This window comes from Paenibacillus sp. 4624, from assembly GCF_050435065.1.
GTDB classification, from domain to species: domain Bacteria; phylum Bacillota; class Bacilli; order Paenibacillales; family Paenibacillaceae; genus Paenibacillus; species Paenibacillus amylolyticus_D.
This window is the reverse complement of record NZ_JBNDJR010000012.1, coordinates 57,672-115,342: the sequence shown is the minus strand read 5'-3', so window position 1 is coordinate 115,342 and position 57,671 is coordinate 57,672. Positions and strand designations below refer to the sequence as shown.

At 46.9% G+C, this 57,671-nt stretch carries 47 protein-coding genes (2 of these 47 cut by a window edge); 34 read left to right on the top strand and 13 right to left on the bottom strand.

Translation table 11 applies throughout. The annotated features are described in order from the left end of the window. The 5 genes from ABIE27_RS24535 to ABIE27_RS24515 form a co-directional block, all read left to right on the top strand. Positions 1 to 1,528 carry the 3' portion of a response regulator gene (locus tag ABIE27_RS24535; protein ID WP_429351727.1) on the top strand. It extends 92 nt beyond the left edge of the window, so 1,528 of the gene's 1,620 nt are visible here — the last part of the coding sequence; its start codon lies off the left edge, out of view; it ends in the stop codon at positions 1,526 to 1,528. Between the two features lie 360 nt (positions 1,529 to 1,888). After that, positions 1,889 to 3,205, top strand: a complete 1,317-nt coding sequence (locus ABIE27_RS24530; protein ID WP_429351726.1) for an extracellular solute-binding protein — start codon at positions 1,889 to 1,891, stop codon at positions 3,203 to 3,205. Between the two features lie 278 nt (positions 3,206 to 3,483). After that, positions 3,484 to 4,353: a carbohydrate ABC transporter permease gene (locus ABIE27_RS24525; protein WP_123066187.1), complete on the top strand. Its 870-nt coding sequence runs from the start codon at positions 3,484 to 3,486 to the stop codon at positions 4,351 to 4,353. A gap of 15 nt (positions 4,354 to 4,368) precedes the next feature. Next, positions 4,369 to 5,250, top strand: a complete 882-nt coding sequence (locus ABIE27_RS24520) for a carbohydrate ABC transporter permease (RefSeq protein WP_205127943.1) — start codon at positions 4,369 to 4,371, stop codon at positions 5,248 to 5,250. Positions 5,251 to 5,367: 117 nt separating this feature from the next. Continuing rightward, a complete protein-coding gene (locus ABIE27_RS24515; RefSeq protein WP_240037090.1) occupies positions 5,368 to 5,982 on the top strand; it encodes a polysaccharide deacetylase family protein in 615 nt (204 codons plus the stop codon). A gap of 162 nt (positions 5,983 to 6,144) precedes the next feature. Here ABIE27_RS24515 and ABIE27_RS24510 read toward each other — a convergent pair whose 3' ends face one another. From ABIE27_RS24510 to ABIE27_RS24500, 3 genes are all read right to left on the bottom strand, one after another. Next, on the bottom strand, positions 6,145 to 6,720 hold the full coding sequence (locus tag ABIE27_RS24510) for a nitroreductase family protein (RefSeq protein WP_240037092.1): 576 nt from the start codon (positions 6,718 to 6,720) through the stop codon (positions 6,145 to 6,147). A 45-nt stretch (positions 6,721 to 6,765) separates the two neighbouring features. Continuing rightward, positions 6,766 to 7,776: an ABC transporter substrate-binding protein gene (locus tag ABIE27_RS24505; RefSeq protein WP_123066189.1), complete on the bottom strand. Its 1,011-nt coding sequence runs from the start codon at positions 7,774 to 7,776 to the stop codon at positions 6,766 to 6,768. 125 nt (positions 7,777 to 7,901) lie between these two features. Further along, on the bottom strand, positions 7,902 to 9,626 hold the full coding sequence (locus ABIE27_RS24500; RefSeq protein ID WP_123066190.1) for a helix-turn-helix domain-containing protein: 1,725 nt from the start codon (positions 9,624 to 9,626) through the stop codon (positions 7,902 to 7,904). 107 nt (positions 9,627 to 9,733) lie between these two features. Here ABIE27_RS24500 and ABIE27_RS24495 point away from each other — a divergent pair, with 107 nt between their 5' ends. The 4 genes from ABIE27_RS24495 to ABIE27_RS24480 all read left to right on the top strand — a co-directional run bounded on the left by ABIE27_RS24495 (position 9,734) and on the right by ABIE27_RS24480 (position 14,392). Next, complete coding sequence (locus ABIE27_RS24495; protein WP_123066191.1) at positions 9,734 to 10,987, top strand: mechanosensitive ion channel family protein; 1,254 nt, start codon at positions 9,734 to 9,736, stop codon at positions 10,985 to 10,987. A 252-nt stretch (positions 10,988 to 11,239) separates the two neighbouring features. Continuing rightward, the gene (locus tag ABIE27_RS24490; RefSeq protein WP_123066192.1) at positions 11,240 to 13,183 is read left to right on the top strand and encodes an AraC family transcriptional regulator; all 1,944 of its coding nucleotides are present in this window, start codon (positions 11,240 to 11,242) and stop codon (positions 13,181 to 13,183) included. 147 nt (positions 13,184 to 13,330) lie between these two features. Further along, positions 13,331 to 14,182, top strand: coding sequence for an aldo/keto reductase (locus ABIE27_RS24485; protein WP_429351725.1), 852 nt, complete (start codon positions 13,331 to 13,333; stop codon positions 14,180 to 14,182). A gap of 30 nt (positions 14,183 to 14,212) precedes the next feature. Beyond that, complete coding sequence (locus ABIE27_RS24480) at positions 14,213 to 14,392, top strand: hypothetical protein (protein ID WP_123066194.1); 180 nt, start codon at positions 14,213 to 14,215, stop codon at positions 14,390 to 14,392. Positions 14,393 to 14,493: 101 nt separating this feature from the next. On the opposite strand, the gene ABIE27_RS24475 is transcribed toward ABIE27_RS24480, so the two are convergent. After that, a complete protein-coding gene (locus ABIE27_RS24475) occupies positions 14,494 to 17,673 on the bottom strand; it encodes an alpha-mannosidase (protein ID WP_429351724.1) in 3,180 nt (1,059 codons plus the stop codon). Between the two features lie 373 nt (positions 17,674 to 18,046). Between ABIE27_RS24475 and ABIE27_RS24470 the strand changes: the two genes are divergently transcribed. Beyond that, entirely contained in the window at positions 18,047 to 18,964 is a 918-nt protein-coding gene (locus ABIE27_RS24470; protein ID WP_123066196.1) for an AraC family transcriptional regulator, read from the top strand. Between the two features lie 216 nt (positions 18,965 to 19,180). On the opposite strand, the gene ABIE27_RS24465 is transcribed toward ABIE27_RS24470, so the two are convergent. The 4 genes from ABIE27_RS24465 to ABIE27_RS24450 form a co-directional block, all read right to left on the bottom strand. Next, the gene (locus tag ABIE27_RS24465) at positions 19,181 to 19,867 is read right to left on the bottom strand and encodes an ABC transporter ATP-binding protein (protein WP_123066197.1); all 687 of its coding nucleotides are present in this window, start codon (positions 19,865 to 19,867) and stop codon (positions 19,181 to 19,183) included. Next, a complete protein-coding gene (locus ABIE27_RS24460) occupies positions 19,867 to 20,988 on the bottom strand; it encodes an ABC transporter permease (RefSeq protein ID WP_429351723.1) in 1,122 nt (373 codons plus the stop codon). Before ABIE27_RS24460 ends, ABIE27_RS24465 begins: the two co-directional genes overlap by 1 nt. A 115-nt stretch (positions 20,989 to 21,103) precedes the next feature. Further along, complete coding sequence (locus ABIE27_RS24455; protein ID WP_123066199.1) at positions 21,104 to 21,670, bottom strand: TetR/AcrR family transcriptional regulator; 567 nt, start codon at positions 21,668 to 21,670, stop codon at positions 21,104 to 21,106. Between the two features lie 155 nt (positions 21,671 to 21,825). Further along, positions 21,826 to 22,161: a winged helix-turn-helix transcriptional regulator gene (locus ABIE27_RS24450; protein WP_123066200.1), complete on the bottom strand. Its 336-nt coding sequence runs from the start codon at positions 22,159 to 22,161 to the stop codon at positions 21,826 to 21,828. Between the two features lie 105 nt (positions 22,162 to 22,266). On the opposite strand from ABIE27_RS24450, the gene ABIE27_RS24445 reads away from it, so the two are divergent. The 3 genes from ABIE27_RS24445 to ABIE27_RS24435 all read left to right on the top strand — a co-directional run bounded on the left by ABIE27_RS24445 (position 22,267) and on the right by ABIE27_RS24435 (position 23,432). Then, positions 22,267 to 22,650: a RidA family protein gene (locus ABIE27_RS24445; RefSeq protein WP_123066201.1), complete on the top strand. Its 384-nt coding sequence runs from the start codon at positions 22,267 to 22,269 to the stop codon at positions 22,648 to 22,650. A gap of 218 nt (positions 22,651 to 22,868) precedes the next feature. After that, a complete protein-coding gene (locus tag ABIE27_RS24440; protein ID WP_240037094.1) occupies positions 22,869 to 23,108 on the top strand; it encodes an AbrB/MazE/SpoVT family DNA-binding domain-containing protein in 240 nt (79 codons plus the stop codon). Next, a complete protein-coding gene (locus ABIE27_RS24435; RefSeq protein ID WP_429351722.1) occupies positions 23,109 to 23,432 on the top strand; it encodes a type II toxin-antitoxin system PemK/MazF family toxin in 324 nt (107 codons plus the stop codon). 114 nt (positions 23,433 to 23,546) lie between these two features. On the opposite strand, the gene pdxA is transcribed toward ABIE27_RS24435, so the two are convergent. The 4 genes from pdxA to ABIE27_RS24415 form a co-directional block, all read right to left on the bottom strand. Continuing rightward, complete coding sequence (gene pdxA / locus ABIE27_RS24430; protein WP_429351721.1) at positions 23,547 to 24,548, bottom strand: 4-hydroxythreonine-4-phosphate dehydrogenase PdxA; 1,002 nt, start codon at positions 24,546 to 24,548, stop codon at positions 23,547 to 23,549. Continuing rightward, positions 24,545 to 25,840: a four-carbon acid sugar kinase family protein gene (locus ABIE27_RS24425; RefSeq protein WP_123066205.1), complete on the bottom strand. Its 1,296-nt coding sequence runs from the start codon at positions 25,838 to 25,840 to the stop codon at positions 24,545 to 24,547. The genes pdxA and ABIE27_RS24425 overlap by 4 nt, the downstream gene beginning before the upstream one ends. Positions 25,841 to 26,161: 321 nt before the next feature. Then, the gene (locus ABIE27_RS24420; RefSeq protein ID WP_123066206.1) at positions 26,162 to 27,148 is read right to left on the bottom strand and encodes a 2-keto-3-deoxygluconate permease; all 987 of its coding nucleotides are present in this window, start codon (positions 27,146 to 27,148) and stop codon (positions 26,162 to 26,164) included. Positions 27,149 to 27,370: 222 nt separating this feature from the next. Further along, on the bottom strand, positions 27,371 to 29,113 hold the full coding sequence (locus ABIE27_RS24415) for a PrpR N-terminal domain-containing protein (protein ID WP_429351720.1): 1,743 nt from the start codon (positions 29,111 to 29,113) through the stop codon (positions 27,371 to 27,373). A gap of 166 nt (positions 29,114 to 29,279) precedes the next feature. Here ABIE27_RS24415 and ABIE27_RS24410 point away from each other — a divergent pair, with 166 nt between their 5' ends. From ABIE27_RS24410 to ABIE27_RS24380, 7 genes are all read left to right on the top strand, one after another. Beyond that, positions 29,280 to 29,498, top strand: a complete 219-nt coding sequence (locus tag ABIE27_RS24410; RefSeq protein WP_429351719.1) for a hypothetical protein — start codon at positions 29,280 to 29,282, stop codon at positions 29,496 to 29,498. 87 nt (positions 29,499 to 29,585) lie between these two features. Then, positions 29,586 to 30,293, top strand: coding sequence for a PspA/IM30 family protein (locus ABIE27_RS24405; protein WP_429351718.1), 708 nt, complete (start codon positions 29,586 to 29,588; stop codon positions 30,291 to 30,293). Between the two features lie 30 nt (positions 30,294 to 30,323). Continuing rightward, on the top strand, positions 30,324 to 31,355 hold the full coding sequence (locus ABIE27_RS24400) for a TFIIB-type zinc ribbon-containing protein (RefSeq protein WP_123066209.1): 1,032 nt from the start codon (positions 30,324 to 30,326) through the stop codon (positions 31,353 to 31,355). Further along, entirely contained in the window at positions 31,352 to 32,152 is an 801-nt protein-coding gene (locus ABIE27_RS24395) for a TPM domain-containing protein (protein ID WP_429351717.1), read from the top strand. The genes ABIE27_RS24400 and ABIE27_RS24395 overlap by 4 nt, the downstream gene beginning before the upstream one ends. Positions 32,153 to 32,247: 95 nt before the next feature. Further along, positions 32,248 to 33,297 carry an SPFH domain-containing protein gene (locus ABIE27_RS24390; protein ID WP_123066210.1) on the top strand — a complete coding sequence of 350 codons (1,050 nt, stop codon included), beginning with the start codon at positions 32,248 to 32,250 and terminating at the stop codon, positions 33,295 to 33,297. Positions 33,298 to 33,651: 354 nt separating this feature from the next. Continuing rightward, positions 33,652 to 33,921, top strand: a complete 270-nt coding sequence (locus ABIE27_RS24385; protein WP_429351821.1) for a DUF896 domain-containing protein — start codon at positions 33,652 to 33,654, stop codon at positions 33,919 to 33,921. Between the two features lie 141 nt (positions 33,922 to 34,062). Beyond that, entirely contained in the window at positions 34,063 to 35,022 is a 960-nt protein-coding gene (locus ABIE27_RS24380; RefSeq protein ID WP_429351716.1) for a ring-cleaving dioxygenase, read from the top strand. A gap of 106 nt (positions 35,023 to 35,128) precedes the next feature. Here the strand turns inward: ABIE27_RS24380 and ABIE27_RS24375 are convergent, their stop codons facing one another. Beyond that, positions 35,129 to 39,298 carry an S-layer homology domain-containing protein gene (locus ABIE27_RS24375; protein ID WP_429351715.1) on the bottom strand — a complete coding sequence of 1,390 codons (4,170 nt, stop codon included), beginning with the start codon at positions 39,296 to 39,298 and terminating at the stop codon, positions 35,129 to 35,131. A gap of 238 nt (positions 39,299 to 39,536) precedes the next feature. On the opposite strand from ABIE27_RS24375, the gene ABIE27_RS24370 reads away from it, so the two are divergent. The 14 genes from ABIE27_RS24370 to ABIE27_RS24305 form a co-directional block, all read left to right on the top strand. After that, positions 39,537 to 40,625: a low temperature requirement protein A gene (locus tag ABIE27_RS24370; RefSeq protein WP_429351714.1), complete on the top strand. Its 1,089-nt coding sequence runs from the start codon at positions 39,537 to 39,539 to the stop codon at positions 40,623 to 40,625. Positions 40,626 to 40,929: 304 nt separating this feature from the next. Next, positions 40,930 to 43,713 carry a glycoside hydrolase family 3 C-terminal domain-containing protein gene (locus ABIE27_RS24365; RefSeq protein ID WP_429351713.1) on the top strand — a complete coding sequence of 928 codons (2,784 nt, stop codon included), beginning with the start codon at positions 40,930 to 40,932 and terminating at the stop codon, positions 43,711 to 43,713. Between the two features lie 261 nt (positions 43,714 to 43,974). Then, positions 43,975 to 44,166: a hypothetical protein gene (locus ABIE27_RS24360; protein WP_090924244.1), complete on the top strand. Its 192-nt coding sequence runs from the start codon at positions 43,975 to 43,977 to the stop codon at positions 44,164 to 44,166. A gap of 605 nt (positions 44,167 to 44,771) precedes the next feature. Beyond that, a complete protein-coding gene (locus tag ABIE27_RS24355) occupies positions 44,772 to 45,359 on the top strand; it encodes a GNAT family N-acetyltransferase (protein ID WP_123066215.1) in 588 nt (195 codons plus the stop codon). 434 nt (positions 45,360 to 45,793) lie between these two features. Continuing rightward, on the top strand, positions 45,794 to 46,813 hold the full coding sequence (locus tag ABIE27_RS24350) for a sialidase family protein (RefSeq protein WP_429351712.1): 1,020 nt from the start codon (positions 45,794 to 45,796) through the stop codon (positions 46,811 to 46,813). Positions 46,814 to 46,889: 76 nt separating this feature from the next. Next, complete coding sequence (locus ABIE27_RS24345) at positions 46,890 to 47,687, top strand: copper homeostasis protein CutC (protein ID WP_123066217.1); 798 nt, start codon at positions 46,890 to 46,892, stop codon at positions 47,685 to 47,687. 64 nt (positions 47,688 to 47,751) lie between these two features. Continuing rightward, complete coding sequence (locus ABIE27_RS24340) at positions 47,752 to 49,230, top strand: alpha-L-fucosidase (RefSeq protein ID WP_429351711.1); 1,479 nt, start codon at positions 47,752 to 47,754, stop codon at positions 49,228 to 49,230. Between the two features lies 1 nt (position 49,231). Next, complete coding sequence (locus ABIE27_RS24335; protein ID WP_429351710.1) at positions 49,232 to 51,040, top strand: glycoside hydrolase family 35 protein; 1,809 nt, start codon at positions 49,232 to 49,234, stop codon at positions 51,038 to 51,040. Positions 51,041 to 51,149: 109 nt separating this feature from the next. Continuing rightward, entirely contained in the window at positions 51,150 to 52,016 is an 867-nt protein-coding gene (locus ABIE27_RS24330; RefSeq protein WP_429351820.1) for a sugar phosphate isomerase/epimerase family protein, read from the top strand. Positions 52,017 to 52,285: 269 nt separating this feature from the next. Then, positions 52,286 to 53,344, top strand: a complete 1,059-nt coding sequence (locus ABIE27_RS24325; RefSeq protein WP_123066220.1) for a Gfo/Idh/MocA family protein — start codon at positions 52,286 to 52,288, stop codon at positions 53,342 to 53,344. A gap of 199 nt (positions 53,345 to 53,543) precedes the next feature. Further along, positions 53,544 to 54,956: an alpha-L-fucosidase gene (locus ABIE27_RS24320; RefSeq protein ID WP_123066221.1), complete on the top strand. Its 1,413-nt coding sequence runs from the start codon at positions 53,544 to 53,546 to the stop codon at positions 54,954 to 54,956. A 347-nt stretch (positions 54,957 to 55,303) separates the two neighbouring features. Next, on the top strand, positions 55,304 to 56,248 hold the full coding sequence (locus tag ABIE27_RS24315; protein WP_429351819.1) for an ABC transporter permease: 945 nt from the start codon (positions 55,304 to 55,306) through the stop codon (positions 56,246 to 56,248). 15 nt (positions 56,249 to 56,263) lie between these two features. After that, the gene (locus ABIE27_RS24310; protein WP_240037099.1) at positions 56,264 to 57,172 is read left to right on the top strand and encodes a carbohydrate ABC transporter permease; all 909 of its coding nucleotides are present in this window, start codon (positions 56,264 to 56,266) and stop codon (positions 57,170 to 57,172) included. 135 nt (positions 57,173 to 57,307) lie between these two features. Then, on the top strand, positions 57,308 to 57,671 hold the beginning of the coding sequence (locus tag ABIE27_RS24305) for an extracellular solute-binding protein (RefSeq protein WP_123066223.1). The gene runs 1,271 nt beyond the window's last position; 364 of the gene's 1,635 nt are visible here — the first part of the coding sequence; the start codon lies at positions 57,308 to 57,310; its stop codon lies off the right edge, out of view.

The window sequence follows — 57,671 nt, the reverse complement described above, 5'->3', positions numbered from 1 at the left end:
AATCGTTGGCGAAGCCTGCGATGCGGCAGAAGCCTTAGAGCAGGTTGAGTTGCTACATCCGGATATTGTATTTACGGATATTTATATGCCCAAGATGGATGGCATTGAGCTGAGCGGTCTCATCTTGAAGCGTTACCCGAACATCAAAATTGTGGTGGTGACGGGACATGATGAATTTGAATATGCACGTCAGAGTGTGAAGCTGGGCATATCCGATTTTATTTTGAAACCCATTCGAGCTACTGAATTATTACAGGTTACCACCAAGCTGCGAGCGGCTATCGAGCAGGAGAGAGGAAGGGAATATGAGCTGAGCAAGCTACGAGAGGAGATGAAGCGCAGTCTGCCGTACCTCAAGGAACGTTTTGTGAATCAGTGGTTGCAGGGGATTTTACATGAGGAAGAGGTGCGGGAACAGTTGCATTTCTACCGCATTCCAATCGCTGCGGACAACCCGCAGTCTCGACTAGCCATCATCGAGGTACAGGCCGCGTTATCTTCACAAGCGGAGACTTCTACAGAGGAAGCTCAGATCCTGATGCGTATGGATAGTTTGAAGCACGTACAGGCCTACTACCAGCACGATTTATACAAAATAATTGTCATGGACACACACAATCGTATTGTCATCCTTGCGACCGACCCTGATGCCAAGCTAACCGAGCAGGCCGAGCAGCTTCTGGGAGAACTGCGATGTCTGCTTAAAGTTGACGGTTCCGAGGCAGACGTAACGATCGGGATTGGACAGCTGTACTCTGGGTGGGAGAGTGTCTGTATTGCTTACCGTGAAGCATGTCGTGCTCTGGATTACCAGACGTTTGTGGGGAAAAACCAGGTCATCTGCTTCGAGGATCTCGTGATCGAAAGCGATAAACGCAGTCAGCCGTATCGCTCGGATAAAGGGCTTCTAGAGCAGCTGCAATTCTGCATTAGCATTGGTGCGGAAGAGGAGGCTGTGTCGTTACTTAAACAGATCCTTGCTGCCCCATTCTCCAATACAGCTCAGTTCCGCATGGCGGCTATGGATGTAATTACCGAATGCCAACGTGCCGCCATGGAGCAGCAGCTTGAGGGTGAACAGGTATTTAACCAGGAAGCTGTTGCCATGATGCTGATGGCAGAGCATTTACCGGACTTGAGAGCGATGCTGGAGCAACATGTCCGGGCCATATCGGGTGTGATTAAAGCCAAACGGCAAGCGAAGGAAGTCAATTTAACCGATCAGGTCAAGGCGTACCTGGAAGAGCAGATGAGCAATGCAGAGGTGGGGCTGTCGAGTACAGCCGCGGCTTTTTACGTAAGTCCGGGTCACTTGGGGCGTTTGATGAAAAAAGAAACCGGGCAGACGTTTGTCGAATATTTAACGCAGCTTCGTATGAAGAAGGCCGAATCATTGCTGAAGCAGACTGATTTGAAAGGGTATGAGATCGGGGAGCAGGTAGGCATCCCGGACCCGCATTACTTCAGCGTGTTATTCAAAAAACAGTTCGGCCGCTCCATGAACGAATACCGGAACGTCCGAAATTAACGCTATATCTCAAAATGGTCGCGCTTTCAATTGTGTTCGAATATTACAAGTCGATGCCTGTTTTCTAAATGGAGCACAGTGCGAACTGCTACTAAAATATGGATATATAGTTGAATTACTTTTTACACATAAACGGAGAGGACAGAAAAAACCTGAAGAAGCGGAGCCAAAGCTTTCTGAAAGAAAGCTGCATCGAAAGCATACACTTCGCCTTTATCACGGGATTTTACCCTTTCAGAAGGGGATCAAAAAATCCGGGGATAACAGCGATCGGAAGGTTATTCTGTCATCGGAGTGTACGTGTAAATACCTGAGTTCTACTATGTATAGAACCAACAAAAAGATCAGGGAGGTCATATGATGAAAGCGCTATTAAAGAAATCGTTAAGCCTATTTCTGGCTCTGGGACTTGCGGGTAGTCTGGCGGCATGTTCATCCGATTCGTCCGGCGGAGCACAGGGGGAAAGCAATGGCAAGATCAAGCTGACGCTGTGGGATCAATCGGTTGGTACAACAGACCCGTCAGCCAAACTGCTGCCTGAGATTGTGGAGAAATGGAACAGCGAGCATCCCGACATCCAGGTTGAACGTACAGGCACAACAGGCGAACAATATAAAACGAAAGTAAAAACATCCATTGCAGCCGGTGAGTCACCAGACTTGTTCTATGGAATGGGCGGGGGCAGTTTCATGCAGCCATATATTAAATCCGGTAACGTACTGGAGATTACAAGTTATCTGACGGACGATATCAAGGAACGTATGGGTCCCGGGATGGCAGAAGCGATCAATATGGATGGTAAAATCTACACGCTGCCTGTGTACACACACATTGCCAACCTTTACGTGAATACAGAACTGTTCGAGCAGGCGGGTGCCAAAATCCCGACTACATATAACGAGCTGCTGGATGCTGTCACCAAACTAAAAGCGGCAGGAATTACCCCGGCTGTGATTGGTGAGAAAGACCGCTGGCCGGGCATGTACTGGTATGACATGATTGCGATGCGCCAAGCGGGGAATGCGGCGGTGATCGAGGCGTTCAAAGATCCGTCCAAGTGGGATTCACCGGACTTTGTCGCGGCGGCTACCAAGATGCAGCAGCTGGCACAAGCCGGAGCATTCAACAGCAGTATGTTCAGTATGAGTTATGACGAGATGCTTGGGGCGTTTAATGCGGGCAAAGGAGCGATGATGTTCCAAGCCAACTGGGTGAATGCAGGCATTGAAGACCCGTCTTCCTCGGCAGTCAAAGGCAAAGTGAAGGTGATTCCGTTCCCGGTATTTGAGGATGGCAAAGGCACCAGCACTGAAATCTTCGGCGGAGCAGTCGACGGTTTCTACATCAGCCAGACGACCAAACATCCGAAGGAAGCTACGGAATTCCTCATGTATCTGAGCGAGCAGCTCGGCACACAAGGTTTCCTGGCGGGAGCGGGACTGCCAAGCTGGAAAACCGATTCACTCGACACCTCCAGCTTGTCTTCACTCGATCTGTCCGCGGCGGACATTATGAAAACGGCCACCTCGTTTATCGCCTGGTGGGATAACATTCTGCCAGCCGAGTCTGCGGAAGCACACAAAAATCTGATCGCACAGCTGCTGGCCGGTGATGTAACGCCAGAGGAGTTTTGCAAACAGATGGCGCAGCTGAAACCAACAGAGCTAAGTCTATAGGTTAAACAGGCAAGCAAGTATAGGCTTATGCTACGTGCGCGTTCATATACACTTGTAAACTAGCTCTCTCTGCCACCTTCTATATAAATTGAACTATTCATTTACACTTGAACGGAGAGGTCAGAAAAAATCTGGGGATAACAGCGATTGTAAGGTTATTCTGTCATCGGAGTGGAATGTGTAAAATCTTTAGTTCAACTTATATATTAATCAAAAATAATGCCCAAACGAGGCGTGATCCGGGAGTTTCCGGTCACGCCTTTGAGAGGAGAAGAGTCATGAACTCTGTATTTTCCAATAAAGGTACGATTGCCGTTTTTGTATTACCTACAATGATTCTATTCTGCGGCATTGTGCTGATTCCGATCTTTGTCTCCAGTTATTACAGTCTGCTCGATTGGAATGGCGTAGGGAAAGGGGCGTTTATCGGCCTGGACAACTATGTGGAGATGTTCAAGGATACCCGAGTGATCAATTCGATCAAAAACTCCCTGCTGTTCGCAGGTGCATCTGTGTTCATTCAGTTGCCAATCTCACTGGTGCTGGCGTTGATTCTGGCCTCTAACATAAAAGGGGAAGGCTTTTACCGAACCGTATATTTTATTCCTGTATTGATCTCTACGGTCGTTATTGCCCAGTTATGGTCGAAAATTTATAATGCCGATTACGGTCTGCTCAACGTGATGCTGCAAAACATCGGTTTGTCCAGCTGGGCGCAGGATTGGCTGGGTCAGAAGGAAACGGCTCTGACGGCTTCCTTCATTCCGACGCTCTGGCAGTACATGGGATACCATATGTTGCTCATGTATGCTGGGGCAAAATCCGTGTCCCAAGATGTATTGGAGGCGGCACGAATCGACGGTGCTTCCCGGATGCGTGTGGCGTGGTCTATCATGATTCCGCTGATGAAGCCGATTCTGAAGGTATGTCTTGTATTTTCGGTCATCGGGGCGTTTAAAGTGTTTGACCTGATCTATGTGCTGACAGGTGGCGGGCCATTTTACAGTACTGAGGTGCCCAGCACGCTGATGTACGCTACCATTTTTGACACGTTCCGGTACGGATACGGCAGCGCCATTTCCGTTTTTATTATCGTGGAATGTCTGGTGTGTACCATCCTTATTAATTCATTGTTCAAGACAGAGTAGAGGGAGGGAAGACGTATGAGTACGGTTAACAATATCATGTTGCAAAAAAAGCCCCAGCCTCGGCGCTCCCTCACCGGAGCTATCGGCAAAGTGCTACTGCAGGCGTTTCTGATCCTGATCGCCGTCATTCAGATTTATCCGCTGATCTGGCTGGCACTGTTTTCCCTGAAGGATAACAGTGAAATTTTCAGCGGTGACGTGGCAGGGCTGCCCAAAGCTTTTCTATGGAGCAACTACACCAAGGCACTGTCTGACGGGCATGTACTGAACTATTTTATGAATAGCGTGTTGGTCACGGCGGTCTCCATTATTCTGGTGTTAATCCTGTCCTCTATGACGGGATACGCGATCACAAGAATGAACTGGAAACTTAGCGGGCTAACGATGACGATGATACTCATGGGCATGATGGTGCCGATTCATGCGGCGCTACTGCCATTATTTATTATTTTGAAAAACCTGAGTCTGCTCAATAGCTACTGGGCCTTGATCATTCCCTATGTAGCCTTCGGCATTCCGATGGCGGTCTTCATCCTGGGTAGCTTTTTCAAAGGTATCCCGAGAGAGATGGAGGAGTCCGCCGTTATAGACGGATGCGGAATTTACCGCACGTTTTTCTCCATTATTTTGCCACTTGTAACTCCGGCGATCTCCACGGTAGCGATATTTACATTTTTGTCGTGCTGGAATGAGCTGATGTTTGCGGTCACGTTTATTAACAATACGGCGTATCAAACGCTGACGGTGGGCATGATGTCCATGGTTGGAACGTACATTACGCAGTGGGGCATCATTGGCGCGGGTCTAATGATTACGACAGTACCGACGGTTGTAATCTATCTGCTGCTGAACAAACAGGTACAGAAGAGCATGATTGCGGGTGCGATTAAAGGTTAGCTTTGTGACAGTGTGATTACTATATAAGTTCAACTTATATGGACTAGACCCCGGCTTACAGCCGTGGAATAATAAGGGAGAGTTGAACTGAGCAGTCCGAGAGGGGAATGGGGTTACATGATGGCGCAGTTAGTTGAGCAGGTATCTGTACAGGAAAAGGTTGTAGCTTTTACGTTTGATGATGGTCCGCATCCGGTGTATACCCATCAAGTGCTGGATATTTTCCGCCGTGCAGGCGGGCATGCGACATTTTTTATGATTGGCAAGGAGATGGAGGCATATCCGGAGATTGCGGCTCAGGTGCACCGTGAAGGGCATGAGATCGCCAATCATACATACACCCATCCGAACCTGACCGAAATTACGCTGGAAGAGGCAGGGGAGGAATTGCTGCAAGCAGAGCGCCTTGTTCAAGAAGTTACGGGCAATGCTGCCCGCAGCTTCCGTCCGCCTTATTTTGGCGTGAATGAGGACATTCTGGTTCTGGCTGCGGAGCGCGGCTACCGGACGATTGGTGCGGTGAACGGTGGTGCACAGGATTGGGACAATCCCGGGGTTGAACACATTTTGGAGCATACCCGTTCCGTGGTAGAACCCGGCAGTGTATTGATCTTCCATGATGGATACGGGGATCGTTCCCAGACCGTAGAGGCCGTGCGTGTGCTGGTGGAAGAACTGACGGCTGAGGGGTATCGGTTAGTTACGGTGAGCGAATTGTTAAGAATGGAATAGTGTCAGTCACAATCGGATAAAAAGCAGATCATAAACGAAAAATACTCCCCATACCATTGGACAGATCAGTCTCACACATCTGTAATGTATATGGGGAGTATTTTATTTTAATCTGTAATTGTTGCCCGCCTTTTATAATTCAATGTGCGTAACATCATCTTTTTAGGAGTCTACCAGTGTTAACAACTCGGATACGGCTGTTCGTGGCCTTGGGCGTCGAACCTTCGACTTGTCAAAGTAACCCATGTGTAGCGTGCCAACCACCTTTTGGCCTGGCTTTACACCAACAGCCTCCCGAAATACAGGGCTCCAGTTGTAATCATTTGTTTTCCAGACTACCCCAATATCGCGTTCCCAAGCGAGTAGCTGCAGATTCTGAATCAGAGCACTTGTGGCAGAGAGGGCTTCTTCCCATTCCTTCCATCGTGGTTCTTCGTCGATGAGCACGAGCAGGTGAACAGGAACTTCGGAACAGTAAGCTTGTTCTACTCGTTCGCCATATTGTTCACGTTTATCCGCTGGATATGTAGCAAGAACAGCATCCGAGAATTGCTTCCGTCCCTCGTTAACGAACATTAGGAAGCGCCATGGTTCCTTTCGGGAATGAAATGGTGCCCACACGGCAGCATCCAGCAACTCCATAATGAGTGATACAGGTACATTCTCACCCGTAAATTGATTAACGGTACGACGTTCACGAATCGTCTTTTCAATGAATTGATAGGATTCGGATTCCAATATATATTCCCTCCTAATTTTAAGCATACAAGCCTCTTAAGCACATTATGGTGATGTAACCAGTGCTTGCAACACATCATCAACTTTCTTGTTGTAGGCAATAGGCCCAAAGGTCATCCAGTGATCCATGCTGACCTCGTAGACATGGTTGTTTTTGACTGCGGGGAGTGATTTCCAGATGCTGCTGTTGATTAACTCCTGTGCCAGTTCTTTGCCGCCTTCATCGTAGGTAATAAACAGATGGTCTGCCTGAATCTCGGGGATGACTTCCAAAGAGACGACAGCCATACTGTTACCCTCGCCCCAAGCCAAATCTTTGGCAATCTGTGGGGGATTCAATCCCAGATCCGTATAGAGAACATTGCCCACATACCCTCCAGGTCCGCCATACAGCCGAATCTCCTTGTTACTGCGTATACGTACGAAACCTACGGTCTCATCCCCCAGAGCCGCTTGAAGCTTCGCCTTCGCATCCTGTACTTTGCTCTCATAGTCGCTCAGTACTTTTTGCGCTTCCGTCTGTTTGCCGGTCAGTTCACCAATGGTAACCATTGTTTCTCTCCATTGATCGGGAGCCTCTGGTCCAAACACATAGGTCGGTGCGATACTAGAAAATTTGTCGTAATTTCCATCATTCGCATAGGTGGGGAAAGCAAGCAAGATCAAATCAGGTCTAGCCGAGAGCATAGCCTCAAAATCGAGCGCACTCGTATCTACTTTAGGTAGATCCCCGATTTCGGATTGCAAATATTTTAGTGAAAATGATCCGATAACGGTCTGTGTCACGGGTTTGATCCCCAAGGCTGTCAGGTAGTCCTCCAAATATAAACCTGCAATTCGCTCGGGATGTGCAGGGACCTCAGCACTCCCGAAGTTATGCTTGAATGTATTCACCTGAGCTTGATCTGCTTCTGTATTTGTTGCTTGCGTTTCGGCAGATGCTGTTGTTGTTTGATCTGTAGCAGAACCAGTCGAATTTGAATTACCACACGCAGTTAGAGCTGCCAGCATAAATATCAGAAAGCATAGCAGTATGTGGTGACGTATGTTGCTCATGTTGCATCCTCCAATTTGATAAAGATTATCATTCTCATATAAATCTTATCATGAGCATTGAAGTAGTCACCATACAGGATTGTTAGATTTCATTTATGAGATTGTCCGTTCTGATTCGGTTAGCGTTACTCTAAGGTAGATTTTTTAAGCTTGCGGATGGATTCTAATAGATGTTTTATTTTCTGTTCATGAGCAATGAGTCCAAATGTCATCCAGATATCTGTTGTTCCCCTGTACACCTGATTGTGCTTTACCGCACGAAGTACATTCCAATGATCACTCTGATGCAACTTCTGAGCTTGCTCAATCTGAGCATCATCCACAATCACAAGCAAATGATCTGCGTCAAGCTGACTTAAAGTCTCTGGCCTGATGGGAATAACTGAGTTTGAGCCGGTACGCGACCATTCTTTTAGGAGGGGAGGCATCGTTAAGCCCAAGTCCTCGTAAAGAACAGAACCGGTGTAACCCTCTGAACCTCCATATAAACATAACCCCTCTCTGAAATGAAAACGGAGTAGTGCTACGGTCTCTCCTCCAAGAAGATCTGCAAGTTCCCGTTTTGCCTGCAACGTTTTTTCATCATAACGTTTGATGGCTTGAATAGCTTCCTGCTCTCGATGAACCAGACTCGCGATACTCATCAGAGTGGATCTCCAGTTTACCCCTGCTCGTTGAAACACGTAGGTAGGTGCGATTTCAGCAAACTGCTCATACCGTCCATCGGCGGCAAAATCGGGGAATCCTAGCAAGATCATATCCGGACGCATGCTCCGAAGGAGGCCGAAATCCATCTGGCTAACATCCAGTTGTTGCACTCCACCCAAAAATCCAGATAAGTATCTCTGGGAGTAACCAGAACGAGTATATTGAACCATCGGTTGGATACCCAGCACTGTCAAATAATCTTCCAGGAAAAGGCCAATCAACCGCTGCGGCTTCTTTGCTCCATATTCAATGAGTGAGAATGAAGGACACAGATAAGAAGTGTATAACAACGAACTGGCGATGCCCTGTTCATGATTGCGTTGCACGTAGGCTGAAGGCGATAAGCCAACCACTTGTTTAAACCGTGTACTGAAATAGTACTGATTACTGAATCCTACGGCCTGAGCAATATCACGTATCGGGTTTTCAGAAGTAACGAGCATTTGTTTGGCGTGCTTAATTCGAATTTCAGCCAGCATATCCATGGGACTTTTACCTGTTTCTTTACGAAATAGAGAAGAATAATATCCTGGACTCATGTCAGCAATTAGAGCAAGCTGCTCTCGGGTCAGTTCCTGATCGTATTGCTGTTCCATATAGAGAATGGATCGTTGAATTGCCGGGTTGATGATGGGCGGTGTTGTTTCCATACCTCCTGCTTGCTCCCAGACATGATCCAGAAGATCAAGGAAAAGCCGTTGTCTCTGAAATTCCTGATGATCATCTGCTGGCCCACGCTGCGCATACAGCCGATCTAACATTTCACTAATCTGCGGCTGCTTGTACCAGTTAATTTCTCCTTCAAACGGAAAGATAGCCGGTACTCGTCGTAGCTGCCCTTTGGCATGGTAGGCTTCCAGAATACGTATCCCATCGAAGGTAATCTCATAACCTTGTAGAGGGGAAGCATCCTTTTCCGGGTAAAGTGTATATGTAGACCCTGGTGAGAACAGGAAGCAACTGCCTGGGCGGATAGCGTAGGGCGGATGTCCATTCCAATTAATTGTGCCTCGCCCTGAGTTGATGTAAATGAGCGTATGGCTGTCATAGCGAGAGTTATGGATTTCCTGCCCGTAGAGCTGTCTAATATGCAAGAGGGCAAAAACCAAAGATGATGGGCCATTTGCTGTAGTTGAGTTCATCACCGAATCCCATTCCTTTCAGTTTCTTTAAAGAGAGGATCATTTTACTTCACACTATAATCTACTCTATAATAGTATGCTAGACTAGACTGCGTCAGGAGGAAACTATGGATTTTATCAGAAACCAGTTAGAGGAACTCGGTATGACTGAACCCTCCATCGGGTATGTTTCGAATGTAATTATGATTATTTTTATTGCGCTGATCTCAATGATTGCCAACTATATTGCTAAACGAATTGTACTTAAAACCGTGCATCGGATTGTGAGCCATAACCGGTTCAAATGGGGGCATATCGTTGTTCAGAAAAAGCTGTTCCAGCGACTATCTCATCTCGTTCCCGCAATTATTATCTATTACACGGCTTATATTTTCCCAAGTTATCAGGGTTTGATTGAAAAAGCAGCCATGACCTACATGATTGTCATCATGATTACGGTACTGAATGCGTTGCTTAACGTGTTTGATGATATCTATCGTACTTATGAAGTGTCTAAAATCCGCCCGATCAAGAGTTATATTCAGGTAGCTAAAATTGTGCTGTTTATCATTGGCGGTATTATCGTCATTTCCAGTCTGGTCGGACAGAATCCGTTAATCATCCTCAGTGGATTGGGTGCGTTATCAGCAGTAATGATGCTCATCTTCAAAGATTCTATTCTGGGTCTGGTCGCAGGTGTGCAACTGTCGTCCAATGATATGGTGCGAGTAGGCGACTGGATTGAGATGCCGAAATACAATGCGGACGGCGATGTGATCGACATTACGCTGAACACGGTGAAGGTCATGAATTTTGATAAGACGATCACCATGATTCCGAGTTATGCGCTGATCTCTGACTCGTTCCGAAACTGGAGAGGCATGCAAGTGTCCGGCGGTAGACGAATTAAGCGGAGCATTTTTATCGATATCAGCAGTATCCGTTTTTGTGACGAAGAGATGGTGGCTGAGTTCGAAAAAATCCACTATCTAACCGATTATGTAACGTCGAAATTAAAAGAAATAGAAGCGTACAACGTAGAGCATCAGGTGAATCGAGAAAGTAATGTGAATGGCAGACAACTCACTAACATCGGTGTGTTCCGTGAATATATTCATCAATATTTGCGACATCATCCGAAGATCAATAAGGATATGACGATGATTGTGAGACAGCTTGCTTCGGAGGATCGCGGACTACCTCTCGAAATTTATGCGTTCAGCAATGACACCAACTGGGCTGTGTATGAGAATGTGCAGGCGGATATTTTTGATCATATCTTCGCAGTCGCATCAACGTTCGGGCTGCGTGCCTTCCAGAATCCAACAGGGCATGACATTGTACAGCTCAAGGAAAATAAAGAATATGTGCGAGAATATTAATGAGGTATCCTATCCATCAAGTACTTTTATGGGAGTGACTCTCCAATTCTTGCATCGTTTCATGATATAACTCCAAATAGCTCCAGTATGTAGTTCCATATATTTTCTCTACGTAGCTCAGAAGATCATTATAAAAGCCATTGACCTCACAAGTTGATGGCTTTTTGTCTGTGATATAATAGGGCATATTTTGAAGACGTAGAATGATGCGAGGCAAGATTCGGGAACAGTTACAGGCAGGGGGAGATGTAAGTGAAGAGCTCTACGGAATGTAATGCTCATATTGAGCAGTGGTGTCGATCAGCCGTGCGGTTGCAATGTATTCGGTCTTATCGTGCACAACATGAGGCAGTTCCAGATCTGTCCGAGTTTGAAGCACATACGGGTTTTTTCTTTATTCTTACATATGGAGAGATCGGAGTGAGGGTGTCGGATGAATTTGTTCATTGCCGCTCACCTTACATTTTCCATGGAGGAGAGGAGAAGAATACGAGTTTTGAAGTGCCAGATCATCATCAGGAATGGGCCGGATATCTGGTTTTATATACAGCGTTGTCTGCATCATCAGAGGGTCATGAGAACTTGGCTCATTCTTATGGATTTGCACCAAACGCGATACTGCCGATTCAGGAAAAATGTGAAGCGATGGAACGGCACTGGAACAGCAATGAGCTTTTAGATCGGCTACAAGCCCAATCGATCTTTTTGCCATTGGTGTACGAGGTTTTGAGCCAAAAGCTACAGACACTTGTGAATACAGAGAGTACTAAACCCAACATCGTTACCGAGGCAATCCAATATATTCAAGCGCACTATAGGGAGTCCATTACAGCGGAGAAACTGGCAGGCAGATATCATTGCAGCACGAGTTATTTATCGCGTTTATTCCGCAACCAGATCGGACTGGGGCCAATCGAGTATCTGATTCATGAGCGTGTGCACCGGGCCAAGCAGCTACTGTTGAATTCGGATGCACGGATTCAGGATGTTGCAAGCAAGGTAGGCTATGCAGATGTATATTATTTCAGTCGATTATTCAAAAAACACACCGGTCGTTCCCCGCTTCAATTTCGCGCGGAACATCAGCAAGCCGCTCAGGTTCAGAATAATCCATTATGCCGTTTGGAATCGTCCATTGTCTCCCTTCCCTTTGATTCTCATAATGAGAATGAGTCTTATTATCAATGGAATGAGGAAGGGGATACATCCATGTTTCGATTTTCAAGACCTGCCTTTGGAGCCATGATGGTATTATGTACATCGTTGATTCTCAGTGCATGTCAGGCAAGCCATTCTACAGGAGGGACTGCGGCTCAAGAGTCCGCAAGCCAAACAGCTGCAACGACCGCATCAGACAGCACTGTCGCCGAAACGAGGATTTATAAACACTTAAAAGGCGAAACAGCCATCCCTGTGCATCCACAGCGTGTTGTCAGCTTCTTTCATCTGGGTGAGCTTATGGCACTTGGCGTGAAGCCAGTGGGCACAACGACATATATTCTGGATAATCCACATATCAGCGACAAGACGGGTATTACCGATGTTGGCGTTCCACCGGATGCAGAGAAAATTTTGTCGCTGGAGCCGGACTTGATCGTAACTACGGCTGCATTTGCTGAAGCTGTAGAGGGTGGATATGATGCGCTGAAGCAGATTGCGCCAACGATTGTGGTCGAGCAGTATAACGATCCCCTCAAAGATGTGGAGATGTTTGGCGATATTCTCGGAAAACAAGAAGAAGCGAAGCAATGGAAAGCCAATTTCACAGCCAAAATCGCTGAATATAAGGAAAAAATCAAACCTTATGTGAAAGCTGACGAAACGTTCTCCATATTAAACGTACGCCCAGATGCCGTGTTTGTATACGGAGATACCAATATGGGAGGCAACATTTTATACAAATACCTGGGTCTGAAACCAGCGGCGAAGGTTGATTCAGATGTAATCCATGGCGATACGTGGGAGATTTCCAGCGAGGTGATTCCCGATTATATCGGTGATCGTCTGTTCCTTGCGGTGAACAAGGGAGCGGAGAGCAAGCTCAAGGCTATGCAGAAGCTTATTGACGCTTCACCAGCAGGGAAATCGGGACATGTGTACTCGATTGATTTCGATCAATTCCTGCCAAGTGACCCTGTCGCGGTCGAGAAGCAGCTGGACATTATTACGGAATTATTGATTGAAAAAGCTCAATAAGTCTGGTTAGCCAGAATGTCATCCAGGCTACACATAGTTTACATTGATTCAAGCCGGCGTGAAGGGGTAGAATAACGAGAGAATGCTTTATATTTCCAGTCTTATTCAGGAAGGATTATACTACCTTTTGCAAAGGAGAGTTCTCGAATGAATCATATCCCGGAGTACACGTTGAATGATGGCTTGAAAGTGCCTGCGATTGGATTTGGTACGTACAGTTTGAAAGGGGAAGCAGGGGTTCAATCCATTGCGTCTGCGTTTGATGCAGGGTATCGCTTGATTGATACAGCGTACAATTATGAAAATGAAGCTACCGTTGGTAGAGCAATCAAACAAAGCTCCATCGCGAGAGAGGAACTGCTCATTACCTCCAAACTGCCGGGCAGATATCATGCCTATGACAAAGCGTTGGTCGCGATTCAGGAATCATTGTACAGAGCCGATCTGGACTATTATGACCTGTATCTGATCCACTGGCCTAATCCCAAGCAGGATATGTATGTAGAGGCATGGCAGGCTTTAATTGAAGCGAAAAAACGCGGGTACATCCGCTCCGTTGGTGTCAGCAACTTCCTGCCTGAGCACAATGAACGGCTGGTACAGGAGACGGGCGTCGCGCCAAGTCTGAATCAGATCGAACTGCATCCCTTCTTCGATCAAGCGAATCAGCGGGAGCAGGATGCAAAGCATGGCATTGTGAACGAATCCTGGAGTCCCATCGGACGTGGGAATGAAGCTTTACAGGATATTTTGAAGGACGAGAATATTGTCCGCATTGCAGAAACGCGCGGTAAAACGCCTACACAGATCATTCTGCGCTGGCATATCCAGCTTGGCTCTATTCCGATTCCTAAGGCAGGTTCCTTGCAGCATCAACAGGAGAATATTGATATTTTTGATTTCGAGCTGAACGCAGAGGAGATGCAGGTTATTGCCTCGTTTAATCATCCGGATGGACGGTTGTGGAACCAGGACCCGAGCGAGTATGAGGAATTTTGATAAGTTGGTGTGAGGAGAGGGCGATGAGGAGTGGCGGCTAATTGGTGGCTTGCACTGATTATTATGGTCATGGTCAATGGAGTTACAGCCTGGAGTCTATGGACGGGGGAACGAGTCCATCGAAAAGCAATAAAATGGTTTTTTGTTGTGGCCAATGTAATTGGATTAGGCCTAGCTATCTCTCAATTTTTTTGGATGGATTTCAGCTGAAATGCAAAGAAAGGGTTGCCTCCATGTCGGAATGACAGGAAGCAGCCCTTTCTTTAGCTATGATTATTGCTATTTTAGCTGCGGTTTATGAATAGGGTGGATCAGTTTGAAGCATGCGAAATACGGAACGTCAGAATCTCATATGGCTTGATGTCAAAAGCAATACGCGCGTTCTCCACACGGCACTCTGCTTCGATGTTCTCCAGCAAATCACATGCGTACGCTGTGATGCCTGTTCCTTCAGATAATTGCAGGGAAGCACGGCTGCGGCGGCCATGGGCTTCGTAGACGCGGATGATCATGTCATCGTTGTCCTCGGATTTTTTGATTACCTCAAGCACGACATTCTCCTGATCCACAGAAGCGAGCGACCATGTACCCGGCAATGTTCCGGTTTGTGAACTAATTTCCAGACCAACCAACGGACGGTTGAGATCATAAGCTGCCTGGATAACACGTCCCTCACGGAAATCACCCTGATGCGGATAGAGGGAGTAGGTGAACACATGTTGCTCTTTGTCGGCATTTTCATTCGGATAGGTTGCGCTCTTGATCAGGGACAGGCGCATCACCGAATTGTGAATGTCATATCCGTATTTGCAGTCATTCAGCAAGGCGGCCCCGTAGCCACTCTCCGCAAGATCTGCCCATTTCTGACCACATACCTCAAAACGAGCCTGATCCCAGCTTGTATTGCGGTGTGTTGCGCGTTCCACGTTACCGTACTGGATTTCATATACGGCTTTTTCACTCCAAATATCAAGTGGGAAGGCAACTTTAAGCAGCAAATGCTCCTGTTTCCAGTCTACGAAGGTGCGGAAGTCAATCCGCCGTGTATGTGCGTAGAAAATGATCGTTTGTTCAACGACAGAGTCCAGGAATTGTCTTTTTACTTCAAGCACGGAACGTACCGGGCCGCTTTCTACCCATTCCATCGACTGCAGGTTATTAATCTCCCACATATGTTGTTCATAATAATCGTCTATGTTCCATGCCTCATACTCCGCAGGACGATCCTCGAATACTTGCAGCACATTGCCGCGCTCACCGGATTGAAGCAGTTCACGCCCCTCCAGCTTGTCCCACACGGATATAAATTCAGCACTTTCATTCAGACGAATATCATACCAAGGGGTCTCGATGGATTGCTGCTCAGAATGCCACTGTGCAACCGATACACCTGCACTGCTACGTTCAGCGGCGGCATCTGGTGTGATGCGGAACGTTTTGTATCCTGCAGCAGGCACGTTCTCTGCGAGGAACACAAGGCCACCCTCTGGTGTGTTCTGGCTTGGTACAGGACGCTCTCCATCATACACCGTTACTTTATTCGCAAAAGTAGGCAGTTCCACCACGTCTGTCCGTGCAAAGCCGGTGCTGTTAAAAACAACGATGGCTTCGCCGTCCGACGTAATCTGGCTCACAATGCCGTTCAAGGCGCTGCTTTTCAACTCGTCGGTGACACGTAACACCTCTTCATACTGCTCCTGTGAATCGATGTATACTTGCTCAATGGAGCTGCCTGGCAGAATATCATGGAACTGATTCAGCATCGTTAGCTTCCAAGCGTGTTCCAATGCGTCGGTTGGGTAGGCAGCTTGTGCATCCGCTTGACGTTGAATCATGGAGAACAGCTCGGCATCGGACAGTGCAAATTCGCTGTGACGGTTATACTTTTTATTACGAGCCATAGACGTGTACGTACCGCGATGATATTCGAGATACAACTCTCCTGACCAGCGTGGGACTGAATGTACGCCGTCTAAATTCTGCTCTAACTTTTCAAAAAATTCACGCACAAATGTACGTTTTACCGTTGGTACGCCGGGAAGTCCTTTTTCAAGCCGTCTGCCGTGTTCCAGCATTTCCTCGGTTGGCCCACCTCCGCCGTCTCCGTAGCCGAAGCATTGCAATACATCGGTGTTGATGTTTTTGTTCTGGTATCGCTGCCAGGTGCCTTTCACTTGTGAAGCATTAAAACGTCCGTTGTATGTTGTCTCGAAACGGTGCTTTCCGAATTCCGGGTGTGGAATATAGTCTTTAGCCGTAATGAAATGTGTCAGAACCTCAGAACCGTCAATGCCTCTCCAGTACATCGTGTCGTTTGGAATCTGGTTGGTATCATTCCAGGCAATTTTGGTCGTCATAAAATAATCGATCCCGCTCTTGCGCATAATCTGCGGCATTGCTGCGCTGTAACCAAATACATCGGGCAGCCAGAGCACACGATTCTCAACGCCGAATTCTTCCTTGAAGAAACGTTTGCCGTAGATAATCTGGCGGATCATCGATTCGCCCGAGATCAGGTTACAATCGGCTTCCAGCCACATTGAACCTTCCGCTTCCCAGCGGCCTTCGGCAACTTTTTCTTTGATTTTCTCATATAAAGACGGGAAGTCTGCTTTCAGATATGCATAGAGCTGCGGCTGGGAGGACATGAAGGTGTACTCCGGAAATTTATCCATCAGATAGAGCACACTGGCGAAGCTGCGAATAACCTTTTCCCGTGTCTGATCCAGCGTCCACAGCCAGGCCACATCAATATGAGTGTGACCAATACAGTGAACGGTCGGGATATGATCACTATCGGGACGAGTTTCTCCATAGATGTGGTTTTTCAGATGCTCGCGTGCTTTCAGCACGGATGCGTGAAAAGATGCACTGTTTTCCTGGCGTAAATCGAGCAGATTTACAGCTTCGTTCAGCTGTTCGATCAATTTCAGACGCTCCAGATCATCCTCGCGCAGAAGGTCTGCCGCATCCAGTGCAGCCTTCAGGTCATAATACAAATTCGAGACAGGCTCATGATGCTCGGCAATATATACGTTCAGGAAAACATCGGCTGCGGACGTACTGCAATAGGCGTACAGCGCCAGTTCAAACTCTTCCCCTTTGACAGCGGAAGGCGTCAGGTCGATCTCGGTATGATTCACATCCAATCCGCAGATGAGTTCCCCGTTCAGGAACGCCAGAAACTGCGGGTTATCATAGTTCCAAATATCTGTAGCACCGGTAACGATGGCGCAGACGACCTTTTTTCCCTCGAGATGATCGGGAATGCGAATACGGGTTTTGAAGCAGCTGTGTACATCTTTGCCGCCCCAGCCGTCCCCTTTGCGGAACACGTTCCATGAAGAAGGGTCTTCATGCACGAGATCCCATGTATGGTATCCGCTCTCTTTATGATAAAGCTCGGGTATATATGTCTTTGACGTTAATCGTGCACTTTCCAAGTGTTTCACAATCGTTTGGATTCGAGTAGACAAGGAATTCAATTTCATATGTGTTTCCCACCTTGGTATTTAGTAAGTACAAGCTGTGAGGGTTACTTCAACAACAATAGACGCTTCAATATTGAAAACGCTGACATTTTAACTTTATCATATCAAATCAGAAATGATCGAAACTACGTAATGTATGCTGAAAATGCCGTATTTTTATTGCATTTCATGCTAAAATGAAGGTAGGAATGATTAGGGCGTGTCTTGAAACCTACTGAAGTGCATCTTTTACCCCCTTTTCGCCCCCTGCTGCGTCATTTCCCCTTGACGTGCCCCGGCACGCCTGCGGGAAACTTCCTTGCTTGGAACGAAAATTCGGCAAAATCTGCTTTCTTCAGCGTTTTCAGACACGCCCTAGGGAAGGAGCATGTCCATGACATCATCGGTTTTGGCATATGAAAAGGGATATGCGATCCATGTGAACCAGCCGGGGGATTCCCTTTATTATTACCTGGACTATGACGAGCGTTCGCATGATCTCAATATGGAGTTTCAGCATTTTCACGATTTTTATGAAATTTGCATTTTGCTGGATCGGACCGCTGCACATATTATTGAAGGCAGTTTATACGAGATGCACCCCTATGATATTGTGTTGCTTCGGCCTGCTCTGCTTCATAAAACCCAATATCCGAGGGGCTTGCCGACTAAACGGTTAATGATTAATTTTGCTATTCCTCGAAGTGTACCTGGACTTGAGAACGGTTACAGCGAGCTGTTTACGATATTTAATGCGCAGGTTCCCATTCTCCGCTTCTCGGAAGAACGGCGTAAGGAAGTTCTTGCGCCCCTTAACGACATTTTTGCAATATCACAGCAGTTATCTCCTATTCAATCGGTTGCTATTCATCATAAGTTTGTTGAGTTTCTATGTGGTCTTCATCGTTATGCGGCGGAGAATAGTTATGTACGTGAGGAAAAAGGATCATCCATGACCCAGCGAATGTATGCTATTGCATCCTATATTCACAGCCACTATCAGCAGGAGATGTCACTGGATGACGTGTCCAGACGATTTTATGTCAGTGCACATCATTTATCGCGCCAGTTCAACAAAGTCACAGGCTTCACGTTTACGGAATATGTGCAGATGACTCGGATTCGAAATGCCCAACAAATGCTGCTCCATTCGAGTGAGAAAATTACGGATATTGCTGCCCAATGTGGCTTCACCAGCTTTTCGCAGTTCAATCGCATTTTTAATAAGCAGAATGGAATGTCGCCTAGCGCCTATCGACGCAGCAGACCAGCACAGGATGAGCGTGAGATGGTACTTGTAGGGGAGGGATAGAGGATAAGGTGACTTAAAAAGTAGTAAGGAGCATTAAGCAAACCGCATCAGCCTAAGCAGGTATGAGTGAGAGTTAGATCGAGTGTCTGAAGTGTGAGGTATGAGCGAGATAATCGGAAACTTGGCACAAAATAGGAAGAGTCAACTGCCAAGTTAGGGAGTTGACTCTTCACCATATAGGGGAGTTAATTCATTTCAATACATAAAAAGTTTATTCTAAGACGTTGCAGCGAGCGTTAAAACTCCGTCATTCATTCGGTATACCTTATCGCAATAGGCAAGCATACGCTCATCATGCGTGACCATAATAGCCGCTTTTTGGCGTGATTTGACCTCTTGTGCCATGAGACTGACTACTTCGTGGGCTCGCTTGGTATCCAAACTTGCGGTGGGCTCGTCTGCCAGGATCAGGTTAGGATCATTCATTAGAGCACGAGCAATGGCTGTCCGCTGTTTCTCGCCGCCTGACAGTTCCTCTGGGAATTTTCGCAGCTTTTGTCCGAGCCCAAGCTCTTCCAGCAGCTTCGTGGCGAATTGCTGATCTTCCCTCCGGATCGTTCCAGACATTCTTTTGACAACGAGAAGTTGGTCGAGTACATGGAGATAAGGAACCAGATTGGATGATTGCATAATAAAGCCGATTTCTCTCAACCGGATCGTAGATAATTTTTTCTCTGTAAGTGTAGAGATCACATTTCCATTCAGTCTAACTTCTCCCTCGGTAGCTTTGAGCATAGCCCCGGCAATGGACAAGAACGTACTTTTACCCGAACCGGATGGTCCAACGACAGCAGCAAATTCTCCTGGCTCTACGGATAAGGACACATGATCAAGAGCCTTCATCTGATTACTTCCTTCACCGTAAATCATCGTGACTTCTTTCATCTGCAGACCTTTCGTCATTATTCAACCCTCCCGAGCGCTTTGAGCGGATCAATCTTAGTAATTTTGCGAACAGATACCAACGAGCTTAACATCGCAATCACGAGCAGGATGATGGAATAGGTCACGACAAGACTAGTCTCCAGCTTGAATGGCATACCTTTAGGCATAATCGCAGCAGTTCCGTAAGTCAGTAAGATACCGACCAGAATACTTGTTACCGACAGCACAAATACTTGCGATACGATCGTTTTACTGAGAAATTTGTTGCTGGCACCTATAGCCTTCATAATGCCGAACTGGTTTGTTTTTTGCATCGTGATAACATAAAAGAATACACCCAGTACAAAGGCAGATATAGCGAGCAAAAACGCAAGCATCATTAGAATCGTACCGTTTTCTTCTTTGTATCCCGGCATGCCTTGTACAGCTTCGCCCCGAGTAACGGTATCCGTACCAGACAACTTGTTATTGATTTCATCTGCATCTATATTTTCGCCTTGTAACATGATGGCATTAACAGGTTCAGCCAAGCCTTTATCGGAACCTGGAGCAGCAAAGGCAATCTTCCGCCATTGACTGATCGGAGTAAATACGGATGCAACGTGGTTATACGTCTCATTCTCCACAAATCCTATAATAGTTAGGGATTCGGTTGTACCATCTAACTGAAACGTGTCCCCGAGTTTAAAGCCCTCATCTCTAAGGGAAGTATTCACCACGACACCAGTAGGGTTATTTGGTGATAAAGGTTGACCTTCGACTACCTTCGGTTCGAGAAAGCTTCCTGGAAGAATACCTATGATAGCAACATCGACCTTATCTTCATTCTTTGAACTTTCCCCCTTCATTGCTGTCGCCATCGTGCTGCCCATGGGTGCGGCAGCTTCAACATTAGGCAGCTTTTCGCCCTCAGGCACCCGTTGACCAGACAATAAAGACTTGCTCATGGAAGACTGGGAACCCTCTTCAAAAATGACATAGTCTGCTTTCATATTTTTAAAGGTAGATGCAGCCAGCGTGGAAAGTCCGTTGCCTAGACCAGATAAAATAAATACCAGCCAAGCGATCAATACAAAAATAATGATAATCATTAAGAATTTCAATTTGCTATGCAGTAATTCTTTTATAGCTAAAAACACACTCTCACCCCTTTTTTTATGACACTTGTGTCAAATTTGAAGTGTCGCGACACTTGTTCTCACTTATTAAACAATATAAATGACACATGTGTCAAATTAGACCCAAGAAGAAAACTTAGCTCTTGGCTCCTCCAATCCACGTTTGAAAAAGTAGTCTGCCCCAATCAGCCGTAGGCAAGTTCATCATGTTAGGTGTATTAAACAAGTTGAAAAAGACACCAATAAGTACAGGTAGAGGGATATCTTGGCGGAGAGATTTATCCTGCTGAGCGCGTTCAAACAAACGTGATAATTGATTTTTGAGGGTCTGATGTGCATCTTCAATAAATTCAAGATCTCTCGCTGCCGCAGTAGAATTGGAGGTATTAATTTTACTCGCATCCCCTAGAAGCTGATGAAGTGCAGCCTCTTCAACGTAAATGAGAAGCAGTTCTTCAAGTGCTTTTAATGGGTCGGACTCATCAACAGCTGATGCATGTTCCAATACATTAGCGATGACTCGTTTCATACAAGCAGCCACAATTTCCTCTTTATTGGCATAATATTGATAGATGGTACTTCGAGCTCCAGAGAGATGCTGCGAAAGCAGCTTGAGGTGGAAACCGTCGTACCCATGCTCAAGCACCAATTTTTTGGTCATATCCAGCAACTCTGTCTCCGTAAATGTTTGCTTTCTTCCCATTAACAATCTCTTCTTTCGTATGATTTAAAACGTGTCTTGTGATCATAAAATGGTGCAGCGACTGCCACCCATCTCACTGAATATACTCAGTTTAGCATAGAACAACTCCATCCCGAACATGGGACATCAACTGATATGGAATCCACGTACTCACTTTAACGATTCTTTTCGCCCCACTCGCACAGCTGTTCCAGCACAGGTAAGAGTGTCTGTGCTTTCGATGTCAGTGAATATTCTACTTTGGGCGGGATCTGCGGATACTCCTTGCGCTTAACTAATCCATCAGCCTCAAGCTCCTTGAGCTGTGCGCTTAAAACTTTGTACGTAATTGCTCCAATCTGCCGCTGCATTTCATTGAAACGAACCGGTTGCTTGGCAGCGAGCAGATATAAAATAATCATCTTCCACTTTCCACCGATGACTGACATAGTGTAGCCAAAAGGTGTATCTTGAATAGCCATATTTTCGCTGTCAAAGTCGGATATGCCCATGTTTACACTATCCTTTCAGATAGTACCTATCATTATTGTGCGTACTATCCTAATCTTTTTGCCCAGTCTATACTAGCCTTAAATTAAAGTAAAGGGGCTAGGCATATGACAACAATTCAAACGTACAATCATAACCTCTGGGATCATGGCATCTCTCAAGGCTACTGCGTCAACGATACGCTGTACATCTCTGGACAATTTTCTCACAACGCAGAAGGCAGCTTTGTTGGAGAGGGTGATATTCAGGCACAAGTGTTACAGACATTGGAGAACTTGGACACCGTATTAGCACAGTTTGGTGTAACAAAGTCTAATCTCGCATATGTTGAAATTTACTTGACCCAGGCGAAGGAGCACGGGGAGACTGCTATTGAAATGTTTAAACAATATATTGGTGAGCATCGACCGGCGGGGAGTATGATTGGGGTGAATTATCTGGCATTCCCGGAACAATGGGTGGAGATTCGAGCCGTTGCCCATGTTGGTTAATAATGGGCAACAACGGAATCGCGACTGTATTTTTAGTTAGAAGCGTAATGATATAAAAATAAAACGGCAAACCTGCATATGAAGTAGGTTTGCCCTGATTTATCTATATGATGTTTAATCTGTATCATTGCCGCTTCAAATGTATATACTATGTGTATACGGAAGGGTGGGGGCGTGATATAATGAATCCAAAATCTCAGAATCAAGGAGGGTTTTCTATGTCGACTACTGTGCAGAAATGGGGAAATAGTTTAGGGATTCGAATTCCAAGCCATATTGCCGAAAAAATCGAGGTTTACCAAGGAACGGAAGTTGATTTAATTGTAAGTGATGATAACACACTTATCGTGGTACCTCAGAAGAAAAAGCCGACCTTGGAAGAATTACTGGCACAGTGCAAACCAGAAAATCGCCATGATGAAATTGATTTTGGCAGAGAAGGGAAAGAATTAATCTAAATGAGTGCTGAACGGGGAGATTTAGTCTGGATCAATTTCAATCCACAAACCGGGCACGAACATGCAGGTAGAAGGCCCGCTATTGTGCTGTCGCCAGCAGCATTTAATGAAGCAACAGGATTTGTCTCGGTTTGTCCTATAACGCATACAGTAAGAGGCTGGGGGTTTGAAGTATTGCTGCCAGAAGGGTCATACTTTGATGGGGTCATTTTAACAGATCAAATTAAGAATCTGGACTTGAAAGCTCGTCAAATCGATACCGTTGGTAAGGCCTCCGATGAAGTTGTCAGAGAATGTCTGAACAAAATTCGTACGTTTTTATAGTCGTTTGAGTTTTACATAGATTATATTCAGAAAAAGCAAACCCGCTAATAAACGGGTTTGCTTTTTTCTAACTTTACTATGACTGTATAGGTATACGTGAAAATAGTACTCTCCTTACACCAAATCTTTCGGTGCAAGTTCAATGGCGGAACGAATGGCGGCTAGCATGCTTTTGTCGTCTGCGATGTTTTTGCCGGCGATGTCAAAGGCTGTGCCGTGGTCAACCGATGTGCGGATGATGCCGCCTTTCAGGCCAACCGTGATGTTCACGCCTTCCTCAATGCCCATCACTTTGATTGGGGCATGACCTTGGTCGTGATAGCAAGCTACAACGATGTCGAAGTCACCGCGGCCTGCGCGGAAGAAGAGCGTGTCCGCTGGAAGTGGACCAACGACGTTAATGCCTTCCTGCTGCGCACGCTCAATGCCGGGCTGCAGCTTCTCTTCTTCTTCCCCGTTGCCGAACAGGCCGTTCTCTCCGGCATGAGGATTAATCCCGCATACCGCGACGCGTGGATTGTCAAAGCCTGCTTTTTTCAACGTATCATGAGCCAGCTTCACGACCGTATAGGTTCTTTCCGGGTTAATGCTTGCGATGGCATCAATCAGGCCCATATGAGTGGTCAGGTGAATGACGCGCAAGTTAGGCGTAGTGAGCATCATGGAGAAGTCCTCGGTGTCCGTCAGGTCTGCCAAAATCTCCGTATGGCCTGGATACAGATGGCCTCCCAGATGCAGTGCTTCTTTGTTAAGCGGTGCCGTGCAGATCGAGTGAATCTGTTTCTTTTTCGCCAAATCAATAGCTTTCGCAAGAAACTGAAATGCCGCATCTCCCGCGACAGCAGATACTTTGCCGTACTCCAGATCAGCAGGAACAAGGTTAAGGTCGATGACGTCGACAGTACCAGATTCATATTTTGCTTCGATTGGCTCCTGAATAGCATTTACTTTCAAGTTGGAACCGATCACGGGCAGTACACGCTCCAAAATCTTTGCATCACCGATCACAAGCGGGTTGCACTGATCATACACCTCTTGATGTTCCAGTGCTTTCATAATAATCTCGGGTCCAATGCCTGCGGCATCGCCCATCGTAATACCTACTGTGGGTTTCATACGAGAATGCCCCCTTTTAATTTTTGAATTGCTCGGATAAAGACGTCCGGTTTGCCGAATCCGCCTGCTTTGGTAATTACATATAAATCTTCAATACCCATAAATCTGGAGATCGGCACGCCGATTTCAAGCTCATCCAGCAGTTCGAATCCGCTGATATTCCATTTTAGACAGATCTGTTTGGCTGTATCGCCGCCTGTCATGGACACCCCTTTGAAAAGGCCCTCTTCGAGCAGTCTGGCACAGATTTCGCCTATCGCACGTACGATTTCGTTGCTGACTTGTGTGTGATTCAACCCCCGATTCTCACCCGTTGCTCTTGCCAGTTCGATATCGATGGATTCAGCGGTGGAGTAGAGCACAACGTCCTGTCCCTCCAACGCTTTAGTTCTAACCTCATTGTAGACACGCTCCATCTCCGCAGTACGATCTGCTTCTGCCGATACGGCTTTGAACGAATGAAACGATACGGACGCGATCCGGGACTGACGGAGCAAACGATACAACTGCTCACGAGAGTTTTTATTCACACTGCCTACGACGGTCAAGATGGGGCCCGTATTCTCCGGGATCGTGAGTGCGGCAGATTTGGATTCCAACTCATAGTGAGCCGGGAGATAGTTAGCAATCCCTGCTGAACCCGCCCAAGCAAATGTATACGGCATGTCCTGTGTCATCTGCAAAACCTGCTCCAAATGTGCTTCCTCCGTGGAATCCACTAGTACATACGGAATGTTGTTTTGTTTAAACTGCTCCAATTTGGCGTGTACTTGTTGTTGTCCCGCTTCCAGATCACCTACGGTAATCTCACCCACGTGGTATTTCGTCTGTTCCTTGAGCAGATCGGGCAGGTAAGAGATCGTCACAGGTGTCTTGGGATCAAGGGCAATCTCCGTCTCCGCAAGCGGTACACCGTTCAGGTAATGAATACCCTCGCGAATGGTGCGGTTATTTTTCGGATAACCCGGAGCAATCATCATAAAGTCTGGCTGTACAACGTCATATACTGCATCAATCTCGATGCCGATATTGCCGCGCATGGTGGAGTCCATTTTTTTGAAAAGCGTATCAAATCCGTTATCCATCAGCAGCTTGGCTGCACGATACACACGATCATAAGCTTCTTCTGCCGCAACGGAACGGCTGTCTGTATCAAAAACAACGGTATCATAAGAGGCCAGAGAAGCCTCATCCATATTAAATAGAACACTTGTCTTCAGGCCATGCCGGGCTAGCTGCACCCCGCTGTCATTGGCACCGGTCAGATCATCTGCAATAATGGCCAGTTTCATGCAGTCATCCCTCCTTTAGTTTTCGTTTGTTACATTAACCATATAAATTGAACCAAAGGTGTTTACACGGATCACTCCGATGACAGAATAACCTTCCTATCGCTGTTATCCCCAGATTTCTTGAATCCCTTTTCCAAAGGGGGAAATCCGGTGATAAAGGCCGAAGCTTATGCTTCCGATGTAGCTTTCTTTCAGAAAGCTTTTAGCTTCGCTTTTTCAGGTTTTTTCTGTCCTCTCCGTTAATGTGTAAATAAATAGTTTAGTTCAACTTGTATGGTAAAAAATTTAAAAATAAAATTATTCAGTATTAGTGCCCGTTAATTATGTGGTCGGTCGTTCATTATATTTGGCGACGCCACCCGATTTCTCCAGCCGTTTGGAGAGAAAACCGATAAAGATCGGCAACAAAATTGCCGTGGTTACAACACTTGCCGCAATCTGTACCGTAGCAATCTCCGCAATCGGGCCGAATGAAGCGTTGGCAGCTACGATGGCAGCCGGTGTACCTACTGCGTTACCCGCTGTAGAGCCTTCAGATGCGCCGACAATGGGATTCCAGCCGATCGCTTTGAAGAGCAGATATCCAATACCACCTGTCAGAAGCACGGTCAGCACGCCGAGCAGAATTCCGCCAAGTCCGCCTTGGATAATGGAGGAAAAGTTGATGCCCATACCGAGAGCAAAGGCAAAGAACGGGACAAGCTTATCACTGCCTTTGTGCAGCCATTCAGCCATATTGCGATCCAGATTACCAATAATGACACCAACAATCAGTGGAAGCAATACTGCAACAAAGGACATCGGAGAGAACATGCCATTAGCAAAGCCCATCGCACCAAAGATCGAGAGCGCTACCATGGTTAAAAAGGGTCCGTCACTAAGTGCGAGGAACGGGTAGGCTGCTTTGTCATCTTCTTTACCGTATTGTCCCGCTAGTGCAATGTAGAGACCGCCGTTGGAGTTGGTCATGGCAGCGATAATGGCAAGCGGGGCAAGTCCTAGAAATAAGCCGTTTGAGTCGGCGAATAAAATAGCAATAAAACCAAGGCCTGCGCCGATCGCCCATTTGAACGTAAGCAGGGTCAAACCTTTGCCGACAGAAGAGCCAGCTGTTTTGAATGTAATCTGTGTACCGGCAATTAATAGGAACAATGCAATGAGTGTGCTCGCACTGTTAACAAAGAGCGCTTCTGTAAATCCGCCGATGCGCAGGGCATTCGGGAAAAATGTATTGATCGTTGCACCTAGCAACAGGGGAACAACCATCATACCGCCAGGGATGCGATCGAGCGTAGCTTTAATGTTCATAGTCGTAGCTCCTTATGAAGTAATCGTTTTCTTAAGCGCTTGCAGAGACTATGTTAGCTCATGTTGTTTAAATTAGCAACAATAAATTATTGTAAATTTAAAGTAAGTGTATAAATGTTTAAAAATGCAACACAATATCATGTGCAGTCCATTATCCATTGAACTAGCATAAGGAATGCTGATCTTGAACAAAAGCCTACAAAAAAAGGCGTAAACTTAAAGTTAATCTTTAAGTTTACGCCATAATGTGGCTCGGTTAATCCCCAGACGCTCGGCGGCTTTGGATTGATTATTATTTTCTTCCTGTAGTACCCGCTTGATGACTTCCTGCTCAATTTCTTTTAATGTGCCACCAAGCTTCATTGCGCTTGCATTTGCCGCAGACTGTTGATGAAGTAAACGGATTAAGGTTTCACTCGTAATGACATAATCCGGTGCATTCAGCGCAGCTTGTTTGATCAGATGTTTCAGTTGATTGACGTTCATCTGTGCGGCCTGATCCCGAATTAACTGTAGTGCATCCTCCTTGATTCGTACGGCTGTCGTGCCGTATTTGTGATAATACCCGGTCAGAAAGTGTTGCATCAACGGTTCAAGATCCTCTGTACGTTCGGCAAGGTTTGGCATCATGAGTGTGTTCAGCTTCAGCTGGAGTGCCCAATTCGGATCAGGCACATGCTCGCTTAGAATAAACAGGCCGATGTTGTTTTGGAGACAGGCCTCGATGAAGGTAAGCAGCTCAGGATCGTTCAGGCGTGATTCGATCTGATTCAGCTCGACCGTTTTCACCTTGGTTAGCGGAATTTTGTGCAAATGGCCTGAAGGAACCTGGGAGAGATCCATTTGTAACAAAAGTCCACCGCCAGCATGCATTTGATGCATATGTTTGACCAGAAAGGATTTACCAGAGTCGGCTTCGCCCAATAAGTATATCGCTTCATGATGCGCATAGAGTGCGCGGATATTCTTTAATACGGCCTGCATGGCAGGTGATTCGGCAACGATGGGCTCCATTGAGGAATCGGTGAACGTGGTGATGCCGAATTGTGCAAAAGCGTAAGGTTCTCCTTTTTCCAGCAGGTACACCTTGTAGCTCTTGTTATCCAGCTTGGTTTCATAAGCCTGCACTGTCAATTGATAATCGTCTACCATAAACACGTTCTGAATATTGGATTGGTGGAACTCCAGACTTGTGTTCATCAGATATAGGTGATTATCGGTGAGTGGATTATGATCAAAATCAGTCCAGTTTTCAAACACAACTTCGTCCTGTTCGCCCAAAATCAGCAGATTCGGATGCTCTTGGGTCACGAGATCATTGAGTATGATGGAGACCGTCTGATTTTTGCTTAAATACCGGTAGACTAGCTGTGCATCCTCCATGGCTCTGAGAATAGATTCGGTGCCCGATTGAATCAATAAACCGTCCAGACCGTAGGCCTTTGCGGTATTCACGGTAATGACGTCACCGACAATCTGTTGGTACCCAGAGGCCTTCAACTCCAGTAGCAGCCTGGCGACTTCTTCGGAGCTATGTATGGTGTAAACTTTGAGCGGCAGATCCATCAGGTCGATAATGGACTGTGCGCCAGATGTAATGTTGGAGAATCCAACGATAGCCGTATGTCCGTTAAACTGGCTTGCCAGTGTGAGGGAGCGAATCATATCATAGCCGGATAGCTGCACATCGATGACAGGAACGGTTACCGCTTGTTTAATGAGTTGCGCGGTTCCGCCACGGCTAATAATAATGTCTGCACCATTTTTTTCGGCTTGAATGGCCAGCTCTACCCCTTTTGCCAAATCACCCACATCCGTCTGAATAGATAGCTCAGGGTAGCGTGGTATGCATTCTTCTATAATAGGAATCATCGATTCATAAGGAGCGATGAAATGAACTCGTGTACGCATAATTTTCCTGCCTTTTATAAAATCATTGATCCCTTTATTATAGCTAACTTGCACAGGAAAGACATCCTTGGAGCGATGTGGCGAACGATGTGACGAACTGCACTGAATCCAAACAAAATGTATTTCAAAATTAAAGCGTTAGGGAAGGGATTTATCTGAGTGCTGAGGTAGAGCGCGTTTGCGATCATCAAAGCTAATTTATATAAAGGAGTCGAGACATATGCCACATATACATAAAGCCTCCGATCCAGACCACATTATCCAGTGTGTGGTGGAGCGATTCCCTTGCAGAGTACTATGGAGCGAAGGCCGTCCGTGCCTGGAGTATCAGCGAAAAGAGGATGTGGCAGTGATTACGGAATACGTGCGGACTGCGTATGGCGTGGAGCTGCTGGATGTCTTTTTTACAGCGGTGGAGAGCCTGCCTGAGGAGATGTAGCCAGAGCTTAGGATCATTTTAATGAAACGTATGCGGTGTTATTCATGTATTATATTCATATGAACATACCCGAAGGAGGAACGAATGGTGGGAATCTTATCGAGGTTTAGAGACGTGATGAAGGCGAATGTGAACCATATGCTGAACCGGGCGGACGATCCGGAGAAAACGGTGAACGAGTACATGCGCAGCCTGAGCAGTGACTTGGGACAGGTGAAAGCAGAAACAGCCGCGGTACTGTCGGATGAGAATCGGGCGAAGCGGGCACTGGATGAGTGCCAGGCGGAAGTGAACAAGCTGCAGCGTTATGCGGAGAAATCGGCGGAGTCAGGTGATGTAGACAAAGCACGCGGTTTTTTGGAGAAAAAAGTGAAGCTGACGGGCAAAAGCAATGAATTGCAAGCGGCATATGACCGGGCTTCCGCCAAAGCGCAGATGATGAAACTTATGAACGACAAACTTGTTGCAGATCTGGGGCAGTTGGAGGCAAGGCATGCAGAGCTGAAAGGGCGCATGGCTGATGCTAAGGCGCAGCAGCAAACCAATGAACGTAATGCGTCTGCAAGTCGTGCCGAATCCGCATTTAAAGCGATGGAAGATCAAGCGAATCAGGCGCTTAACGAAGCTGAGGCACTTGCAGAGCTTCGCGCAGGCGCACAGGAAGATGATCTGGATGAACTGATTGCGCAGTTAGAGCGGGATATGAACGCGGATGCGGGTAATAGGGAGAGGGAGAACAAGGCTCCAAGTGCGGACGAGGAGCTGGCAGCGATTCAGGAGAAGCTAGGGAAGTAAGACATCCGATTTAGACACGGAGGTGAACAGATGCCGGTATTAGAGTATAAATGTCCGAACTGCGGCAGTGGCATGATTTTTGATAGTGTGTCCGGTGCATTATCCTGTCCGAGCTGCGGGCGTCAGGACAACATTGAGCAGTTACCTGATCCCTTGAAGATACAGGTATTTACAGAGGGGGAAGTAAAGGAGTATCACTGCAACAGTTGCGGAGCAGATATCGTGACCGAACCGGAGACAAGTGCAACGACATGCAGTTTCTGCGGTGCAGCGGTGGTGCTGAGTGATCGGCTGACGGGCAATTTGGCTCCGGCGATGGTGATTCCGTTTTCCATCAATAAAGATCAAGCGAAACAGGCGTTCAAAAAATGGTGCAGAAACGGTCTGCTCACGCCCGGGGGCTTCATGACTGCTGATCGCATCCAGAGCATTACCGGCATGTACGTACCATTCTGGCTATATGATTTACATAACCGAATTGAGGTCCAAGCCCAGGGCACCAAGGTACGATCCTATACGCAGGGTGACTACCATTATACGGAGACGCAGCATTTTGATATTTATCGTAAAATTCGGTTGAACTACGTGAATCTACCTATCGATGCATCAGAGAAAATGAATGACGAGCTGATGGATAAGCTGGAGCCTTTTCCCTACAATGAATTGAAATTGTTCAAAACCCCGTATCTGGCGGGATATATTGCGGAAAAATACAGTTATACCGAAGACGAGCTTTTCCCACGAGCTAAGGATAAAACGAGATCCTACATTGATTCGTACATTTCTTCTACTGTTTCGGGATATACGAGCGTGAGCTATACCAATAAAGACATCGATACTTCGCTCAAAAATGCAGACTATGTGCTGTTACCTGTATGGATGGTCAACTATGATTACAACCACAAACAGTACACCTTTGCCATGAATGGACAGACGGGGAAAGTGGTCGGCAAACCGCCGATCAGCAAAGCCAAAGTGGCCGGATGGTTCACGGGTGTCTCTGCCGTTTCACTGTTGTCGCTGAAGCTGGTGTCGTGGATGATGGGAGGCGGATTCCTGTGAGCAAAAAAAGACCTGTAGTGGTGATAGCTTCGCTAATCGTACTTCTAGCGACCATGCTTGCTCCGATCTTGCCTATACCATCGGCATCCGCAGCGGAGAACAAAAACCTCATCTACGATGAGGCCAATCTGTTAAGTGAACAGGATCGGAATGAATTAAATGCATTAGCGAATCAGTATTCAGCGGAGCGGCAGACGGACTTGATTATTTACACCACCAACAATGAAGAGCAGAAAAGTGACGAGCTGCTTACCGAGGAGTTCTATGATAACCGGGCCCCGGGATATGATAAACCTCATGGGAATGCCATCATACTGACAATGGATATGTATCATCGTAAAGTGTACGCAGCGGGTTTTTATAAGGGCGAAGAATACGTTGATAACAGCAGGGCAGTCAAAATTACGGACAAAATTTACTCGGATTTGTCAGACGGAAATTATCGGATCGCTTTTGAGAAGTTCTTGAACCTGTCTTACGAATATCTGGATCTCAAGCCCGGAGTGAACCCGGATAATATTTTATTCAAAACATGGTTTCAGCTTGCTGTATCTGTAGCGATTGGTGGTATTGTTGTTGGCCTCATGACCTATCGTTCGGGCGGACGTGTGACGGTGAACCGCGCGACTTATGAGGATTCGGATAACTCTCATGTGATTGATCGTCAGGATCGATATATTCGCACAACGGTCACGAAGACCAAAATTGAGAAGAATAATAATAACGGCGGAGGCGGCGGTGGTGGCGGTACGACAGCGGGCGGACACTCACATAGCGGCAGCAGCCGATCATTTTAACTATAATCGCCGGACACATCATCAACATTTGTTGATTAGATTGCATGATGCACATGAAGCCTGATAGTTTTACTATAGAAGGGACGGGATAAAACATGGGATTTTTCAGGAATCAGTTCTCCAACGTAGTGGAATGGGAAGAGTTTAGAGATGATATGATCTTCTGGAAGTGGAATAATCGTGAGATCAAGAAAGGCAGTAAGCTGATTATACGTTCGGGTCAGGACGCGATTTTCCTGAATAACGGCAAAGTGGAAGGGATTTTTGAGGACGAAGGTTCGTTTAATATCGATTCAGAGATCATTCCGTTTCTGTCTACATTAAAAGGATTCAAATTCGGATTCAACAGCGGTATGCGGGTTGAGGTATTGTTTGTGAATACAAAAGAGTTCACCGTACGCTGGGGCACGCAAAGTCCGGTCTTGATTCCAACACCGCAGCTCCCAGGCGGCATGCCGATTCGGGCGAACGGAACGTTTAACTTTAAAGTAAGTGACTATGTCACCCTGATCGATAAAATTGCAGGCATCAAACAGAGCTACCTGGTGGAGGATGTCAAAATCCGCATTACGTCTGTACTGGATCAGTTGTTGATGAAGTGGATCAGCCGTGAGGGCAAGGACATGTTCAATCTACAAGCAAACGCATCGGATATTGCACGCGGTATTCAAGAGGATCTGGATATGCAGTTGATGGATATCGGAATCGGCATTACCGGTTTCCAGGTGATGAGCTTCAACTATCCGCAGGAGATTCAGGATATGATCACCAAAACGGCCTCCCACGAGATGATCGGCAATCTGCAAAAGTACCAGCAGGTGAGTATGACAGATGGCATTGCCTCCGGTAAAGTGCAGGGCGGCGGTGCAGCCTCGGATATGGCAGGTATGATGATGGGTATGAACATGGCGAATGAAATGCTCAAGAACATGAACCAGAACAACCAGAACTCCAATCATCAAAATTCAAATAACCAAGGACAGAACCAAAGCAACCAGAATCAAAGTCAACAGCAGAATAGTAATGCGGGTGGTGAATCTCCGTCTTCTGGTGGTGATGGCAAAAAGCCAAACTTCTGTCCGAACTGTGGTGCCAAAAATGAAGGAGCCAACTTCTGTCCGAACTGCGGACAAAAGCTTGCCTAATAGCTTGCCAAATCCGGATTCCGCTGTCACGGGATACCTGAGATTCAAATTCAACTTAAGTTTATCTAATATATTCTAAGCATAACTTCGAATAAAAGGTTAGTTCTGCAGGAGATCCTATCCGTAGGGCTAACCTTTTATTGATTTTATTGATTTTAATTTTATAGGAGCGATACGTTTGAAGGCGAAGTAACTCAGGTTTTTATCATGATTAACAAAGTGTTGACAAGCGAAATAAAATCAATTATCTTTATATTAAGATATTTAATTTGAATGAAAGTGACAGCAACACTAACTGAAGAATATACTCAAATAAATATCTTCAATTGATTGATAGGAGGAGAGATCTAGATGATGATTCCAACATTGACGCGAATTAATGAACTCGCGAGAAAAGCCAAAGCATGTGGATTGACGGAGATGGAGCAGGCTGAACAGATTCGCCTTCGCCAGGAATATTTGCAGACTTTCCGTGGTTCGGTCAACGACATTTTACTGAATGCCACCATCTACGATCCAAACGGCGATGACGTGACTCCAGATAAATTGAAACAAGAGCAGGCTTCCAGACAGAAATCCATAGGTTATGTTGCAGATGCAGAAGGGGCATCAACCGTTCCCTGAATCGAGAGATAACACGACAAACTGTATCACTAGAGCGGACTTTAGTTTCAATCCGGTACTAGTGATACAGATCATATATCTTAATTTAAAGATAATATAATTCCACTATAAATAAGCACATAATCCAAGGAGGAAATAATCATGAGCATTCAAACAACAGGCATTCATCACATTACTGCTTTTGCTGGAGATCCACAGGCTAACGTTGACTTTTACGCAGGAGTTCTGGGACTTCGTCTGGTGAAAAAAACAGTGAACTTCGACGCACCGGATGTATACCATCTGTACTTTGGAGATGAGCACGGCAGCCCAGGAACCATCATTACCTTCTTCCCGGCGGCAGGTTCACCACGGGGTCAGATTGGCGGCGGTCAAGTCGGCATTACTTCATATGTCATTCCACCGGGCTCCATGGACTTCTGGCAGAATCGTCTGGCAGGGTTTAATATCGATGTGACCAGAACCCAACGCTTTGATGAAGAATTGCTGCAATTCGAAGATAGCGAAGGCTTGCGTCTGGAGCTTGTTGAGCGGGAAGAGGGCGTTGCGAATACATGGGTGCAAGAAGGAATCCCGACTGAACATGCAATTAAAGGTTTTGGTGGGGCAGTACTGTTCAGTGTGAATCCACAACGTACGATGGATGCACTTGAGCGTATTCTCGGATTTGTGAAAGTGGGCGAAAATGAAGAATATGCCCGCTTCCGTTCGATCGGTGATATCGGCAACATTGTGGATGTGTCCGTTACCCGCGTACCGCTGGGTATGGGCGGCGCAGGAACGGTGCACCATATTGCATGGCGCGCAGTCGATGATGCACAGCATGCGCAGTGGAGTGAAGCCGTGCGCGAGTATGGATACCAGCCGACCCCGGTACGGGATCGTCAGTATTTTAACGCGATCTACTTCAGAGAGGCTGGTGGCATTTTGTTCGAAATTGCGACTGATCCTCCAGGCTTTGCCAAAGACGAACCCGCCGAAGCACTTGGACAGAAACTGATGTTGCCAGAGTGGTTTGAGCAGTACCGGACTCAGATCGAGGATAATCTGCAACCGATTCAAGTCAGAACACTTACACCTGTTACAGCTTTGACAGAGTGAGGCAGAGATATAGAAGAAAGCTTATGCTTGAACAGGGTCCCAACGAAGTATGAAAAAAGCACCCTATCTAATGCTAGATAAGGGTGCTTTTCATATGATTATTCGTTTAGATCAGATCGGATTGCTTGAGCAGACGTTCAACGAGTACAGCAACTTCTGCGCGGGTCATGTTTGCTTTTGAATCAATATTGGCATTACGCCCATTAATCAGCTTGGCACGAACGGTCAGCGCCAGATTGTCTTTTGCCCAGCCGCTGATTTGGCTGTAGTCAGCAAAGTCAGCCAGTGTTGCTGTAGCGTCAGATACAGGTGTACGTTCAGCCAGACCAGTTAGACTCATCGCTTTCGCTACGATCGTCATTGCTTGTTCACGAGTAATCTTATTCTGTGGACGGAATGTACCGTCTTCAAAGCCATTAATCAGCTTGTACGAAACGGCAGTCTCTACAGCACCTGCGTACCACACATCGGACCTCACATCACTAAAGGAAGTGTTGCCTTTACCTGCCGGCAGTCCCAAAGCACGAACGATAATGGCTGCAAATTCCGCACGCGTGATGTTGTTATTCGGATTAAAGGTGGTATCTGTTACACCGTTCACGATCATACGGGATCCCATATCGTTAACTGCATCCTTCGCCCAGTGACTGTTCACATCAGCGAACGTCATCGGGTGCCAAACAACCGAATAATTGCTGTTTGTCAGACTGTTCAGGACAGCATAATATTTATTATCCTGCTTGATAACTCTGGTCGGAATATGATCGATCGTGTTATCATCACGCAGTACTACGCCTGTGGTGATTTTCGATGGATCAACATCATCCGGTAATTGAATCGTGCGCTCTACATAAGAATTGAATGAAGTTACATCTATTGCTTTACCATCTGTTGTTACTGTTACTTTGAAGTCATACGGAACTGTGAGCAGTGTCGCATCTTTCGACTTGCTTGCTTCAGTCATCTTCGCTGTAGTCGATTCAACAGACTTGATGATTTGCAGTAAAATTTGCGTATTGTCAGGTGTAGCACCTGCCTGACCGAGCTGTATTTCTTTGGATGGCAGCTTATATGATGCCGTATCGGTTTGAAGAACAATCGTAGCCGATTTATCCTGCATATTTTTCAAAGCTTGTCCGGTAAATTGCGCCTGATTTACATCCGAACCGGAAGGAACGGGAATGGTAACAATCGCATTAGGACCTTCTGCATCCAGCTTTGCTTTCAGTTTGTCTGAATCCACATTAATTTTGGTGGTCTTGATATTGTTCTCGGTTGTTGTGATGGCTTCGCCTGCATTTTCTTGTTTACCGTTGACGAGCACGATCACATCCGTTTTCGTTGCGCCAGATGTTGGTACGGTTGGCGTTGTCGAAGGACTGCTTCCGCCGCCACCGGAAGAACTTCCACCGTTGCTTCCGCCACCGCCACCGCCAGAGCTTTCATTTACAACGACAGCCTTAACCAGTGCATAACGCAATACATTGCCGTTCATATCTGCTTCAACAACCACGATGGAATCTTCATTGGACGAACTTACCAGTCCATCGGAAGACAACTCGCTATAGCCACTTACTTTCGAGCCGATTTCCGGCAGTATAGCATTGGCAGTGCCGAAGTTTTTGAAGAGCCATTGATTACCTGTGCCAGGAAGTGCAGGCGAATTGATCGTTAATACGGTTTTGCCATTATTGCCAGAACCGGATGGATCACTTGCCGTTACAACTAATGTCGGTAGCGGATCAGCTGTAAATAGCAGTAACGTAATGAGACCAGCTGGCTTGGACGAGGTGGCTGCATAACGTACTTTGACTTCATGCTCACCCGTCAGGGATGGCAGGTTAGAGCCGTTGTACAACACATACGCCTGTCCATCGACGGAAATCTCCATCGTAGTATCCAGACCGATGATCGTATTCAGCGTATCGTCTGCCGCAACAACCGGTGCAGGTACGATCTCGACATTCGGATCTTGGACGCCGACGACTTTACCTGTAGCCTTGGAAGCGAATGAGGTTGCTGTCGCTTTGTAGCGAACGAAGTACGTATTCACAGCGAGATGATCAATCTCATTACCGTGAATGCTATTCCACTGAATCACATCGCTAATCGTATATTCCATAGCGCTATTTACGCCGGACAACTTACCATCATATGCCTCTGCATAGGTTGCATTGGTCACACTAATGTTCATCGGTGGCAATGGACGAGCCGGAATGATAAATGATTGCGGTTGACTATCTACGGAACCACCACTTGCCACATGGATAACGTTTACCGTCTGATTCATCCAGTAGGAAGGAATATCGATATTACCGTGCGTATCAGCAATGACGGTGGAGCCATTGATGGAGTAGGCGCTACCTGGCTCAAGTCCAGTCAGCTTTTCGTTCGCATAATCAATCACCGCTTGTGGAGTAGTGTGCGGTGCTTTGACTTTGTAAATTGTAAGAGTCTGTAGCGATGAATCAACACTAACGTTATACAAGTAAGGTACCGAGTTGAGAATGAAATAGATTTGTCCAGAAGTCGAATCAGGATTCAGTTGAATGGAGTCTAAAGAGACAGACCAGTTTTTTCCGGAGCCACTCACCGCTTGCACGGATGCCGAGCCTGTCATACTGAAAATCACCATGTTGTTCGTATTGAAGCCAACCACATCTTTATCAAAAGTAAGATCAATTTTGGTTGTTGTACTTGTATCGGAACCATCCGCAACAGCAGATAGCAGAGTAACTTCAGTTATTGGCGGATAGACGGCGATTTCATAATATTGAACCGTTGTACCGTTCTCTGCTGTAACTTTGACATAGAGGTAAGTTGCTTGTCCGTCAGTTTTGATGGGGATGGTATGGTTACCCGTAACTTCATTGCTTACGTAATCGGAGCTTTTGTATAGATTGACGGTAGCTGTAGTATCTTGTAACTTTAGGCTATTCAGATCAATCTCGTTTACGGTTACAGGCATATTAAGACTCCATTTGATTGCATTTGCAATCGAGGTGCCGTTGCCGCCAGTTACATCGGACAATGCAGGGGTCTGATTAGCAACAGAATCCAATGTAGCATTAGAGCCAGGCGTATATTCAAATGCACCCAGGTCAACGATGCCGCCATCGATACGATACTTTCCATCCAGATCGAAGTTGGTCAATACATACGTATTGTCGCCCTGGTCGATCGCCGATACAGCTTGATTGTTCAATCTGTAATCCTGTATGTCCGTGTTTTTAAACAAACTGGAATCTGCAGAAGTGACAATTAAATTCGGGTTTACGTTCACTGGCGGAACGTCAGGTGAGGCTCTAAAGAGCAAAGCAGACAAGTTCGTCTCTGCGTTAGAATTTAGCGAAGAATTAGCAACGATATTGTTGCGGAATTCATTCTCAAACGGGGTATTAGCTGGTCGTCCCTCTTCCGTAAGGTAAGCGATAGGAGCAAGTACGGTTCCTTGGTCGTTCGTCAGGCTATTGTTGGCAAATGTATTGTTATACCAGATCGCATCATAAGCACCGCCGCCGGAGCTGATAGAGCCGATTCCGGTTGAGGATGTATGTGTGTTGACTACATTATCTGCAAAAAGTGAGTTGGTAATGGTAGCTTTAACAAAGCTCTGGAAAAATAGCATCCCTTGGTATGTGTTATCGTTAGCGTTATTCGCTGCCAAAGAATTGTTCATGAATTTGACGCGATTAATGCTGACCTTATAGGGTGCCTGTACTACGCTAAGCGAAACAATGCCGCCACCGCTTTTAAACGCTTTGTTATTTCCGATAAAGTAGATGTTATCGAGCGTAACACTGGAATAATTTTCTCCATTAAGGGTTAAAGCAGAACCCATATAGTCGAGTCCGCCATGCGTATCAACAGTATTAAAGTTTTTCATAATCAGGTTGGACATACTGAACGTTCCGCTACCATTGGCATATATTCCCTGTACACCATTGCCGTCAATCGTAATTACAGGTTTGCCTTGAGCATCGGTCAGGCCTTCGATCGTGAAGCTGCCGGTAGATTGCGCACCGATCTCAACGGATGTATTATCACCCGGATTCCAATGGGTCAGGCTACCCATTAGTGTAATCGTCGCCCCTGCAAGAGAAGCATCAAATATGACTTTACCATCAGGGACTTGTCCAGCCTGAGCAATCGCCCAAGCTAGTGAGCCTGTGCTGTCATCACCGTTCGCATTGACTACTGTAAAAATGTTGTTTGAAGTTGGTACTGCGAAAACCGAACCAGCTGCACTTGAAAAAGAGCTTAGCAGAAGAATCAAGCACAACGAAATTCTAAGTATTCTTGTTTTTGACATTGTAAGATATCGGTTCACATCATCACCTTTTTCCCTTATGAATTTGGTTTACGTCTTATGTCAGATCGTATTCTTTTTATCGGTTTTACTTTTTCAATTGCTTAGTGACTATAGAAAGAAGAGAGGACATAAAAAAATGGAAACAGCTTCATCGGAAGCAAAGGCGTCGCCTTTATTAAACTACCAAAAGGAGCACTGAGGGATGATGGAGAAAAAAGTCACCTGGCTGGAGCTGTTCTATGATTTACTTTTTGTCGCGGCAGTCTCCAAAGCAGGCCATGTCTTGTTACATGCCGAGCACGGCGTTATTACATTTGAATATTTATTAAAGTTTGTGTTAATCTTCATCCCGGTATGGTGGGCATGGGTCGGTCAGACCTTATTTATCAACCGTTACGGTCAGGATATTCTGAGCCACCGGATTTTCCTCATCCTTCAACTGCTGTCCGTTCTCATTATGACGGCGAGTCTGTCTACACATTTTGATGAACATTATCTGTCCTTCTTCGTAGGTTACATAGGTTCCAGAGCGTTTACCGCGATTCAGTACCTGACGATCCACAAGTCGAAAAGCGAGCATCAGCAGCAGGCCGCCCGTTTCCTGGGCCTCTCGTTTATCATTGGCATCGTGATCTCATCCGGTTCCCTGTTCTTTGATTCATGGGTGCGGTATGTGATTTTGTATGCCGGAATCGCCGTGGATATTATTTTGCCGCTGCTAGGCCGTAAAAATCTGGTGAAAGTGCCTGTGCAGACGCATCATCTGCTGGAACGTTTTGCTCTTTTTACTCTCATTCTGCTCGGTGAATCGGTTGTCAGCATTATCGCGGTATTGTCGGCCGATCACTGGGATCTGAACTCCATTCTGTTCACCGTCTTCACCTCTCTATTTGTCATCGCCATGTGGTGGCAGTACTTCGATAACGTGGAGAAAAAAGTGAGCAAAGAGATGCAAACCGCCGGGCAGGCGATCATCTACGGGCATCTATTTATCTACATCTCCCTGAGTATGATCGCTGCTTCGATCCAACTGCTGTACCAGAACCTGCTGAACTATGAGTTCATGCTTGCGTTTGTATTTGGCTCGGCGCTACTGTATTTCCTGTCAACAACCCTTGTGTTTCATCGCTACAGACACCCGCATCTCCGCCTCCGTCCAGTTCATATGGTGGTCATGGTGGGACTGCTAGTGGCCTTTGTGGTGGTGGATATAATCTACCGCGTTCCCGGATATGTGATTATGGGTGAGGAGATGCTGTTCTTTTTGGTGTACGCGAAGCTGACGACATGATCTACGTTTATATAGAAAAAGTAGCAAGAGCCACGGACAAATTTTGTTCGTGGCTTTCATTTTTGTTATAAGAACATAAATATTTCTCATATATTTTCATGTGCGGAATCTGTTAAGATGGGACTAGGTACAAGTAAATCTGCCATATCCATGAAGTTCGTTCTATTTTTTAAATGAGCTTAGCTTGGGCAAGAGTAATTTTTAGATTATTTTTCCATCGCAGAGAATTGGAATACGATCTAATCTTGTTTATAAATAGCCGTTTCACACAGATATGGAGATGACATTTCAGGAGGGAAATCACTTGAGTACGAATCTAATTGGTGTTCCATTGGAAGGGTTTGCAGAGTTCAGCCGTACGGTAGCTGCCGAAGGAGCCGTTTTGCTTAAAAATGAAGGACAGGTGCTTCCACTCGGCCATTCCGAAAACGTTTCAGTTTTTGGCCGAATTCAAGTAAATTATTATCGCAGCGGCACAGGTTCAGGCGGTAGTGTTCATGTCGCATATACCACGAATCTGCTGGATGGACTGCGCAGCAAAAAGAACATTAACGTTAACGAAGAACTGGCAGCTGTTTATGAGAAATGGATTGAGGAAAATCCGTTTGATGATGGCGGCAAAGTATGGGCGGCCGAGCCGTGGAATCAGAAGGAAATGCCACTCACAGACGAGCTGGTCGCACAGGCCAGAAGTAAATCGAGTAAAGCGATCGTGGTGATCGGACGCACCGCGGGGGAAGACCAGGATAATGCAGATGCACCAGGAAGTTATCGTCTGACAGACGATGAGAAGGCGATGCTGAAGCATGTGACGAACCATTTTGAACATACGATTGTAGTACTCAACGTCTCCAATATTATGGATATGAGCTGGTTGAACGAAACGGTTCTACATCCGATTCAAGGTGTGATCTACTCCTGGCACGGCGGCATGGAGGGCGGTAACGCGATTGCGGACGTACTGGCAGGAGACGTTACACCAAGCGGTAAACTAACGGATACGATTGCTTATTCTATTGAGGATTATCCGTCCACAAGTAACTACGGAAACGAGTTCAAGAACCTGTATCAGGAAGATATTTATGTGGGTTATCGTTTTTTCGAAACGTTTCGACCTGAAAAAGTACAATTTGAGTTCGGTTACGGCTTGTCGTACACCACTTTTGCCACACAAATCGAGGAAGCTCGTACAGTTACCAACAATGGGGAGACCTTGATCGAGGTTCGTGTGAACGTAATCAACTCCGGTACAACCTATGCAGGTAAAGAAGTGGTTCAGGTTTATTATGAAGCACCGCAAGGGGAACTGGGACAACCGGTGAAAGCACTTGCCGCTTTTGGCAAAACAGGACTGCTGCAGCCCGGCGATTCCGAGCTGTTAACGATCCGTTTCCCGGTAAATCGCATGGCTTCGTATGATGATGCGGGTGTAACGGGGTATGCTTCCGCATACGTGCTTGAAGCAGGAACATACCGTCTGCATGTGGGCACGAGTGTGAAGCAGGTAGAGCATGTTGGCATCGATGGCCAAGATGGCTATGTTGTGGGCACGGTTCAACTGGTGGAGCAATTGCAGGAAGCGATGGCGCCAACGGAAGATTTTACACGGTTGAAACCGGGCATTCGCAAGGCGGATGGATCGTATGAGCTGACGTATGTAGATGTGCCAAAGCGCAAAGTGTCTATCGCGGACCGCATTACGCAGAACTTGCCGCAAACGTTGGAGCAAACGGGCAATCAGGGTTATAAATTGAGCGATGTGAAGGCGGGTAAAGTCAGTCTGGAAGCTTTTGTGGCTCAACTGAACGATCAGGATCTGGCAGCAATTGTACGCGGCGAAGGCATGAGCAGCCCGCTGGTTACTTCGGGAACCGCATCTGCTTTCGGCGGTGTGAGTGACAGCCTGTTTAACTATGGCATTCCGGTGGCCTGTACGGCAGATGGCCCGTCCGGTATCCGTATGGATAGTGGGGAAAAGGCAACACAAGTATCCATCGGAACGCTGCTGGCGGCAACGTGGAACGCAGACTTGGTGGAAGAACTGTATGTGATGGAAGGACAAGAGTTGCTGCGCAATCAGGTGGATACCCTTCTCGGGCCTGGGCTCAATATCCGCCGCAGTCCGCTGAATGGTCGTAACTTCGAGTACTTCTCGGAAGATCCGCTGATTTCGGGTGTATTTGCCGCAGCATGTACGAAAGGCATCATGAAGGGCGGCTCTAACGCCACCCTGAAACACTTTGCCTGCAACAACCAGGAGAAGCACCGCAGTAAAGTCGATGCTGTTGTATCCGAACGAGCGCTGCGTGAAATTTATCTGAAAGGGTTCGAGATTGCGGTAAAAGAGGGTGGAGCCAACTCCATCATGACCTCTTACAATCCGATTAACGGACATTGGGCTGCGTCCAACTATGATCTGAACACGACCATTTTACGTGGAGAGTGGAACTTCGACGGCATTGTGATGACCGACTGGTGGGCCATTATGAACGATGTGGTTGAAGGCGGAGAAGCTGATCGCAAGTTCACGAACTGGATGGTTCGCGCTCAGAATGACCTCTATATGGTTGTGCCAAACTATGGCGCAGAGATTAACGGCTGGGACGACAATACCATTGAATCGCTCGAAAATGGAACCTTGACCCGCGGTGAGCTGCAGCGCTCCGCGATCAACATCTGTAAATTCATCATGAACGCGCCGGTATCCTCACGCAAACATGAGATTGTAGAGAACGTGGCTTCGTTCCAGGCGAACGCGGCTCTGTCGGTGGCAGACGCTCAGTCGCTGGCTGAGAACGCACAGGTAAAACCTGCGGTAGCTGAGCCTGTATATATGAAAGTGGATGAAGCAGGCCAATACCGGATTATTGTGCAGATCATGTCACCTGAGCCTGAACTGGCACAAAGTGCATGTAATGTGCTGCTGAATGGTCAGCTTGCTACGACGATCCAAACGAACGGTACAGAGGGCAAATGGATCAGACAAAAGTTGGTGAAAGTGCAGCTGGAGGCCGGGCTGTATGAACTCAAGCTGGACTTTACTAAACCAGGTCTACAGATCGATTGGATTGAATTCAAGCAGGTATAGGTTGGTTAGGTGTAACGGTATAGGTGCGACATAAAAGGTGACCTGTAAATGGATTGGCAAATGCATGCACTCGGGTCTTTGTCAAAGTAGAAGTGCAATAGTGTGGTGCTAAAACCAGTGTAGCGCCAAAACCATTATAGGAATTTTAACAAAGGACACTGCTTGCGGTGTCCTTTTGTTGTCACCGGAGAAGCAGACTGTTATGATCGAGTTACGGGATCGTGGTCAAACAGAATAATGGGGTCAGGGGTGTGGCAAACGATGAAAAGATACAATTACTTAAGTCCGATTCTGCTGATTGTCGTAGCATTAATCGTGCGAGGACTGGTAACCAACGTATGTATGTTGTTTGGATTGTCGCAAGAGGTGTCCAGCAATATTGCGATGCTCGCCATGATTATTGTGGCTTTGATTATGTTCAACCGCATGACGAAAGCCCGGCGTAACAAGTAGATTGGTGTGGTCTGCGACGGGTCAAGTAGATATAGAAGAACAGTTTTGAAAGCCCTTTATTTTATTCAAAGGTGAGGAACATGGAGGGCTGGAACAGGTCACGAAGACGCTAAGACATGATACAAAGACGATGTAGATATTCTTCTGCCTCGTCTTTTTTTGCTTCATGTGTGAGAATCTCTTTATACACAAAAGAAATGGCACAGGATATTTCCTATGCCGCTTCACGATTCAGATTTCATTTTTATGTTAGTTCTGCGTGTGAGCTAAACTTACGACATTCTCCTTGGAATCAAGTGTCTTAGGTTTAGAAGGTATGAATAAGTTATTACTCTCTTTTTTTATCATTAAATCGCCGACGAAATACCAAAGCCGAGACAGCAAATATAATAAAAGATACAGCATTAAGAAGATGGTTTATAAAACGCAGACATAACAAAAGGCTCATGTTGGATAAAACAAACACGGGCCTTTTGTTATGTGAAAAATGAATATATACATACTCTGCCTATAGAGGATGAGATATTCACCCTATACTGATGCTAGGAAAGAATGATGGGATCAGAGATCGTTAATTGAGATATCGGAATCGGAGGAGTTGCAAAATGGATTACGTTAATCAAGAAGTAAATAAGTTAAATGTTACCGCTAGACTATGCGGTGTAGAGGAGAAGTTCATTATCAATAATATTTATCCTCTTTATCTGCATGATTTGTCTGAAATATGGGAATACAAAATCAATCGTTATGGGGTGTTTGAGAATGACGATACCCGAACTTTGATGGAACAGAATCGCGTGTTTGATATTTGGTGGGAACACCCGAACGTATTATTTCCTTATCTTATCACAGTGGATGATATACCTGTGGGGCTTGCATTTGTGGCTACTTCCCCTTTCATACCATGTCCTCAATATATCGATTACTACATGAATGAGTTCTTCTTATTACGTAATTATCGAGGAAAGGGTGTTGGAGAAGAAGCGGTGAGACAGATCATTGGAAAGATGCCAGGGCAATGGGAATTGCAGACAAATCCCACCGAACGAAACGAGCGTGCGAAACGTTTCTGGCGTAGAACACTTAACACATGTACCAACGGGAAATACTCCGAAGAACTTGGTCATCATCCTGAAGATGGAGAAAAGCTAGTTTTTCGCTTCAGCACGAGTTCTGAAAAAGTGAGTAATTAGAGAGGTTGCTCCTAGCTTCATAAAAAAGCATCAACGTGATGAACGGTGGTTTACAACTAGTGGATGATAATAGGGATCGTTGCAGAAATGCTAACGATCCTTTTTGGTATATCCTTTAACATATTGTCAATGTTCTGTTCTCAAATATATGTCAAAAAAGAATTACGACTAACATTACGGCGGTATGTTACAGGGATTGGGGAGATATTTTCGAGGAAGCTCATATACGAGTATTGACGTTCAATACCTAACGTTTTAGACTAAGGATATAACTCAATAACGATATTAATAACAAAAATAACAAAAGAATCAAATTGTAATCAACTAAAACCAATAAAGCATAAAGTTCATGGAAGCTGTGGAAACCTAGACTTCGTTTAACTTGATTAACGCTAGCTAACGTCTTTATTACTCCATTTACAGGAGGCTCGCTCATGACGATTAAGGCTGACAAACAGTATGTTTTTCGGGAAGGACAGCTTTTTCAGAGCAGTCATGCGTCAACCATCGCTGTCCTGCCAACTGGTTTAGTTATTGCGGCTTGGTTTGCAGGTTCGTATGAAAAATCCAGCGACACCGCGATCTGGACGGCTGTTCAGGAGCAAGATGGCTCGTGGTCAACGCCGCGTAAAGTAGCGGATGAAGAAGGTATTGCCCATTGGAACCCGGTGCTGCATGCACATGGGGGTTCCCTTATCCTCTTTTACAAGGTGGGACACGAAATTACAGACTGGCATACTCGCATCATGCGCTCGGAGGATGGCGGGCAGACATGGACGGATGCTCGTGAGTTGGTTCCCGGTGATGTAGGTGGCCGTGGTCCGGTGCGCAATAAACCTGTGCGGCTCGCGGATGGGACAATTCTGGCTCCGGCCTCCATTGAGCGAATGGATATGGAGAATCCGGGCAAACAAGTGTGGGAAGCTTTTGTTGATATTTCAACCGATGAAGGCGAGACATGGACGAAAAGTGAACCCATTCCGATGAACCTGTCTATTTATGTGGGGGCGAATCATTGGATTGCGAAAGGTCTGATTCAGCCTGCTCTATGGACTTCAAGTGCCGATGATGTACATATGTTACTCCGCAGTACGGAGGGGAAAATCTTTCGCAGCGACTCGGTGGATGGCGGCAAGACATGGTGTGGAGCTTACCCGACAGAACTGCCAAACAACAATAGTGGTATTGATGTCACACGGCTGGAGAGTGGCTTGCTTGCACTTGTTTACAATCCCGTGAGCGGGTATGCGACAGAGAGTCCCCGTACACCACTGGTAGTTGCTTTTTCAAATGACAATGGTGTGAGCTGGGGAGATGAGTTTGTGCTTGAAGATGAGCCTGGCGAGTACTCTTATCCTGCCATCGTATCTCAGGGACAGAACCTGTACATATCGTACACGTGGAAAAGAGACCGGGTTGCGTTCTGGAAATTGAACGTTCACATATCGGAGTAAAGCAAGGACCGCAGAAACGCTGATCAGGCGTTTATTCGGTCCTTGCTGTCGTGGTTATTTGTGAGGAGGTGTTCCTATGAACATACAGGTCATCAACAGAGAGCCAATATTGGAAGTCATAGCGTTGGACACAGCAGATGCCCAAGCCGCGGAGCAAGGGGGAGCCGATCGGATTGAGCTTGTATCGGCAATGACCGAAGGTGGACTTACGCCCAGTTACGGGTTGATTGCACAAGTCGTATCCAAGGTGTCGATACCGGTCTATGTCATGATCCGGCCTCATAGCCGCTCGTTCTGCTATAGCGCTGATGATCTTCAGGTGATGATCCAAGACATACGTGTGGCACGTGAGCTTGGTGCCGCAGGCATTGTGATTGGAGCTCTCACCCGTGAGGGAGAAGTACAGCGCTCCTTTTTACAAACTTGTCTGTTGAGCGCTCAGGGGCTGGGAGTTACGTTTCATCGCGCCATCGATTCGAGTGCACATGTGGTGAGAGCGCTGGAGAGCATGGGTGGCATTAATGGCGGGAGTGAGATCAAGGGCAAGTTTGAGTATGAGAGGGAGATGGAGAGCAAGAGCGAGGAGAGTGTCATCGAGCGTGTACTTACATCGGGAGGGAAACCTACTGCCCCTGAGAGTTTGCTCGAACTACAGCGTTTGCAGGAGATAGGACAGACGTTGAACATATCCGTTATGGCGGGTTCGGGTGTCACGATTGAGGGGATTTCAACCATCGTGAGCCGAACGGGGATCACCGAGATTCATATGGGATCGGGTGTGCGGCGCGGAGGGAGTTTCGATCAACCTGTGGATGCTCAGCTTGTCGCTCAGGCCAAAGCAGCGTTGATTCGTTCAGTACAAGAGCTGCAGTAATAATGATATTGGTAATTGCGCAATAAAAGCAGAATGCACTTTTCATATAAGGGAGTGGGAAGCCATGAACTCAAAGCTTTCACCAGCACCAGCGGATTGGATTAAAACAGCGGCACAGGTCAGCCCATCCGAGCGCCAGATGAGATGGCAGGAGATGGAGTTTTATGCTTTTATCCATTTTACCGTGAACACATTTACCGATCGGGAGTGGGGGACGGGCGAGGAAGACCCGGCGATCTTTAACCCTACTGAACTACTTGCAGGGCAATGGGTGGAGACATGTAAAGACGCAGGCATGAAAGGGCTCATTTTGACCTGCAAACATCATGACGGGTTCTGTCTGTGGCCCAGCCGTTATGCAGATCATACGGTTGCAGCGAGTCCATGGCGAAATGGCTCTGGTGATCTGGTGCGAGAAGTTGCGGATGCCTGTCGTGACGCCGGGTTGAAATTCGGGGTGTATCTCTCACCCTGGGATCGTCATGAAGCGTGTTATGGGGATTCGGAGCGGTATAATGCTTTTTTTCTTGCTCAGCTGCGCGAACTGCTGACGAACTATGGTGATATTTTTTGTGTCTGGTTTGATGGCGCATGTGGCGAAGGGCCAAATGGGAAAAGACAGGTCTATGACTGGGACGCATATTACGCGCTCATTCGCGAGCTTCAGCCGGAAGCGGTCATTTCGGTCTGCGGCCCGGATGTACGCTGGTGTGGCAATGAGGCAGGACATACGCGCGAATCGGAATGGAGCGTTGTACCGACGCATATGCAGGATAATGAGAAGATTCAGGAGCAGTCGCAGCAGGTGGATGATAGAGAGTTTGCTAAGAAAATCAACACACAAGATAGTGATCTGGGGAGCCGGGGCATCATCCGTGATTATGCTGATCAGCTGATATGGTATCCTGCCGAAGTTAATACTTCGATTCGTCCGGGCTGGTTCTATCATGCGAGTGAAGATGATCAGGTCAAAACGCTGGACGAACTGCTCTCCGTTTATTACGGCGCCGTGGGCGGCAACGCCTGCTTTTTGCTGAATCTGCCACCAGACAAACGTGGTCTGCTGCATGAAAATGATGTCCAGCGATTGAACGAGATGGGTTCGGTGTTACGTACCACATTCAGTGGAGACTTAGCACACGGCGCACAGGCTGAGGCTTCAGAGACGATGGATGAAGCACATGGAGCTTCACAAGTTTTAAATTCGGATGAAGAGTTGCAACAAGAAGCATATTGGTGCCCATGCGAAGGAACAGAGCAAGCGTGGATGGAATTGATTTTGCCGGAAGAAAAGACCTTCGACCGTGTGATGCTAATGGAACACATCCGATCAGGTCAGCGGATTGAAAGGTTCAGGCTGGAAGTATGCGGTGAGGATGGTCGGTGGCAGGACATCTATGCTGGAACGGTAGTTGGATATAAGCGAATTTGCTGTTTTCCAAAAGTGACTGCACGCCGGGTTCGACTGACCATTCAGGAGTCCAGATGGTGTCCAACACTATCGAAATTCAGCTTATTTTACAGTGAACGGGAGGACGTGTGAGATGGCTATACTGATGGTTCAGGGCTCACAATTCATACTGGATGGGAAACCGGTTCAGATTTTGTCAGGAGCCATTCATTATTTTCGAGTGGTCCCCGAGTATTGGGAGGATCGGTTGCTGAAGCTGAAGGCCTGCGGATTCAATACCGTGGAGACTTATGTGCCATGGAATATGCATGAGCCGCAGCCAGGAGAGTACTGTTTTGAAGGCATGGCGGATGTGGAGCAGTTTATACGACTTGCAGGAGATGCAGAGCTGCATGTGATCGTTCGTCCAAGTCCTTACATCTGTGCGGAGTGGGAGTTTGGTGGTTTGCCGTCCTGGCTGCTTGCGGATGACCATCTGCGGCTTCGTTGTAGTGATTCGGCGTTTCTGGCGCATGTGGATCGGTATTATGATGTGCTTTTGCCCAAGTTAAAACCTCTTCTGAGCACCTCTGGCGGGCCTATTATTGCGTTGCAGATTGAAAATGAATACGGCAGTTTCGGGAACGATGCGAGTTATCTGCAATATTTGCGGGATGGCATGGTGCGACGGGGCATGGATGTGCTTCTCTTTACCTCAGACGGGCCAACAGATCATATGTTGCAGGCCGGTTCTGTATCTGGGCACTTGGCAACGGTTAATTTCGGTTCGGGGACGGAATGGGCATTTGCCAAGCTGCGTGAATATCAAGCAGAGGAACCGCTCATGTGTATGGAGTTTTGGAATGGCTGGTTCGATCACTGGGGCGAGTCACATCATACCCGGGAGGCAGAAGATGTAGCCAAGGTGCTGGAGGAAATGCTGGAGGCGGGCGCATCGGTGAACTTCTACATGTTTCATGGCGGTACGAATTTTGCATTTTATAATGGAGCGAACTGTCAGCAAAAGGATCAATACGAACCAACCATTACAAGTTACGACTACGACTCTCTGCTTAGCGAATCGGGCGAACCGACAGCGAAATTTTATGCGGTTAGAGAGGTTCTCTCACGTTATAGAGGTTTTGAAAAACAGGACGGTTACTGTGAAAAGAGAGATTTAGTTTTACCAGAACCGAAGGGAACGGCATCTTATGGGAGGGTTGAGCTGGCGCAGCGAGCTAGCTTGTTACAACAACTGGACGCACTGGCTGTTAAGATTCAACGTACTAATCCTGAGCCGATGGAGAAGTTGGGGCAGGATTACGGATTTATCAGCTACCAGACGCGGATATCCGGGCCAAGAGAACGACAGGAGTTAGTTGTTCAGGAGGTGCGTGATCGGGCACTGGTGTTTGTGGATGGATTGTTACAGGGTGTGCTTGAACGTGGGAATGTTGCGGCAACGGTATCTTTTGAGGTGCCAGCGGAAGGCGCAGAGCTGCTCATTCTTGTTGAGAATATGGGGCGAATCAATTACGGGCCGTATCTGAGAGATCCGAAAGGAATCACGGAGGGTGTACGGCATGGATTTCAGTTTTTGTACGATTGGACGATTCATTGTTTGCCGATGACCGATCTTTCGGGTTTATCCTATGCTGTGCTGTCTGAGCTTGAGAGCAGCGCAAGAACAGTTAAAGAGGAGCCGTTTTTTTATCGAGGAAGTCTTCATATGGAGGATGTTTCGGATATAAAGGATACCTTTCTGCGTCTGGACGGCTGGACAAAAGGGGTTGCATTTGTAAACGGATTCAATCTGGGCCGCTACTGGAATATAGGCCCGCAACAGACGTTGTATGTTCCTGCTCCGCTCCTCCGTCAAGGAGAGAATGAGATCATCATATTTGAGCTTCATGGAACAGAAGATGCTGCCGTCATGTTCGTAGATCAGCCGGATTTGGGCTAGAAAAGGAAAATCGGTGAGCCATGCGATTATTGGCAATTGCCCTATAGACCGGAACACGGTATACGTTGGGTATGGACACCCATCACAGGAGAGGGAGAGGATGAGGAAGATGAAAGTTGGACTTAGCACGTACAGTTTGCAACAGGCACTGGATCGTAAGGAGCTAACTGTGCCGGATGCCATTCGCTGGATTGCCGAGCAGGGCGGGCAACATGTGGAGATTGTACCGATGGGCTTCAGTCTGATCGATAATTCGGCATTAATCGAGGAGATCAAGGCTGCGGCTCAGGACGTTGGCATCGACATCTCCAACTATGCCATTGGTGCAAATTTTGCGGTTCAGGAGAGTACCGAGACGTTAGAAGAAGAAATTCAGAGCGTTATGCGCCATGTGAATGTCGCCGCCGACCTCGGAGTGAAGCTGATGCGTCATGATGTCGCTTTCCGGCCTGCACAGGAAGGGACTGTAGCACAGTTTGAAGCTGATCTTCCCGTACTCGTCAAAGCCTGTCAGCGAATTGCCGACTATGCCGCTGGTTTTGGCATTACAACGAGTGTGGAGAACCACGGGTATTATGTGCAATCGAGCGAGCGAGTTCAGCGACTGTTACATGAAACGGGTCGGGAAAATTTCAAAACGACACTGGATATCGGGAATTTCCTCTGTGTCGATGAGGATCCAGTGAGTGCGGTGAAAAATAACATTCCTTACGCGTCCATCGTTCACGCCAAAGATTTCTACTGGCGGTCTTCCACCCGGAATCCCGGCGAAGGGTGGTTCCAGACCTCCCATGGCAATTATCTGCGCGGAGCCATCGTGGGTCATGGCGATATCGACATGCCTGAAGTGTTTCGCGTACTGAAGCGGTCCGGTTATGACGGATATATCTCGGTTGAATTCGAAGGCATGGAGCACTGCCAGACCGCCTCGCGCATTGCGATGGATAACGTGCGCCGTTTGTGGGATGAGGCGTGACAATATGTAGTTAAGGCCGCCATGATATCTAGCGTTGCCGCCTGCGTGTCGTTTTGCTTAGTCCTGTGGGATGCAGTGTAGTGTCGTGGATTACTCTAAATAGAGTTCATTCAAGAGTTCACTGTATGAAGGCAACCGCAGTCAATGTAATTTTTCAAAAGTGAATGGAATTAAGCGTGATTTGAGGATCATGAGAATTTTATTTCAAAGATGGATTTTCCAAGCTGAACGGTATTCATTTTCATTTTTAACACTGGAGGGGTAGTGAAATGTCCAAATTGAAAGTTGCCGTCATCGGCGCTGGTTCTATATCGGATTGTCACCTGCAAGCGTATGCCAGCAACCCGGAAGTAGAGATTTATGCGATCTGTGATCTGAACGAAACTCGTGCCGCCGAAGTGGCGAAGCAGTACGGGGCATCCCATGTGTTTACGGACTATAAAGACTTGCTCGCTCTGCCGGAGATTCATTCGGTAAGCATCTGCACATGGAATGATTCGCATGCCGAGATCAGTATTGCGGCGCTGGATGCAGGCAAAAACGTGCTCTGCGAGAAACCACTCTGCCAGACCGTGAAGGATGCGCTAGAGGTAGAAAAGGCCGTTCATCGCAGTGGAAAGTTGTTACAAGTAGGTTTTGTTCGCCGTTATAGTGACAACGCCCAGATTCTGAAAAAGTTTATCGACGAAGGTGAACTTGGCGAAATCTATTATGCCAAAGCTTCCAGTCTGCGCCGTCTTGGCAACCCGGGTGGCTGGTTTGCGGATAAAAGTCGCTCTGGCGGTGGCCCGTTAATTGATATCGGTGTACATGTTATCGACATTTGCTGGTACCTGATGGGTAGACCTAAGGTTAAATCGGTCTCCGCCAATGTCTCAAATCGGCTCGGTAACCGGGCAAACATTCGAAATCTTTCGTTCTATAAGGCTGCTGATTACGATGCGGAACAGAACACGGTGGAAGATATGGCGAATGCATTGATCCGTTTTGAAAATGGGGCAAGCCTGTTGGTCGATGTCAGCTTCACCCTACATGCGAAGTCTGATGAGACAGCAGTCAAGCTGTATGGCGACAAAGGCGGTGCCGAGCTGGAACCGGAGATTTCAATTATTGGTGAGAAGTTCGATACCATTCTGAACATGACACCGCAAGTCGATTTTAAATCCTTTGACTTCATGGGTTCGTTCCGCAACGAAATCAACCATTTCATAGACAGCACGCAGGGCCGAAAAGAAACCCTTAGCCCCGTCGAGGACGGTGTGGAAGTCATGAAAATGCTGTGTGCCATCTACGAATCCGCGCGCGAGGGCAAGGAGATCACGTTGTAATTCATACGTGAAACGGAGAGTGCAGAACCAATCTGGAGAAGCGGAGCGCTCGCCTTTACCACCGGATTTCCACATCAGGGACATAATTCATAGAAATCCGGGGGTAACAGCGATCGAAAGATGGTACTGCAATCGGAGTGCCCAGTGTAAATCCACCTTTTACAACGTCAGAAATTTCAACTAAAGGAGATGCTTTATTTTGACTCAAACCAATCCCCCCCTGCCAGAGCAGGAAGAGCACATCGTTGAAGCAGGCGTACACAACTTTAGCAAAGAAGACGAATGGGTAAAGCCGGAAGACCCACTGCTGCTGGAGCGGCTGGAGTGGTTCAAAGATCAGAAGCTGGGTTTGATGATGCACTGGGGACCGTACTCGCAACTCGGCTTGGTGGAATCGTGGGCACTGAGCGATGAGGATGGCGACTGGTCGCGGGATGATGTGGACTGGACGGACGACATGGAGGATTTCAAACGTGAATATTTTGACCTGAACAAAACCTTCAATCCGATTCGGTTTCAGCCTGAGGAATGGGCACAGATGGCTGCAGACAACGGCTTTAAATATTTCCTGTTTACGACCAAGCACCATGACGGCTTCTGCATGTGGGATACCAAAACAACCGATTACCGGATTACGGACAAAGATACGCCGTTCCACAAACACAAATATGCTGATATCTGCCGGGTATTGTTTGACGCCTTCCGAGCGAAGGGGCTCGGCATCTCGGCGTACTTTTCCAAAGCAGACTGGCACACCCCATATTACTGGGCACCGGGCATGGAGCGTGGACGGCATATGTGGCGCGGGCCTTCTTATGATCCACACAAGTATCCCTGGATGTGGGAAAAGTTCGTGGAGTTCACCCACGAGCAGATCATGGAATTGCTGACGAATTACGGACGGATCGAGTGTCTGTGGCTCGATGCAGGCTGGGTACGTGAAGGCCGCCACGGTCAGGATATCCGGCTTGGTGAAGTGGTCGAACGGGCGAGAAAGAGCACGCAGCCTTGGCTTCTGTCGGCAGATCGCACCGTTGGCGGGCCGTATGAGAATATCGTCACCCCGGAGCAGACGATCCCGGAGCATCCGATGAATATTCCGTGGGAGAGCTGTATTACCGTTGGGCACTCTTTTGCTTTTGGCTTCGATGATCAGTATAAATCGGGACGGCAGCTTGCACATATTTTGCTCGAAGTGGTATCCAAAGGCGGGAATCTGGCACTGAATGTCGGGCCGCAGCCGGACGGACGTCTACCCAAAGGGGCAATTCGAGGTATTCAGGGACTTGGCGAATGGCTGAACACACACGGTGAAGGGATCTATGGTACCCGCATTTGCGCACCGTATTACACGAAGGAGTGGGCATTTACACAGAAAGAAGATATCCACACCGTCTATGCCTTCCGCATCTATCGCAACGAGAATGAGAGCCTAGAAGAGCGACTGATCATTCCTTATGTGGAAAAGGTGGAGAGAGTTGAACTTATCGGTACGAATGACGTACTTTCGTTTCAGCAAACAGAAGAAGGGCTGATCGTGGTGCTACCACGATCCGCTACAAACAGTGAAGCACCCATCACTCATACATTTAGATTAATCACCAAATCATAAAAACATATGTCAATTCCGGGGGAGATATGGGCGCCTCCGGAATTTTATTTTTTATACATAGAAAGTACAGATACCCATAGTGCATGGCTTTAAATGCTTGCTCCACAAGGGTTTTTGGAATAAAGAGAGGTCGGAGAAAATTGCAAATTGATCCAAAAGCACTCGGCAATGTACTATCAAATCAAGAAAGCGCTACCTGATATGATTGTTAACATTGATTGGATTATTAGCATCAAATGAGCGTCAAGAACTAACGTTTAAGGGATGTAAATGTAATGTATTATTACACTTGAGGCCTAGAAGGAGTGACGCAAATGAGTCGAGGTACAGAAAGCATACCTGCGAACATGGAGCTGCAGCAATTACGTCAGACAGCGCCCAAACAGCAGCATCCGTTCATTAAAAGCTTCAAAAAGCACTGGGAGCTGTACCTGCTTGTGCTGCCTCCGGTGTTGTATCTATTGATCTTCAAATACATTCCGATGGTAGGGGTGCAGATTGCCTTTAAGGATTTCAGTGTCGTAAAAGGCATCTGGGGCAGTCCATGGGTGGGGCTCAAACATTTTGAAGCTTTCTTCGATTCCCCGAACTTTTGGCTGCTGATCAAGAACACTATTGGCATCAGCTTCTATTCCCTCATTGCCGGTTTCCCTATACCGATCTTGCTAGCCTTGGCGCTGAACGAGATTCGAACGGGTTACTTTAAAAAGACCGTACAGATGGTTACGTATGCACCGCATTTTATCTCCACCGTTGTCATGGTATCCATCATTATTCTGATGCTTTCCCCCCATGTGGGCGTTGTAGACAAGTTATTTAGCTGGCTGGGTTTCCCGATGACCAACTTTATGGGGATTCCCGAATATTTCAAATCAATCTATGTCTGGTCCGGGGTATGGCAGGGTATGGGGTACTCCTCGATTATATACATCGCGGCTCTGGCGGGCGTTGATCCTTCTCTATACGAAGCGGCCAAGATGGACGGTGCCTCAAGGTTGCGGAAAATATGGCACATCGACCTTCCAACTCTTGTTCCGGTCACCGTAATCATGTTGATTCTAAGTCTGGGCAGCATTATGGGCGTTGGCTTCGAAAAAATATACCTCATGCAGAATCCGCTGAATACGAGCGCTTCGGAGGTCATCTCCACGTACGTGTACAAGGTCGGTCTGATCGGAGCGAATTTCAGCTTCTCCGCGGCAGTTGGTTTCTTCAACTCCATCATTAACCTGATTCTGCTGGTCATCGTCAACAGCATTTCCCGCAAAGTATCCGAGAACAGCTTGTGGTAAAGGAGGAGCATGTCCATGTTTAATCTGATGAATCGGAACCGAATTAAAGACCCGGTTGGCGACCGTATTTTCATGACTATCAACTATATCTTTCTGATTGCCATTCTGTTAACGGTGTTCTACCCGCTCTTGTACATCGTCAGCTCCTCATTCAGCTCGTCACGCGCCGTAACATCCGGCCAAGTGTGGCTGTTCCCGGTTGATTTTAACATCAAGGCGTACATCTCCATTTTCAAAAGCCAGCAACTCATGCTCGGGTTTTACAACACGATCATTTACACCGTAGTCGGTACGTTCATCAACGTTGCACTGACTGTTATGCTGGCTTACCCGCTCTCCCGCAAGTCGTTCTACGGACGGGGAGCCATCATCATCTTCATGATGATTACGATGTTTTTTGACGGGGGTCTGATTCCGACCTACCTGCTGATGAAAGACCTGCACCTGCTGGATACCCGCTGGGCGATGTGGCTTCCCGGAGCACTTGCCGTGTTCCAGGTCATCGTTGCGCGCACCTTTTTCCAGTCGTCAATCCCCGAGGAGCTTGGTGAAGCTGCCGAGATGGACGGATGCCGGGATATCCGCTACCTGATCAGCGTTGTGCTGCCGCTCTCCAAACCGATTCTGGCGGTGATGACCCTGATGTACGCCGTCGGTCACTGGAATGCATACTTTGATGCACTCATCTACTTGCGCTCCGAGAAGTTGTTCCCGCTGCAATATGTGCTTCGTAACTTGTTAATTCTGAATGCGGCTGATCCGGCCATGCTCGCAAATACAAGTCAGCAGATGAGGGATCAAGGGTTCGAGCAGGTGCTGAAATATGCGCTGATTGTGGTCGCCAGTATTCCGATTCTGATCATGTATCCTTTTGTCCAAAAACACTTTGTCAAAGGGGTTATGGTCGGTTCACTTAAAGGATAGATGGTAGCCGGTTCTTGAAAGGAGGTGGGGGCACACGCCGGCTTCCGGGATTGGTTTTTGAAACTTATAGAACCTATATCAACCCGTACAGCTTAACCAAAGGTTTGCCGTTATGAACAAAAAGGAGGAGTCAGCTTGAGAAAATCCTGGATTTCAATTTTGTGTCTGATCTTCGCTTCGGTGACGATATTGTCCGCATGCAGTTCATCTGAAAAAGCGGGTACAGGTAGTGAGGGGAGCGGCGAGAGCGGCGGTCCTGTAACGATGACTTTTTTTGCTCCGCAAGGTAAAGCGCCGATGGAGGACAATGAATTCACCAAGTTTATCGAAAAAAAGTTCAACGTGACCTTGAAATGGGACCTGGCCCCGACAGACGCTTTGCAGGATCGCAGACAATTGCTGCTAGCCAGTGGGGATTATCCTGAAGTGTTCCTGCACGGCAAGTTCACCACCTCGGATCTTCAAACCTATGGTAAACAAGGCGTGTTCCTTCCGCTTC

Excerpts from the sequence above, each read along its gene's own strand:
- ABIE27_RS24530 (WP_429351726.1), top strand. The coding sequence starts at position 1,889 with ATGAAAGCGCTATTAAAGAAATCGTTAAGCCTATTTCTGGCTCTGGGA.
- ABIE27_RS24525 (WP_123066187.1), top strand. The coding sequence starts at position 3,484 with ATGAACTCTGTATTTTCCAATAAAGGTACGATTGCCGTTTTTGTATTA.
- ABIE27_RS24520 (WP_205127943.1), top strand. The coding sequence starts at position 4,369 with ATGAGTACGGTTAACAATATCATGTTGCAAAAAAAGCCCCAGCCTCGG.
- ABIE27_RS24515 (WP_240037090.1), top strand. The coding sequence starts at position 5,368 with ATGATGGCGCAGTTAGTTGAGCAGGTATCTGTACAGGAAAAGGTTGTA.
- ABIE27_RS24505 (WP_123066189.1), bottom strand. The coding sequence starts at position 7,776 with ATGAGCAACATACGTCACCACATACTGCTATGCTTTCTGATATTTATG.
- ABIE27_RS24500 (WP_123066190.1), bottom strand. The coding sequence starts at position 9,626 with ATGAACTCAACTACAGCAAATGGCCCATCATCTTTGGTTTTTGCCCTC.
- ABIE27_RS24495 (WP_123066191.1), top strand. The coding sequence starts at position 9,734 with ATGGATTTTATCAGAAACCAGTTAGAGGAACTCGGTATGACTGAACCC.
- ABIE27_RS24485 (WP_429351725.1), top strand. The coding sequence starts at position 13,331 with ATGAATCATATCCCGGAGTACACGTTGAATGATGGCTTGAAAGTGCCT.
- ABIE27_RS24475 (WP_429351724.1), bottom strand. The coding sequence starts at position 17,673 with ATGAAATTGAATTCCTTGTCTACTCGAATCCAAACGATTGTGAAACAC.
- ABIE27_RS24470 (WP_123066196.1), top strand. The coding sequence starts at position 18,047 with ATGACATCATCGGTTTTGGCATATGAAAAGGGATATGCGATCCATGTG.
- ABIE27_RS24465 (WP_123066197.1), bottom strand. The coding sequence starts at position 19,867 with ATGACGAAAGGTCTGCAGATGAAAGAAGTCACGATGATTTACGGTGAA.
- ABIE27_RS24455 (WP_123066199.1), bottom strand. The coding sequence starts at position 21,670 with ATGGGAAGAAAGCAAACATTTACGGAGACAGAGTTGCTGGATATGACC.
- ABIE27_RS24450 (WP_123066200.1), bottom strand. The coding sequence starts at position 22,161 with ATGGGCATATCCGACTTTGACAGCGAAAATATGGCTATTCAAGATACA.
- ABIE27_RS24445 (WP_123066201.1), top strand. The coding sequence starts at position 22,267 with ATGACAACAATTCAAACGTACAATCATAACCTCTGGGATCATGGCATC.
- ABIE27_RS24440 (WP_240037094.1), top strand. The coding sequence starts at position 22,869 with ATGTCGACTACTGTGCAGAAATGGGGAAATAGTTTAGGGATTCGAATT.
- ABIE27_RS24435 (WP_429351722.1), top strand. The coding sequence starts at position 23,109 with ATGAGTGCTGAACGGGGAGATTTAGTCTGGATCAATTTCAATCCACAA.
- pdxA (WP_429351721.1), bottom strand. The coding sequence starts at position 24,548 with ATGAAACCCACAGTAGGTATTACGATGGGCGATGCCGCAGGCATTGGA.
- ABIE27_RS24425 (WP_123066205.1), bottom strand. The coding sequence starts at position 25,840 with ATGAAACTGGCCATTATTGCAGATGATCTGACCGGTGCCAATGACAGC.
- ABIE27_RS24420 (WP_123066206.1), bottom strand. The coding sequence starts at position 27,148 with ATGAACATTAAAGCTACGCTCGATCGCATCCCTGGCGGTATGATGGTT.
- ABIE27_RS24410 (WP_429351719.1), top strand. The coding sequence starts at position 29,280 with ATGCCACATATACATAAAGCCTCCGATCCAGACCACATTATCCAGTGT.
- ABIE27_RS24400 (WP_123066209.1), top strand. The coding sequence starts at position 30,324 with ATGCCGGTATTAGAGTATAAATGTCCGAACTGCGGCAGTGGCATGATT.
- ABIE27_RS24390 (WP_123066210.1), top strand. The coding sequence starts at position 32,248 with ATGGGATTTTTCAGGAATCAGTTCTCCAACGTAGTGGAATGGGAAGAG.
- ABIE27_RS24385 (WP_429351821.1), top strand. The coding sequence starts at position 33,652 with ATGATTCCAACATTGACGCGAATTAATGAACTCGCGAGAAAAGCCAAA.
- ABIE27_RS24380 (WP_429351716.1), top strand. The coding sequence starts at position 34,063 with ATGAGCATTCAAACAACAGGCATTCATCACATTACTGCTTTTGCTGGA.
- ABIE27_RS24370 (WP_429351714.1), top strand. The coding sequence starts at position 39,537 with ATGATGGAGAAAAAAGTCACCTGGCTGGAGCTGTTCTATGATTTACTT.
- ABIE27_RS24360 (WP_090924244.1), top strand. The coding sequence starts at position 43,975 with ATGAAAAGATACAATTACTTAAGTCCGATTCTGCTGATTGTCGTAGCA.
- ABIE27_RS24355 (WP_123066215.1), top strand. The coding sequence starts at position 44,772 with ATGGATTACGTTAATCAAGAAGTAAATAAGTTAAATGTTACCGCTAGA.
- ABIE27_RS24350 (WP_429351712.1), top strand. The coding sequence starts at position 45,794 with ATGACGATTAAGGCTGACAAACAGTATGTTTTTCGGGAAGGACAGCTT.
- ABIE27_RS24345 (WP_123066217.1), top strand. The coding sequence starts at position 46,890 with ATGAACATACAGGTCATCAACAGAGAGCCAATATTGGAAGTCATAGCG.
- ABIE27_RS24340 (WP_429351711.1), top strand. The coding sequence starts at position 47,752 with ATGAACTCAAAGCTTTCACCAGCACCAGCGGATTGGATTAAAACAGCG.
- ABIE27_RS24335 (WP_429351710.1), top strand. The coding sequence starts at position 49,232 with ATGGCTATACTGATGGTTCAGGGCTCACAATTCATACTGGATGGGAAA.
- ABIE27_RS24330 (WP_429351820.1), top strand. The coding sequence starts at position 51,150 with ATGAAAGTTGGACTTAGCACGTACAGTTTGCAACAGGCACTGGATCGT.
- ABIE27_RS24325 (WP_123066220.1), top strand. The coding sequence starts at position 52,286 with ATGTCCAAATTGAAAGTTGCCGTCATCGGCGCTGGTTCTATATCGGAT.
- ABIE27_RS24315 (WP_429351819.1), top strand. The coding sequence starts at position 55,304 with ATGGAGCTGCAGCAATTACGTCAGACAGCGCCCAAACAGCAGCATCCG.
- ABIE27_RS24310 (WP_240037099.1), top strand. The coding sequence starts at position 56,264 with ATGTTTAATCTGATGAATCGGAACCGAATTAAAGACCCGGTTGGCGAC.